The following is a 57,671-nucleotide window of genomic DNA, read 5'->3' as shown; positions in this document are numbered from 1 at the left end:
TTGAACGGCGTTCCCACACGGCCCGCATGTGCTTTGGCGCATGCGGGCCGTGTGGTTTATCCTTTCCCCGTTTTTCTTCGTCAATACAGGCACCAAAGGCTCGCATGAACGACTTGCTGCGCTCCCTTGTCCGGGCGCTCGTCAGCGCGCTGCACCCGCGCATGCTGTGGCTCACCCTGATGCCGTTCGTCGTGTCGGCGCTGCTATGGGGCGTCGTGTTGTGGTTCTCGTGGCAGACCCTGATCGACGCCGCGCGCGGCGCGCTCGACGGCTTCGTGCTGACGGCCGCGCTGTACCGCGCATTCGACGCGATCGGGATGTCGCAGCTGCATGCGGTCATCGCGCCGTTCGTCGTCGTGTCGCTGGCGATTCCGCTGATCGTGCTGACCGTGCTGCTGCTGATTGCGACGATTTCGATGCCGGTCGTGATCAAGCATCTGTCGAGCCGGCAGTTCGCCGCGCTCGAGACGAAGCGCGGCGGGACGTTCTTCGGCAGCGTGTTCAATTCGCTCGGTGCGGCGATCGTCGGCGTCGTGCTGCTCGTCGTCACGATCCCGCTGTGGCTGATTCCGCCGTTCTTCGCGCTATTGCCGCCCGTGATCTGGGGCTGGCTCACGTACCGCGTGATGACCTACGACGCGCTCGCGCAGCACGCGAGCCGCGACGAGCGCCGCACACTCGTGCGGCAGCATCGTTGGCCGCTGATCGGCATCGGCGTCGCGACCGGACTGCTCGGCACCGTTCCGACCTTCGTGTGGGTCTCGTCGGTCTGGATGATGGTGCTGTTCCCGTTCGTCGCGGCGGCCATGATCTGGGTATACGCTTTCATCCTCGTCTTCTCGGCGCTGTGGTTCGGGCACTATTGCCTGCGCGCGCTGGAAGACCTGCGCGCGAGCTCGCGCGCCACCGCAATCGACATGGGGCAGGCATGAGCATCGGCATCATCATCATCGGCGACGAAATCCTCTCGGGCCGCCGGCAGGACAAGCATCTGGCGAAGGTCATCGAGCTGCTCGGCGCGCGCGGCCTCGCGCTCGACTGGGCCGAATACGTCGGCGACGATCCGGCGCGCATCACCGCGACGCTGGCGCGCGCGATCGCATCCGGCGACATCGTGTTCTCGACGGGCGGGATCGGCGCGACGCCGGACGACCACACGCGCCAGTGTGCCGCCGCCGCGCTCGGTGTGCCGCTCGAGCTGCATCCGGAAGCGAAGGTGCTGATCTCGGAGCGCATCCGCGAGACGCACACCGATCCGGCCACGCCGGTCAACTTCGATTCACCGGAGAACCAGCACCGCTTCAACATGGGCGTGTTCCCGGTGGGTGCTGCGATCATCCCGAACGGGTACAACCGGATTCCCGGCTTCTCGGTCGGCAATCTGCACTTCGTGCCGGGCTTTCCGGTGATGGCGTGGCCGATGATCGAATGGGTGCTCGACACGAAGTACCGGCATCTGCATCACGCGAGCCCGCACGCGGAGCGCTCGCTGTACGTGTTCGAACTGCCGGAATCGACGCTCACCCCGCTGATGGAAAGGGTCGAGCGCGACTTCCCCGGCGTGCGTGTGTTCAGTCTGCCGAGCGTGGGCGACGCCGAGCGCGGCGGGATCTACGCGCGCCGGCATATCGACCTCGGCGTGAAGGGCGAGCCGGAGGCGGTCGCGGCCGCGTTCGTGAAGCTGCGCGAAGGCGTCCACCTGCTCGGCGGCGACATCGTCGAGCCGGACGCGCCGCGGGCCTGAGCGGCCGCCGATCCGGCCGCTCCCGGCCGCTCAAAAGGCACGGGCCGCGCAACGCGGCCCGTCATCGGGGTGTCATCGCCCGGCTTGACGATGTCGCAGTCGGGCGCGGCGGACGGCAGGCGCGCTCAGGCGCCGATCCACGGCAGTTTCCGGAAGCACCAGCCGTCGACGGTCTTGCGATGGCCTTCGGCATCCTTCGCGCCTTCGAAGCCTTCGAGCAGGTCGAGCGCCTTCGTGAAGCCGGCCTGCGCGGAGGCGACCGCGGCGAGCTTCGAGCGCGCGGCGCTGCGGCACAGGAACAGCACGGGCGCGTCGGGTGCGATGGCTGCCTTCAGTTCGTTGACGAATTCGGCGTTCGGCACGCCGCCCGGGTAGCGCGTCCATTCGATGTGCAGGTACTGGCCGTCGCCCACGAGCGGGCGGCCGATCCAGTCGAGCTCGGCGCGGGTGCGCACGTCGACGAGGCGGGCCGACGGGTCGAGCTGCAGCAGTTCGAATGCCTCGACCGGCAGCAGGGCGCCGGCATAGTTGAGCGAGCCCTGGGTGCGGCGTTCTTCGGCCTTGGCGTAAAGCTGGTCGAGCGTACTCATGGCAGGAGGTCTCCGTATCGGTCAAACGAGCATTCTAGCGCGCTGCCGCTGCATGGATGTCCGGGCGCCGTGCGGGGCATGCACCGCCCACGCGCTCACCAAAAGAGTGCAGAATGGCATATGTGCACCAGAACGATTCCATTCCGTCGGTGCGTTGCGGCGATTGCACCATTACGGTGCGATCTGTCGGCGGGTGCCGCGGTGCGTGGCCCCGGAATTGCGCAGCCGGGCCCCGCTACGGCGCGGGCCGGCGCGATTCTCGCCGATTCGGCGCAGCGCTGGCATGGAAGCTGCTATATAGAATTCGGTCGACCCGGAGCGCGCTGCGCCAAAGCCAGACTCCGGGCAGCTCGATAAACGAGGCGGTTCCCAGTCCGCCGGAATTGTTCAATCAGGAGAAGAGGTTATGAGTAAAACCGTCGCCGACGTCATGCAGCTCGTGAAGGACGAGGACGTCAAGTTTGTCGATTTCCGCTTCACGGATACGCGCGGCAAGGAACAGCACGTGTCGGTGCCGGTTTCGGCGTTTGACGAAGACAAGTTCGAGAGCGGTCATGCATTCGACGGTTCGTCGATCGCTGGCTGGAAGGGTATCGAGGCGTCGGACATGCTGCTCATGCCGGACCCGAACGCTGCCTTCATCGACCCGTTCTATGAAGAGTCGACCCTGGTGCTGACCTGCGACGTGGTCGAGCCGGCCGACGGCAAGGGCTACGAGCGCGACCCGCGTTCGCTCGCGAAGCGCGCTGAAGCGTACCTGAAGAGCACGGGCATCGGCGACACCGCCTACTTCGGTCCGGAACCGGAATTCTTCATTTTCGACTCGGTCCAGTGGAACACGGACATGTCGGGCTGCTTCGTGAAGATCAACTCGGAAGAAGCGCCGTGGTCGTCGGGCAAGGAATTCGAAGGCGGCAACACGGGCCACCGTCCGGGCACGAAGGGCGGCTATTTCCCGGTCGCGCCGGTCGACACGTTCCAGGACATGCGTTCGGAAATGTGCCTGCTGCTCGAACAGCTCGGCATCCCGGTCGAAGTGCACCACCACGAAGTGGCGGGCCAGGGCCAGAACGAAATCGGCACGAAGTTCTCGACGCTGGTCGAGCGCGCCGACTGGACGCAATGGTCGAAGTACATCATCCATAACGTCGCGCACTCGTACGGCAAGACGGCGACGTTCATGCCGAAGCCGGTCGTCGGCGACAACGGTTCGGGCATGCACGTTCACCAGTCGATCTGGAAGGACGGCCAGAACCTGTTCGCGGGCAACGGCTACGCCGGCCTGTCGGAACTGGCGCTGTTCTACATCGGCGGCATCATCAAGCACGCTCGCGCGCTGAACGCGATCACGAACCCGACGACGAACTCGTACAAGCGTCTGGTCCCGCACTTCGAAGCACCGGTCAAGCTGGCTTACTCGGCACGCAACCGTTCGGCATCGATCCGCATTCCGCACGTGTCGAACCCGAAGGGCCGCCGTATCGAAACGCGCTTCCCGGATCCGATGGCGAACCCGTACCTGTTGTTCTCGGCACTGATGATGGCGGGTCTGGACGGGATCCAGAACAAGATCCATCCGGGCGAAGCAGCGGACAAGAACCTGTACGACCTGCCGCCGGAAGAGGATGCAAAGATCCCGACCGTCTGCGCGGGCCTCGACCAGGCACTGGAAGCACTCGACAAGGATCGCGAGTTCCTGACGCGCGGTGGCGTGTTCACCGACGGCATGCTCGACGCATACCTGGGGCTGAAGGAGCAGGAGCTGGCGAAGTTCCGCATGACGACGCACCCGATCGAGTTCGAGATGTACTACTCGCTGTAATCGGCGATGGCGCTTCGATTCAGCGCCGTCATGCCGGTTCGTTCCCGTCGCGCGGCCTGCGGCGGGAACCGCGGAGTCTGAAAGGGGACGGCGTCCAGCCGTCCCCTTTTTGTTCCGGGCATTTTCATTTTTCCGACTCGGTGAGGCGCGACGACAGCACGATGGCTCTGAAGAATCTGATCAAGGCGAAGACGGGGCAGCCCGAGCGACTGACGGAAGACGAGCGGCTCATGCACTCGGGCCTGCTTGCGGGGCTGGAAGCACTGCCGACGGTCGTGATCGTGCTCGACCGCAAGACGCTGCGGGTTGTGTTCGCGAACCCGTCCGCGGAGGCGATGCTCGACCTCTCGCGCCGGCAGCTCGCGCAGCGGCCGTGGGGCGAGATTTTTCCGAACGCGAACGAACTCGCGTCGACGATCACCGCGATCGGCGAGGAGCGCTTTCACGCGACGCATCTCGACACGGTGCTCGACCGGCCCGGCCACGAGGCGCTGCACGTGCATGCGATCGTCGGCTTCCTCGAGACCGCGCCCGATTTCGTGCTCGTCGAGCTGTTCGAGAACGAACGGCAGTCGCGCACCGATCGCGAGGAGCGCATCCACGACCTGACCGCGGTCAACAAGCAACTGATTCGCAACCTCGCGCACGAGATCAAGAACCCGCTCGGCGGCATTCGCGGCGCAGCCCAGCTGCTCGAATTCGAACTGAGCGAGCGGGAGCGCGGCGAGTTGCGCGAATACACGCAGGTGATCATCAAGGAGTCCGACCGCCTGCAGACGCTCGTCGACCGGTTGCTGGAGCCGCATCGGCATCCGCACATCGTCGGCGATGTGAACATTCACGAAGTGTGCGAACGCGTTCGCGCGGTGATGCTCGCGGAATTTCCGCGCGGGCTCACGATCGAGCGCGACTACGACGTGAGCGTGCCGGACCTGCGCGGCGACAAGGAGCAACTGATCCAGGCGCTGCTGAACATCGTACGCAATGCCGCGCAGGCGCTGCGCGAGCGGATCGCGCAGGGCGACGCGAAGATCGAGTTGCGCACGCGCGTCGCGCGCAAGGTGACGATCGCGAAGCGCCTGTACAAGCTGGCACTGGACTTGCACGTGGTCGACAACGGGCCAGGCATTCCGGAAGAGATCCGCGACCGGATCTTCTATCCGCTCGTGTCCGGCCGCGACGACGGCAGTGGCCTCGGCCTCACGCTCGCGCAGACCTTCGTGCAGCAGCACGACGGAATGATCGAGGTCGAGAGCCGGCCCGGACGTACCGAGTTTCAGATTCTGCTGCCGCTCGACCATTGAGCGGCAGTGCGATTTACCGGATTCACCAATATCTGACCGACCTATGAAGCCGATCTGGATAGTAGACGACGACCAATCGATCCGCTGGGTGCTTGAAAAGGCGCTCGCCCGGGACAGCTTCGCGACGAAGAGCTTCGCGAACGTGCGCGATGCGCTGGCCGCACTCGATCACGAGACGCCGCAGGTGCTCGTGTCCGACATCCGGATGCCGGGCGGCTCCGGCCTCGAGCTGCTGCAGGCGATGCACGAGCGCTTGCCGGGTCTGCCCGTCATCATCATGACGGCGTTCTCCGACCTCGACAGCGCCGTCGCGGCGTTCCAGGGCGGCGCGTTCGAATATCTCGCGAAGCCGTTCGACGTCGACAAGGCCGTCGAGCTGATTCGGCGCGCGGTCGAGGAAAGCCTGCGCGGCGGCGCGCCGCAGGACGAGCGTGTCGCCGAGGCGCCCGAAATGCTCGGCCAGGCGCCCGCGATGCAGGACATGTTCCGCGCGATCGGTCGCCTGTCGCATTCGGCCGCGACCGTGCTGATCACTGGCGAATCGGGCACCGGCAAGGAGCTCGTCGCGCGTGCGTTGCACCGTCACAGCCCGCGAGCGAACGGCCCGTTCATCGCGCTGAACACCGCGGCGATTCCGAAGGATTTGCTCGAATCCGAATTGTTCGGCCATGAGCGCGGCGCGTTCACCGGCGCGCAGACGACACGCCAGGGCCGCTTCGAGCAGGCCGAGAACGGCACGCTGTTTCTCGACGAAATCGGCGACATGCCGTTCGACCTGCAGACGCGTCTGTTGCGCGTGCTGTCGGACGGCCAGTTCTATCGCGTCGGCGGCCACAACCCGCTGCGCGCGAACGTGCGTGTGATCGCCGCGACGCACCAGAATCTCGAGGCGCGCGTGCGCCAGGGGCTGTTCCGCGAAGACCTTTACCACCGGCTCAACGTGATCCGGCTGCGGTTGCCGCCGCTGCGCGAACGCAGCGAGGACATCGCGCTGCTCACGCGCCACTTCCTGCAGAAGAGTGCGAGGGATCTCGGCGTCGAGCCGAAGCGCGTGTCCGACGAGGCGCTCGCGTACCTGACGTCGCTGGCGTTTCCCGGCAACGTGCGGCAGCTCGAGAACCTCGCGAACTGGCTGACCGTGATGGCGCCCGCGCAGACGGTCGAGATCAAGGACTTGCCGCCCGATCTCGTGCCGGCTGGCGCGCCGGTGGCCGCAACAGCCGACGGCGCGGATACGCACGGCGGCAGCGCCGTCGCCGCCGGCGACGTGGCGCACACACAGCCGGCACTCGGTGCCGCACCGCTGACGGCTGCGCTCGTCGCGGCCGTACCGAACGGCGCACCGGCCGGCTATCCGATGTGGGAGAACGGCCTGCGTACCGAAGTCGCCCGGCTGTTGCGCGAGAATTCGGGCGGCGTGATGGACGAACTCGCGCGCCGCTTCGAGGCGGCCGTGATCCGCGAGGCGCTCGACTTCACGCGTGGCCGCAAGGTCGAGGCGGCGGAGCGGCTCGGCATCGGTCGCAACACGATCACGCGCAAGATCCAGGAACTCCACCTGGAGCCGTAAGCACCGCGCGCGGCATGCGCGGACATCGCGCATGCCGCGATCGGACATAATCTCGGTTTGCCGTCACGTGCGCTTCCGTCATGTCCGATTCCTTCCGCTGGCCCGCCGGGGCCGATCCGTTCCGTTTTCTCGAAGCACTCGACAGCAAGCGCGCCCGCGCGTGGGTCGACGAGCAGAATGCGCGCACGCGTGTCGCGCTGCGCGACGACGATGCGTATCGCGCGCTTGCCGCGCGGCTCGCACAAGCGTATCTGCCGCGCGAACGCCCGGTAATCCCGACTCGCTGGCGCGACTGGGCGTATGACCTGTGGCAGGACGATCTCCATCCCAAAGGACTGTGGCGCCGCGCGCGCTGGGACGACTGGCGCGCCGGCCGGCCCGACTGGGAAACGCTGCTCGACGTCGATGCACTCGGCGCGCAGGAGGGCGAGTCGTGGGTGTTCGAGCAGGACACGATCCTGTATCCGGACGGCGACCGGGCGCTGTTGTCGCTGTCGCCGGGTGGCGCCGACGCGGTCGTCGTGCGCGAGTTCGATCTCGTGCGGCGCCGCTTCGTCGACGGCGGTTTCACGATCGACGCACCGGGGCATCACACGGTCGGCTGGATCGACCGCGATACCGTCTACGTAAGCTGGGATCGCGGCGCAGCGCATGCGACCGCGGCCGGCTATCCGTACGAAGCGCGACGCTGGGTGCGCGGCACGCCGCTCGAGGATGCGCCCGTCGTGTTTCGCGGCGAACCCGACGACATCAGCGCGGGCGCGTGGTTCGATCCGATCGACGGCCGCCACGTCGCTTGGCGCAGCGTGGACTTCTTCGATGCGCATTCGTACTGGCTGACCGACGCCGGCGAATGGGCGCGCTACGACGTGCCGACGCATGTCGAGGTCGGTTTCTGGGAAGGCTGGCTGGTGCTGGAGCCGCGGCTCGACTGGGACTGCGGCGGCGTGCATCACGCGGGCGGCTCGCTGCTCGCGATCCGCGAGCAGGCGTTCCTGGCCGGGTCGCGCGAATTCACGACGCTGTTCGAGCCGCGACCGTCGACGTCCGCGTGCACGTGGACGCACACGCGCACCATGCTGATCGCGAGCTGGCTCGACGACGTGCACAACCGCACGATGCTTTGGCAGCCGGCGCAGCGCGACGATGGCGCATGGGCGTGGAACGCGCGGCCGTTCGACTGGCCGGGCGACGCGCAGATCGATGTCGAGCCGGTCGAGTCGACGCTGAACGACGAAGTGTATGTGGACGCTGACACCTGCGTCGATCCGCCCGAATGCTGGCTCGCCGATCTGGCCGATCTGGCGGCCGACGCGCCGTCGCGCCGCGTGCTGCTCGACCGTCCGCCGGTGCGCTTCGATGCGGCGGGACTCGTCGTGCGCCGCGCGAACGCGCGCTCGCGCGACGGCACGATCGTCCCGTACACGCTGATCGGCCCGCGTGATGCACTGGATGCGCTCGATGCACCGGATCGCCCCGATGGCACGCCCCGCGTTGCGCGGCCGTGCCTGCTGTCAGGCTATGGCGGCTTCGCGATTCCGAACCTGGCGGGTTATAGCGATGCGCTGGGTATCGCATGGCTCGAACGCGGCGGTGTCGCGGCGTTCGCGCACATCCGCGGCGGCGGCGAATTCGGGCCGGGCTGGCACGTCGACGCGCAGCGCGAGCGTCGGCAGCATTCGTTCGACGACTTCATCGCGGTGGCCGAGGATCTGATCCGCACCGGCGTGACGACGGCCGCGCAGCTCGGGATCGAGGGCGGGAGCAATGGCGGGCTGCTGGTCGGCGCGTGCATGGTGCAGCGCCCGGAACTGTTCGGCGCGGTATTGTGCCGCGTGCCGCTGCTCGACATGCGGCGCTACCCGAAGCTGCACGCGGGTGCTGCGTGGCTCGACGAGTACGGCGATCCGGACGATCCGCGCGAAGGCGCGGCGCTCGCCGCCTATTCACCGTATCACCGCGTGAGCGAAGGCGTCGTGTATCCGCCGCTGCTGCTCACGACGTCCACGCGCGACGATCGCGTGCATCCCGCGCATGCGCGCAAGATGGCCGCGCGCATGCATGCGCTGGGTCACGAACGGGTGTGGTACTGGGAGAACACCGACGGCGGCCACGGCAGCGCCGACGATCTGGAGCGTGCCGAATCCGATGCGGCGGAATTCGGCTTCCTGTGGGCCCATCTCGGGCCCGCGCCCGTGCGCGGTTGAGCGTGGGCGCGAGCGGGTGGGGCGCTTAGCCGACGATCGCGACGACGGGTGTGTGGTCGGACGGCTGTTCCCACGTGCGCGGCACGCGGTCGACCTCGCACGACGTGCAGGTTTCCGCAAGCGCTGGCGACAGCAGGATGTGGTCGATGCGCAACCCCGCGTTGCGGCGGAACGCGAACATCCTGTAGTCCCACCACGTGAAGGTCTTCTCGGGCTGCTCGAAGCGGCGGAACACATCGACGAAGCCGAGCTCGATCAGTTTCGCGAAGTGCGCGCGCTCCTGCGGCGACACGAGATTCTGGCCTTCCCATTTCGCCGGGTCGTGCACGTCGCGATCTTCGGGGGCGATGTTGAAGTCGCCGAGCAGCGCGAGTTTCGGATGGCGTTGCATCTCGGCGCTCAGCCATGCGTGCAGCGCCTCGAGCCACTGCATCTTGTAGACGAACTTGTCGGAGTCGGGCGCCTGGCCGTTCGGGAAATACGCGGACACGATGCGCACGCCGTCGACCGTCACCGCGACGACCCGCTGCTGCGGGTCCTCGAAACCGGGGATGTTGCGCACGACGTCCGATTCGTCGACGGCGAGCGTGTCGCGCACGATGATCGCGACGCCGTTGTAGGTCTTCTGACCCGTGAACCAGCTGCGGTAGCCGGCCGCTTCCAGATCGGCGCGCGGGTATTTCTCGTCCGGCAGCTTCAGTTCCTGCAGGCACAGCACATCGGTTCCGCTTTGCGCGAGCCAGTCGAGCACGTGCTGCTTGCGGACGTTGAGCGAGTTGACGTTCCAGGTGGCGATTTTCATGAACGGGGGAGTGCGTGCGGGGTGAATGCGAAGGCCGCCATCTTACCGCGAGCGCGGGGAGCGAACATGCGCGACACGCGGCGCGGAGCAGGTGCCGCGCATCGCGGCCTCGACGGCTTGTAAAGAAATTGTGACAAAAGTATTGACGTGAGTACTTCCTCACCCTATAATTTATTTCTCTGACGCGGGGTGGAGCAGTCTGGCAGCTCGTCGGGCTCATAACCCGAAGGTCACAGGTTCAAATCCTGTCCCCGCAACCAAGCACACCAGACGATGTGCCGCGCAAGTGACCGATGCGCGCTTCGTCGACAGGAACCCGGCCCCGTGCCGGGTTTTTTGTTTTCCGGCCCGGAATGTCGACATTCGATCCGTGTTCCCGCTTGCCACGCCGGTTCTTCATCCCATAAAATTAATGAGAATCATTATCATTAATGGGGCGTCGGGAAACGGATGGGCGTCGTCGAAAGCCATGCGCAGCGGGATTTCCGCGCGCTCTACAACGATCACCACGGGTGGTTGCGCGGCTGGCTGCGCAAGCGCCTCGGCAATGCGTGCGACGCGGCTGACCTCGCGCACGACACTTATCTGCGCGTGCTCGCGTCCGGTGCGACGCCGCGGCCGGACGATTCGCGCCGCTATCTGACGCAGATCGCGAACGGCCTCCTGATCGATCTCTATCGGCGGCGTCGCATCGAATCTGCCTATCTCGACACGGTGCGGCACCTGCCGGAGCCCGAAACCCCTTCTCCCGAAACCCGCGCGCTCGTGATCGAGGCGCTGTGCGAAATCGACGCGATGCTTGACCGGCTGTCTCCCAACGCGCGCACGGCGCTGCTGCTGTGCAAGCTCGACGGGTTGACCTATCGCGAAATCGCGGCGCGGCTCGGCGTGTCGGTGTCGTCGGTCGAGAAGTATGTCGCGGCCGCGCTGCGTGCCTGCTACGCGGTGCTTTACGGGAGCGCGGCATGAGCGGGCCGATTGCCGACGCATTGCCCGATGCGGTCGTCGAACGGGCGATCGCATGGCTCGCCCGGCTGTGGTCCGGCGACGCGACCGACGACGACCGGCAAGGCTGTGCGGCGTGGCGTGCCGAACATCCTGACCACGAACGCGCCTGGCAGCGGCTCGCTGGCATCGACGCGAAGTTCGGCAGCGTGCCGGCCGACACGGCGCGCGGCGTCCTGCTCGCACGGCCGGCCCGGCCCGCGCGCAGGCGCGCGATGCGGGCGCTCGGCTGGGCAATCACGTTCGGCGGCGCGAGCTACGCGGTGCGCGGCACGCGCGCATGGCAGACGGTCACGTCCGACTACGCGAGCGAGGTTGGCGAAGTGCGCGATCTCACGCTGGCGGACGGCACGCGCATGTGGCTCGATACCGCGAGTGCGATCGATGTGCGTTTCTCTGCGCGCGAGCGGCGCATCGTGCTCGTGCGCGGCGGCCTCTATATCGAGACCGCGCACGACGCGTCGGGCCGACCGTTCAGGGTCGAGACACGGCAGGGCGTCGCGCGCGCGCTCGGCACGCGCTTCACGGTGCGCGAAGCCGGCCCGTACGCACACGTCGACGTGCTCGGCGGCGCGGTCGAGATCCGCCCGGCGCGCGCGCCCGAGCACACGTTGCGCGTCGATGCGGGCGAGGCCGCGCGTTTCGATGCGGACGGCGTCGTGTTGCACGGGCCGGCCGATGCGCACCCGAACGCGTGGACGCAGGGCCGGCTGATCGCCGAACGCATGCGCGTCGACGCATGGTGCGCCGAACTCGCGCGCTATCGGCCCGGCGTCCTGCGCTGCGATCCGTCGCTCGCACGGCTGTCGGTGTCGGGCGTGTTTTCCCTGACCGAGTCTGACCGCTCGCTCGCGAGCTTGCGTCAGGCGCTGCCGGTCGAGGTCGTCTACCGCACCCGCTACTGGGTCACGGTTGTGCCGCGCTGAACGCCGGCACGGCGCCGCCCCAAAAAACACGCGCGGCGATTGAGGGTTTCCGCGGTTCGTTCGGAATACACGATGCACCTTCGCAACATTCCGAACCCAAAGGATTCTTCATCATGGCGTTCCGCCGGTTTTCCCCGTCAGCAGCTTTTCGTCCCGACAGCCGGCCCGCGCGCCGCCGCGCCGCGTCGCGCGCTCTCGAACCGGCGCTCGCCGCCACGCTGGCGCTCGCGATGCCGATCGGCGCGCAAGCGCAGCCCGACGATCTGCCGTCGCGGGTCGAGATCGACGAGCGGCGTGCGTACGCGATCTCCGCCGGCCCGCTCGATGTCGTGCTGAACCGTTTCGCGGTGGCGGCCGGCGTCGAACTGGCGAGCGACGCGGCGCTCACACGGCAACTGACGAGCGATGGGCTGAACGGGCGCATGAGCGTCGCGGAAGGCTTCGCGCGCGTGCTCGCGCCGCACGGTCTCGAAGCGGTGCGCACGAACGGCGGCTACCTCGTGCGGCAGCGCGCAACCGCGCCGGCCGCGGGCGCGACGCTGCCGGCGATCGTCGTGAATGCGCGCGCGGATGCGTTGCCCGAGGCGTACACGGGCGGACAGGTTGCACGCGGCGGCCGGCTCGGCATGCTCGGCAACGCCGATTTCATGGACGCGCCGTTCAACATCACGAGCTATACGTCGGCACTAATCGAGAACCAGCAGGCTGGCACTGTCGCCGACGTGCTGGAGAACGACCCGTCGGTGCGCTTCACGACGTCGACCGGCCACGTGGTCGAGAACTACACGATTCGCGGCTTCAACGTGATTGCCGACGATCTCGCGTTCAACGGAATGTACGGGCTCGCGCCGTACGGGCATTCGCCGACCGAATTCGTCGAGCGCATCGAAGTGCTGAAAGGGCCGAACGCGCTCCTGAACGGCATTTCGCCGAGCGGCGGCGTCGGCGGGGCGATCAACCTCGTGCCCAAGCGCGCGGGGGAGGTGCCGCTCGCACGGCTCACCACCGACTACGTGTCGGACGGGCAGTTCGGTGTACATGCGGATCTCGGCCGGCGCTTCGGCGACAGGAATCAGGTCGGCATTCGCGTAAACGGCGCGTATCGCGACGGCCGCACGACGATGAGCGGGCAGAACAAGAAGCGCGAGCTCGCATCGCTCGCGTTCGACGTGAAGGGCGAGCGCGCACGCTTCTCGCTCGACGCGTATACCGACACCGAGCGTTTCGACAACGGCAGCCCGTGGATGGCGTCGTTCGCGAGCCAGGTCGTGAGCCCGCCGTCGCCCGGCACGAACCTGCTGCATGGCGCTTGGGGCAAGCTCGACAATCAGGCCGTCGTCGCGCGCGGCGAACTCGATCTGACCGACCGGATTACCGCTTACGCGGGCATCGGCGGCCTCAGCTACCGCTACTCGGGCTTCATAAACGGTACGCGTGCCGGCGCGATCCAGCCGAACGGCGACTATCGCGCGGTGACCTACAACCAGAACGGCTACACCGACACGACGTCGATCGAGGCGGGGGCGCGCGCCCGATTCCGCACGGGGCCCGTCAGCCATCAGGTATCGCTCGGCGTGACGTCGCTGCAGATCGAGTCCGGCACGGTCAACCGGACGAGCGCGACGTTCGCATCGAACATCTACGCGCCGATCGATCCGCCGCTCGCGCTGGCGCCGGGCTCAGCGCCGAAGACGTCCGAGGCCGCGCTGACGAGCGTCGCGCTGGCCGACACGCTGTCGTTCGCGCGCGAGCGCGTGCAACTGACGCTTGGTCTGCGCAGCCAGCGCGTCCACGCGAAAAACTATGCGGCCGCGACCGGGCTGAAGACCGCGGACTACAACGAGACCGCGCTGACGCCGGCATTCGCGCTGGTCGTTCGGCCGTTCGGGGCCGACGTGTCGCTGTACGCTAACTATGTCGAAGGGCTGACGCAGGGCGACACCGTCTCCGACGTCACGGCGAATAACTACGGCCAGATGTTCGCGCCGTACAAAAGCAAGCAGGTCGAGGTCGGCGCGAAATGGGAAACGGAAACCTTCGCGAACACGCTATCGCTGTTCCAGATCACGAAGCCGGGCATGCTGAAGGACGTGGCGACGAACCTGTACAGCGCGGACGGCGAGCAGCGCAACCGCGGCGTCGAGTGGAACGTGTTCGGCGAACTGGTGCCGCGGCTGCGCGTGCTGGGCGGTGTCGCCTATACGCAGGCGCTGCTCACGCATACGGCCGGCGGCGCGTATGACGGCAACACGGCGTACGGCGTGCCGAAATGGACCGCCAACCTCGGCCTCGAATGGGATGCGCCGTGGGTGCGGGGGCTGACGCTCTCCAGCCGCGCAGTGGCGACGAGCGCTCAGTTCGTCAACTCGACGAACACGCAGCGGATTCCCGGCTGGACCCGTTTCGATCTCGGCGCGCGCTACGCGACACAGGTCGCCGGCAAGGCGGTCGTATTGCGCGGCGCGGTCGAGAACGTCGCGAACCGCACGTTCTGGGCAGGCTCCTTCAACGACGGCTTCGTCACGCAGAATGCGCCGCGCACCTTCAAGGTGTCGGCCACCGTTGACTTCTGAGGTGCACGATGACGATATTGCGGAAGCGGATGAGGCGCACGGTGCGTGCGTGGGGAGCCGGCGTCGCGCTGGCGGCGCTCGGGATGGCGCTCGGTCCGGCGACCGCGCGAGCCGAAGGGGCGTTCGCGGCGGGCGATGCCGTGACCGGCAGCCTGTCGCGCGAACCGGCGATGCACGCGTTGACGCTCGATGCGGGCACGTTCGTGCAGGGCCGCGTCGACGGCGTGGCGGCGAATGTCGATCTCGTCGCGCGCGACGGTTCGCACCTGCGTCGGCTTGTGACGGCCGACGGGCAGTCGCGCGATTTCATGTTCGTCATACCGGCGGACGGGCGATATGCGCTGCGGGTCTCGGCCCCCGACGCTGTCGCGCCGCCGCTTGCCGGCGGGCCTGCGTACCGGCTTGCGATCGAGAGCAGTGTGCCGCGCGCGCGGCAGCACGCGCCGGTGCCCGGCATCGCGAGCCCGCGCATCGCGAGGCTAGCCACCGAGCTCGCTGCAGGCGGCACGACCGATGCGTTCTGGCGCGACGTTGCCGCAAGCGGCGCACCGCTCGTCGAGTCGGCGCCCGCGCAGCCCGCGCGCACCGACGCGACGATCGCGCGCGGACTGAACCCGCCCGACGAAGCGACGCGGCTCGTGACGTTCCTGTGGCGCGGCGCGCGCGACAACGTGCGGTTGCTCGGCAGCCCGTCGGGCGAGCACGACCCGCTGCTGCACCTGCCGGGCAGCGACGTCTGGTATCGCAGCTACGTCGTGCCGGCGACCACACGCCTCAGCTACCTGCTTGCGCCCGACGTGCCTGAACTCGATCTCGACGACGGCGCGCGCCGCCGCGCGATTCTCGCCACCGCGCAGCGCGATCCACTCAATTCGCATGCGTTCATGCACGCCGTGCCCGATCCGTACCAGGGCAAGTCGGTGCTGGAATTGCGCGATGCGCCGCAGCAGCCGTGGATCGCGCCGCGCCGGGACGTGGCGGCGGGCACGCTGAGCGCGCATCGGTTCGCGAGCGCGCTGCTCGGCAATACGCGCGACGTCTACCTGTACCGCCCGGCCGGCTATCGCGCGGACGATCCCGAGCGCGCGCTCGTCGTGGTGTTCGATGCGCACGCGTATGTCGATACGGTGCCCACGCCGACGATCCTCGACAATCTGATTGCCGAGGGGCGTGTGCCGCGCACGGCCGCGATCATCGTCGGCAATCCGGATAGCGCGACGCGCGGCCGCGAACTGCCGCCGAATCAGGCGTTCGCGCGCTTTCTCGCCGAGGAACTGATGCCGTGGGCGCGCGCCGAGGGTGTGAGCGCGCCGGCGGCGCGCACCGTGATCGCGGGGTCCAGCTACGGCGGGCTCGCGTCCGCTTACGCGGCGCTGCGTTATCCGGCGCTGTTCGGCAACGTGCTGAGCCAGTCGGGCTCGTTCTGGTGGGCGCCCGCGCAAGGCGACGCGCGCACGCGTGCGGCCGGCTGGCTGACGCGTGAATATGCGGCACGCGAGCGATTGCCGGTGCGCTTCTATCTGGAAAGCGGCCGGTTCGAGGATGGCAAGGGGCCGGCCGGCATCGGCACGACGAGCCGCCATCTGCGCGACGTGCTGCAGGCGAAAGGCTATGCGGTGCGTTATGCGTCGACGGCGAGCGGCCACGACTATCTGCACTGGCGCGGGTCGCTCGCGTGCGGTTTGATCGCGCTGATCGGCGTGCCGGGGCAGGGTGAGCGGGCGCCGTTCGGCGAAGCGTGCCCGTTCGAGACGAACGAGGCTCGACGCGAGTTGACGGGCGGGGCGTCGTGACGTCGTGCGGGAGGGAGACGGCGATTCATCCGGAGGGCGCCGTCGCATGCAGGCGCCCGCGGGTGTTCCGCACGTGCGCGATCGACGACGAGGGCAAGTCACTCGTCATGCCCACCGCGCACCCATCCCGAAGACCGTGTCATTTCACCTTGCGCCGCTCAACCCGCCGCCCATTCGACTGCAGCCTTCGCATGCAGCGTGGTCGTGTCGAACACCGGCAGCGGCGAATCGCCGGCGCCGATCAGCAGCGTGATTTCCGTGCAGCCGAGGATCACTGCTTGCGCGCCTCGTTTCGCGAGCGATTCGATGATCCGGACATACGCCGTGTGCGATTCGGGAGCAATGATGCCGTGGCATAGCTCGTCGTAGATGATCCGGTGCACGTCGTCGCGGCCGCTCTCGTCCGGCACGAGCACGTCGAGGCCGAACTTCGTGCGCAGCCGTTCCGCATAGAACGGTAGCTCCATCGTGTAGCGCGTGCCGAGCAGTGCGACGCGCTCGATGCCGGCCGCGCGCAACGCCGCGCCCGTCGGATCGGCGATATGCAGGAACGGCAGCGCGACCGCGGTTTCGATCGCGTCGTGCACGCGATGCATCGTGTTGGTCGTCAGCACGACGAGATCGGCGCCGGCCGCTTCGAGCTGACGCGCGGCATCGGCCATCCGTTCGCCGAGCGCAGCCCAGTCCTGTGCGCGCTGCAGCGCTTCGATCTCCGCGAAATCGACCGTGACCAGCACGCTCTTCGCGTTGTGATGGCCACCGTGCAGTGCCTTCGAATGGCGATTGATCATCCGGTAATACTCGGCCGACGATTCCCAGCTCATCCCGCCGATCAGTCCGATCGTCTTCATCCGTCACCTGTGCGTTTCTTCTCTCTTGGCAGACGAGTATAGGGGCCGGCTCTCGCGCGCGGGCGGTACGGTCCGCGCGAAGCGGACCAGTACGGTGCGGCCGGCCGGCGTCTCGGCCCGGGGCGGCCTGCGATAGTCGAGCGACGGCTGAACGCGGCAGTACGCGACAGTTGAAACGATCACTGTGTTTTTGTACAGTATCGTCACCGTGAATCCGATCATCATCCCACCTGCCGATCCGGGCGCGCCGCTGCCGGGCGTGCGCAAGATCATCCACTGCGATTGCGACTGCTTTTACGCGTCGGTGGAGATGCGCGACGACCCGTCGCTGCGCAACCGGCCGCTCGCGGTCGGCGGCCGGCCTGACCAGCGCGGCGTGATCGCGACCTGCAACTACGAGGCGCGGCGCTACGGCGTGCATTCGGCGATGTCGTCGGCGCTGGCGATGCGCAAATGTCCGGACCTGTTGATCCTGCCGTCCGCGATGGACAAGTACCGCGCGGCGTCGCGGCAGATCATGGCGATCTATCGCGACTACACGCACGACGTCGAGCCGCTGTCGCTCGATGAGGCGTACCTCGACGTCAGCGGTTCCGGACTGTGCCAGGGCAGCGCCACGCTGATTGCGCGGGAAATCCGCCGGCGCGTGTACGACACGGTCGGCGTGACGGTGTCGGCCGGCGTCGCGCCGAACAAGTTCATCGCGAAGATCGCGTCGGACTGGAACAAACCCGACGGCCTGTTCGTCGTGCGTCCGCATGAAGTCGACGCGTTCGTCGCGGCGCTGCCGGTGCGCAAGCTGCATGGCGTGGGCAAAGTGACGGCCACGCGACTCGACCGGCTCGGCATCCAGACCTGCGCGCAGTTGCGCGACTGGTCGCTGATCGACCTGCATCGCGAGTTCGGCGCGTTCGGCAGGCGGCTGCACCAGTTGGCGCGCGGAATCGACGAGCGGCCGGTGCAGGCCGATCAGGAACGCAAGTCGGTCAGCGTCGAGACGACCTACGTGACCGACCTGACGACACTCGAGCAATGCGCGGACGAAATCCGCCGCCTCGTCGTGCAGCTCGATGCGCGCATCGAGCGTGCGGGTGCGACTCGCTCGATCCGCAAGCTGTACGTGAAGATCCGCTTTGCCGATTTCCAGCGCACGACGGTCGAATGCGTGGCCGACGCGACGAATGCGCAGACGGCCGTCACGCTGCTCGCGAAGGGGCTGCAGCGGCGTGCGCAAGCTGTGCGGCTGCTGGGCGTCGGCGTGCGTATCGACGAAGATACGGCCGCGCGTCACGGGCAGTTCTCGCTGTTCGACGATGACGCCGACGAAACCGGCGACGAAACGCCGGCACCATGAAAAAGGCACCGCCGAAGCGGTGCCTTGTTTCGATCCGCCCGGCGACCCAGGCAGGGCGGCGGCGCGCTCAGTGCGCCGGCGCAGCCATCCCGTTGTGACGCAGCAGCGCGTCGATTTCCGGCTCGCGGCCGCGGAACGCCTTGAACGAGTCCATCGCCGGGCGGCTGCCGCCGACTTCGAGGATTTCGCGGCGATAGCGCGTGCCGGTTTCCGCGTCGAGCACGCTGCCGCTTGCGGCGGCCGCTTCCTCGAACGCCGCGTACGCGTCGGCCGACAGCACTTCGGCCCACTTGTAGCTGTAGTAGCCGGCCGCATAGCCGCCCGCGAAGATATGGCTGAACGTGTTCGGCCAGCGCGAGAACGCGGCCTGCGGGATCACGTGGTAGCGCTCGTTGATCTCGCGCGCGAACGCGTTTACGCCGGTGGCACCCGCCGGATCGAAGTCGACGTGCAGCAGCATGTCGAACATCGAGAACACGATCTGGCGCAGCGTGCCGAGCCCGCTCTGGAAGTTCTTCGCGGCGATCATCTTGTCGAACAGCTCGCGCGGCAGCGAGGCGCCCGTGTCGACGTGCGACGACATCGACGACAGCACGTCCCATTCCCAGCAGAAGTTTTCCATGAACTGCGACGGCAGCTCGACCGCGTCCCATTCGACGCCGTTGATGCCCGACACGCCGAGCTCGTCGACGCGCGTGAGCATGTGATGCAGCCCGTGGCCGAATTCATGGAACAGCGTGATGACTTCGTCGTGCGTGAAGCACGCGGGTTTGCCGCCGACCGGCGCCGAGAAGTTGCAGGTCAGGTACGCGACCGGCGTCTGCACGGCGCTGCCGCGCTTCGCGCGCGCACGTGCGTCGTCCATCCACGCACCGCCGCGCTTGCCTTCGCGTGCGTACAGGTCGAGGTAGAACTGCGCGACGAGCGAGCCGTCGCGATTCTCGACGCGGAAAAAGCGCACATCCTTGTGCCATACCGGCGCGTCGTCCGGCTTGATCCGCACGCCGAACAGCGTTTCGGTGACGTTGAACAGGCCCTTCAGCACGGCCGGTTCCGGGAAGTACTGCTTCACCTCGTTTTCCGAGAACGCGTAGCGCTGCTGGCGCAGCCGTTCGGCCGCGAACGCGACGTCCCACGGCGCGAGTTCGGTCAGGCCGAGTTCCTTCGCGGCGAACGCGCGCAGCTCGTCCCAGTCCTTGTCCGCATGCGGGCGGGCGCGCGTTGCCAGATCCTCGAGGAACGAAATCACCTGCTGCGGCGATTCGGCCATTTTCGGCGCGAGGGACACCTCGGCGAAGTTGCGGTAGCCGAGCATCTGCGCTTCTTCGCGGCGCAGCTTCAGTTCATCGGCGACGATCGCCGTGTTGTCCCACTCGGCCTTGCCGCCGCCATACTGCGGCCCGAGCTCCGACGCGCGGGTCGCATAGGCGCGGTACAGCGTCTCGCGCATCGCGCGGTTCTCGGCGTACTGCAGCACCGGGAAGTATGACGGGAAGTGCAGCGTGAATTTCCAGCCTTCCTTGCCTTCCTTCTGCGCGGCTTCACGCGCCGCTTCGATCGCGTCGCCCGGCAGGCCGGCGAGCTCGGCCTCGTCCTGCGCGAAATACGCGTATGCGTTGGTCGCGTCGAGCACGTGATCGGAGAACGCCTTCGACAGCGCGGCCTGCTGTTCCTGCAGTTCGGCGAAGCGCGGCTTCTGGTCTTCGGGCAGCTCGGCGCCCGACAGGCGGAAATCGCGCAGTGCGTTGTCGAGGATCTTCTTGCGCTCGACGGACAGCGTCGCGTATTCGGCGCTCGCGGCGATCGCCTTGTACTTCTCGTACAGCGCGAGGTTCTGGCCGACGCTCGACCAGAATTCGGTCACGCGCGGCAGGTTCTCGCCGTAGGCGGCGCGCAGCTCTGGCGTATCGGCGACTGCGTTCAGGTGGCCGATGACGCCCCATGCACGTCCGAGCGGCTCCGTCGCCTGCTCGACCGTCTCGACGATATCGGCCCAGGTCGCCGGCGTCGCGGGCGCGCTCGCGGTGTCGACCGCGCGGTTGGCGGCGTCGAGCAGCGTGTCGAGCGCGGGCGTCACGTGTTCCGGGCGAATCTCGCCGAAGCGGGGCAGGCCGGAGAAATCGAGGAGCGGATTGGTGTTGGCGCTGGCGGACATTAAGACTCCCTGTCTGTTGCCGGATGAACCGGGGTGAAAAGGGTGAGGCGCGATACGGCGGCGCCCGATACCGACATTATTGGGGCGCATCGTGCGCTTTCCAATCGTTAGTTTCTAACGACGCGATTGGGATGGGGCCGACGGCGGCGCGGGAGGGTCGGATACGGGCCGCGAACGCGGCGTCATGACGCGGCCGCGACGGCGGCCGGCAAGATGCCGGCGCACGAATGCGCGCCGGCTGGGCGGGGCAGGACGATCAGGCGGCCGCGGCGGCGCGCTCGGCGGCTTCGATCGTGTTGATCAGCAGCATCGTGATGGTCATCGGGCCGACGCCGCCCGGCACCGGCGTGATGTGGCCGGCGACTTCCTTCACGCCCGCGAAATCGACGTCGCCGCACAGCTTGCCCGCGTCGTCGCGGTTCATGCCGACGTCGATCACCGTTGCGCCCGGCTTCACCATGTCGGCCGTCAGGATGTTGCGCTTGCCGACCGCGGCAACCACGATGTCGGCCTGGCGCGTGTGTGCGGCGAGGTCGCGTGTCTTGCTGTGGCAGATCGTCACGGTTGCGCCGGCTTCGAGCAGCAGCATCGCCATCGGCTTGCCGACGATGTTCGAGCGGCCGATCACGACGGCGTTCGCGCCCTGCAGCGGGATGTCGTGGGCTTCGAACATCTTCATCACGCCGTACGGCGTGCACGGGCGGAACAGCGGCTTGCCGGTCATCAGCGCGCCGGCATTCGCGACGTGGAAGCCGTCGACGTCCTTCTCCGGTGCGATCGCCTCGATCACCTTGTGGCTGTCGATGTGCGCAGGCAGCGGCAGTTGGACCAGGATGCCGTGGATCTTCGGATCGCGGTTCAGCGCGTCGATGCGCGCGAGCAGATCGGCTTCCGCCAGCGTCTCCGGGTACGTATCCTTTTGCGAGAAGAAGCCGTTGTCCTCGCACGCCTTGATCTTGTTGCGCACGTAGACTTCGCTCGCCGGATTGGCGCCGACGAGGATCACCGCAAGGCCGGGCTGGTGGCCGCGTGCGGTCAGGGCGGCGGCGCGTTCGGCGGCCTGCGCGCGCAAGGTCTTCGATAGGGCGTTGCCGTCGATGAGGAGGGCTGTCATGGTGGTGGTCCTGCCGGGAAGTTGGAATGCGGGCGTGCGGCGCGCGAAACGCCGCAGCAAAGCACGCAATTATACCGTTCGCTTGCCGTCGTCCGACAGCGAATACACGGGAAGCGTCATGGCGGCGGTGCGAGACGTGCCGGGAAGAAAGCGGGGAGGCGCCGCGCGAGTAGGCCGCATCGCGCGGCGCGGTGGTGCGGCCGGCCGGGCAGGTGCCCCGCGGCCGCGAGCAACGCTCAGGCCTGCTTCTTGGACAGCGCGAGGCGCAGCAGATCGGCCACGGTGTTGACGTTGAGCTTTTCCATGATGTTCGCGCGGTGCGCTTCGACCGTCTTGATGCTGATCCCGAGATCGTCGGCGATCTGCTTGTTCAGGCGGCCCGCGATGATGCGCTCGAGCACCTGTTGTTCGCGCGCGGTCAGCTTCGACAGGCGTTCGCTTGCGGCGCGTTGTTCCTGGACGCTCTTGCTTTCGCTTCGGGCCTTGTCGAGCATCCGCTCGACGAGCTTGCGCAGCTCGGCTTCGTCGAACGGTTTCTCGATAAAGTCCATCGCACCCTTTTTCATCGTCGACACCGCCATCGGCACGTCGCCGTGGCCCGTGACGAAGATGATCGGCAGCGCGGCGTTGTCGGCGATCAAACGCTCCTGCAGTTCGAGGCCGCTCATGCCCGACATTCGCACGTCGAGGATCAGGCATGCGATCTGGCCGGCCTGCTGCGCCGGCTGATAGGCATCGAGGAACTGCTCGGCGCTCGAGAAGCATTGCACGCGATAGCCGTTCGCCTCCAGCAGCCAGCGCAGCGAGTCCCGTACGGCCTCGTCGTCGTCGACGACGAAGACGGTTTCCTGAGTGGTGGTGACAGGGCTATTCATAGTTCTCCCGTAACGGTATGTGATGCCGATGCCTCGCGCCCCCCTTGGCCGAGATCAGCGGGTTCCCCAATGGGCAGGCTGCAGTGGAATGTCGCGCCGGAAATGCGGCCGTCCGGTTCGACATTGTTGACCACCCACAGACGCCCCCGATGCGATTCGATGATCGAACGGCAGATGTTCAGCCCCATGCCCATGCCATCGGACTTGGTGCTGTAAAACGGTTCGAACAGGCGCTCGGCGGTCGCTTCGTCGACCCCCGGGCCCTGGTCGATCACGCGGATGTCGACGAATCCCGCATCGATGTCGGCGACGACGCGGATCATGCCGTCGGCCGACGCCGGTTTCACGTCGGCCATCGCTTCGGCCGCGTTCTTCATCAGGTTCACGAGCACCTGCTCGATCAGCACGGGGTCGACATAAATAATAGGCATTCTTGCGAGGATTTCCGTGACGATCCGGATCCTGCGCTTTCTGGCCTCGATCTCGGCGAGCCCGACCGCGTCGGCGACGATGTCGGCAACGCGCGCGGGCTGGCGTTTCGGTTCGCTGCGCTTCACGAATTCGCGGATGCGCTTGACGATCATCCCCGCGCGCAGCGCCTGCTGCGCGGTCTTTTCCAGCGCGGGCTGCAGCGTTTCGGGCGTGCCGCGGCCGCTCTTCACGAGTGCGAGCGTGCCCGAGCAATAGTTGTTGATCGCGGCGAGCGGCTGGTTCAGTTCGTGCGCAATCGACGACGCCATTTCGCCCATCGTCATCAATCGGCTCGTGAACTGCAGCTTCTCTTCCTGCTGGTGCGCGAGTTCCTGGGCCTTCTTGCGGGTCGTGATGTCGGTCGCGATCTGCATCTGCGCGAGGTGGCCGTCCACCCACTGGATGTATTGACGGCGTACCTCGAACCACTTCTGGATGCTCTCGACGTACACCTCCTGCGCGTCCGCCGTGCTGCTGGTCAGCGCGGCCGCCGGCAGGCCCGCAAACGCGTCAACCATGTCGATCGAGTCCGACGATGCCTGCGCGCGGTCGAAGCCGCCGCCCGACAGTTCGAGGTGACCGTCCGGGCGGATGCCGAACAGGTGGCGGTAGTAGCGGTTCGCGAACAGCAGCTCGGCCTCGTCGGCGGCGAGCACCGACACCGCGGCGTCGAGGCTTTCGAGCACCGTCGTGAAGCGCTCGTGCGCGGCCGCGAGCTCCTCGCGCGCGCGCTTCGGCTCGGTGATGTCGGTCATCGACGACATCCAGCCCGTCTGGCGGCCCGAGCTGTCGATCAGCGGCGACACGTAGAGGCGCGCATGGAACAGCGTGCCGTTCTTGCGCCGCACCCGCAGCTCGAAACCCGAGCTGGGCGCCTTGCCGCGCAGCGTCATGTCGAGCTGGCGCTGCATTTCCGGGTACGCATCGCGCGGCCAGTACGGGAATGGCGCGACCTTGCCGACTAGGTCGGTTTCGTCCCAGCCCGTCATCCGGCAGAACGCAGGGTTCACGTGCGTGATGCGGCCGTGCATGTCGAGCACGCGCATGCCGATCAGCACCGAGTTTTCCATCGCGCGACGGAAGAAGGCTTCCGCGTACAGCGCCTGCTGCGCCTCGAAGCGCTGGCGCGTGTGCTTCCACAGGCTCCAGAGGCTCCACAGCACGAAGCACGACAGGCCGGCGACGAGCCACACGAGCGTGTTGTTGGTCAGGTTCGTGAGCTGCGGGAACGCGTACACGCGCACGGTCAGCCCCTGGCCCGGCGGATCGAGCGGCAGGTCGTAGTGGGAGTCGCGCGGCAGGCGCGGGCGCGTCGACGTCGACGACAACTCGCGGTTGTTCGAGTCGGTGATCGAGATCTTGTACTTCGACGACAGCTCTTGCGGGATGTCGTGCTTGAGGATCCCTTCGACCGAGAACACGGCGGCGATCGAGCCGAGATATTCGCGGTCGCCGCGCATCACGGGCGTCTGCAGCGTGATGTAGCCGTTGCCGAAGTCGTCGTAGATCAGCGGCGAATAGGCCTGGCGGCGCGTGCTGCGCGCTTCGTCGTATGCGCCGCGCACGGCGTCCTGCATCTGCGCGTCGCCGGGCTTCGCGAGCCGCTGGCCGAGCAGCGGCGGGTGCACGGTCGGCCAGCGCTGCACGCCGGGCGACGTATACCAGTTCAGATAGAGGATTTCCGGATGCGTCTGCATCACGTCCGCGACGGCCATCTGGAACGCGTTCTGGTCGAGGCGGCCGGAGGCGAGATCGCGCGACAGCGCCTGCAATTGTTCCTGCGCGCCCGTCATCGACAGGCGGATCTGCTGCTGCGCCCACGCGACGTTACGGAACAGGGTGTCTTCCTGCTGCTGCTGTTCGCGGCGATTGAGGCTCCATAGAATGAGGCTCATCACCACGAGGAACACGAGGATCGACAGCAGCGGGGTCAGCAAATAGGAATTGGACCACCACGGTCCGTGGTGCCAGCGGGACGGCTGCGACTCCGCCGGCGGGCCCGACGGTCGCGCCGAGCGTGCGAAAAGCCGATCGGTCAACATGGCAGGATTGTAGCGCAGCGCAATACATGGAAAACCTATACCGGATATGTTGAACGGAAACGGATTTGTCCGGATGACGCGTGCCGGAGACGCCCGAAACAAGGGTGCGGCGCAGCAATATTCCGCATTACGAGAAAAGATCTCATAATTCGAAAATTTTGTTGCCCGGGCCGTACACGCTCATTACAATCCGTCGGAGCTTGCCCGCAGCCGGCCGCGTCGCGTCGTCTGCATCAGAGCGATCCTCACATTCCAGGACCCAGGAGACGAGAATGTCCGCTGTACCGAACGAAGTGATGAAGTATGTCGCCGCCGAACGTGACGACGACCCGCAAGAAACCGTTGAATGGCTCGAGTCGCTCGACGGTGTGATCTCCTCCGTGGGCACCGGCCGCGCGCATTACCTGATCGAAAAGCAGATCGAGTTCGCCCGCATGCACGGCGAACACCTGCCGTTTTCCGCCAATACCCCGTACATCAACACGATTCCGGTCGCAGCCCAGGCGAAGATCCCGGGCGATCAGGACATCGAGCACCGCATCCGTTCGTACACGCGCTGGAACGCGCTGGCGATGGTGCTGCGCGCAGGCAAGGACACGAACGTCGGCGGCCACATCGCATCGTTCGCGTCGGCAGCGACGCTCTACGACGTCGGCTACAACCACTTCTGGCACGCAGCGTCCGACCAGCACGGCGGCGACCTCGTGTTCGTGCAGGGCCACTCGTCGCCGGGCGTGTATTCCCGCGCGTTCCTGCTCGGCCGCCTGAAGGAAGAGCAGCTCGACAACTTCCGTCAGGAAGTCGACGGCAACGGCATTTCGTCGTACCCGCACCCGTGGCTGATGCCCGACTTCTGGCAGTTCCCGACCGTGTCGATGGGCCTCGGCCCGATCATGGCGATCTACCAGGCACGTTTCATGAAGTACCTGGAGTCGCGCGGCATCGCGAAGACCGCCGGCCGCAAGGTCTGGGCGTTCCTCGGCGACGGCGAGACGGACGAGCCGGAATCGCTCGGCGCGATCGGCATGGCGAGCCGCGAGAAGCTCGACAACCTCGTGTTCGTGATCAACTGCAATCTGCAGCGTCTCGACGGTCCGGTGCGCGGCAACGGCAAGATCATCCAGGAGCTGGAATCGGAGTTCCGCGGCGCCGGCTGGAACGTGATCAAGGTCATCTGGGGCAGCCGCTGGGATGCGCTGTTCGCGCGCGACAAGTCGGGCGCGCTGATGCGCCGCATGATGGAGTGCGTCGATGGCGAATACCAGACGTACAAGTCGGAGTCGGGCGCGTACGTTCGCGAACACTTCTTCAATACGCCTGAACTGAAGGCGCTGGTCGCCGACTGGTCTGACGACGACATCTGGGCGCTGAACCGCGGCGGCCACGATCCGCACAAGATCTACGCGGCCTTCCACGAAGCGACCCACACGAAGGGCGCGCCGACCGTCATCCTCGCGAAGACCATCAAGGGCTACGGGATGGGCGAGTCGGGCCAGGCGATGAACATCACGCACCAGCAGAAGAAGCTGCCGGTCGAGCAACTGAAGAAGTTCCGTGACCAGTTCCGCCTGCCGATCACCGACGAGCAGATCGCCGACGTGCCGTACCTGAAGTTCGAGGAAGGTTCGAAGGAACTCGAATACATGCGTCAGAAGCGCATGGACCTCGGTGGCTACCTGCCGCACCGCCGCGAGAAGGCGACGTCGCTGCCGGTGCCGGCGCTCGACGCGTTCGAGCCGCTGCTGAAGGGCACGGGCGAAGGCCGCGAGATCTCGACGACGATGGCGTTCGTGCGGATCCTGAACATCCTGCTGAAGGACAAGGCACTCGGCAAGCGCGTCGTGCCGATCGTCCCGGACGAATCGCGTACGTTCGGCATGGAAGGCCTGTTCCGCCAGATCGGTATCTGGAACCAGGAAGGCCAGAAGTACGTGCCGGAAGATTCCGACCAGCTGATGTTCTACAAGGAATCGGAAACCGGCCAGATCCTGCAGGAAGGCATCAACGAAGCAGGCGGCATGTGCGACTGGATCGCGGCGGCGACGTCGTATTCGACGCACGGCGAGATCATGGTGCCGTTCTACATCTTCTATTCGATGTTCGGCTTCCAGCGGATCGGCGACCTGGCATGGGCCGCGGGCGACATGCGCTCGCGCGGCTTCCTGCTCGGCGGCACCGCAGGCCGTACGACGCTGAACGGCGAAGGCCTGCAGCACGAAGACGGTCACTCGCTCCTGTGGGCGGCATCGGTGCCGAACTGCGTGAGCTATGACCCGACGTTCGGTTACGAACTCGCCGTGATCATCCAGGACGGTCTGCGCCGCATGGTGCAGGACCAGGAAGACGTGTACTACTACATCACGGTGATGAACGAGAACTACGAGCACCCGGCGATTCCGCAGGGCGAGCACGTGGCTGCCGACATCATCAAGGGCATGTACGCGTTCAGGAAGGCCGAAGCCGACAAGAAGGCGCCGCGCGTGCAACTGCTCGGCGCGGGCACGATCTTCAACGAAGTGATCGCCGCCGCCGACCTGCTGAAGAACGACTGGGGCGTTGCCGCCGATCTGTGGAGCGTGCCGAGCTTCACCGAACTCGCGCGTGAAGGTCACGAAATCGAGCGCTGGAACCTGCTCCATCCGACCGAAGAGCGTCGTCTGTCGCACGTCCAGAAGTGCCTGAAGGACACGCAAGGTCCGATCATCGCGTCGACCGACTATGTGCGTGCGCTGGTCGACCAGATCCGTGGCCAGATCGACCGCCGCTTCGTCGTGCTGGGCACGGACGGCTTCGGTCGTTCGGACACCCGCGAGAAGCTGCGTCACTTCTTCGAAGTCGACCGTCACTGGGTCACCGTCGCTGCGCTCAACGCGCTGGCCGACGAAGGCACGATCGAGCGCAAGGTGGTCGCGGAAGCGATCGCCAAGTACAACCTCGATCCGTCGAAGCCCAACCCGATGACCGTTTAACGCACACGCGCCGTGTGACGCCGCGCGCCGCTTCCGGGAGGGGCGCGCGCGGCCATGGAGACACAAAAAGATGAGTCAAGCGATCGAAGTGAAGGTGCCGGATATCGGCGATTACAAGGACGTGCCCGTCATCGAGGTGCTCGTCAAGGTGGGCGACACGGTCGAGCCCGAGCAGTCGCTCGTCACGCTCGAGTCGGACAAGGCGACGATGGATGTCCCGAGTCCGGCAGCCGGCACGGTCAAGGAAGTGAAGATCAAGGTGGGCGATTCCGTGTCGGAAGGCTCGTTGATCATCCTGCTCGAAGGCGGCGCCGCGGCGCAGGTGAACGGCGCGGCCGCACCGGCCCCGGCTCCGGCGGCAGTACCCGCACCGGCCGCCGCCGCTCCGGCTGCGGCACCGGCTGCATCGGGCGGCACGCTCGAAGTGAAGGTGCCCGACATCGGTGACTACAAGGATGTCCCGGTGATCGAGATCGGCGTGAAGGTCGGCGACACGGTCGAGAAGGAGCAATCGCTCGTCACGCTCGAGTCGGACAAGGCGACGATGGACGTGCCGAGCCCGGCCGCCGGCGTCGTGAAGGAAATCAAGGTCAAGGTGGGCGACTCGGTATCGGAAGGCACGCTGATCGTGCTGCTCGAAGCCGCAGGCGCACCCGCTGCCGCCGCGCCGCAGGCAAGCGCGCCGGCTCCGGCCGCGGCTGTTCCGGCGCCCGCTGCCGCGCCGGCACCCGCGAAGGCTGCACCGGCTCCGGCTGCTGCCGCGCCGGCCGCCGCTGCGTCGGGCGAGTACCGCGCAAGCCACGCGTCGCCGTCGGTGCGCAAGTTCGCGCGCGAACTCGGTGTCGAAGTCGCACGCGTGCAGGGTAGCGGTCCGAAGGGCCGTATCACGAAGGACGACATCACGGGCTTCGTGAAGGGCGTGATGACGGGCCAGCGCGCAGCGCCGGGCGCAGCAACTGCGCCGGCAGGCGGCGGTGAGCTGAACCTGCTGCCGTGGCCGAAGGTCGACTTCTCGAAGTTCGGCCCGTTCGAGGCGAAGCCGCTGTCGCGCATCAAGAAGATCTCGGGCGCGAACCTGCATCGCAACTGGGTGATGATCCCGCACGTCACGAACAACGACGAAGCGGACATCACCGAGCTCGAAGCACTGCGCGTGCAGCTGAACAAGGAACACGAGAAGGCGGGCGTGAAGTTCACGATGCTCGCATTCGTGATCAAGGCGGTCGTCGCTGCGCTGAAGAGGTTCCCGACCTTCAACGCGAGCCTCGACGGCGACAACCTGGTGTTCAAGCAGTACTACCACGTCGGTTTCGCTGCGGACACGCCGAACGGTCTCGTCGTGCCGGTGATCCGCGATGCGGACAAGAAGGGCCTCGTCGATATCGCGAAGGAAATGGCCGAGCTGTCGAAGGCAGCGCGTGACGGCAAGCTGAAGCCGGACCAGATGCAGGGCGGTTGCTTCTCGATCTCGTCGCTCGGCGGGATCGGTGGCACCAACTTCACGCCGATCATCAACGCGCCGGAAGTGGCAATCCTCGGGTTGTCGCGCGGCCAGATGAAGCCGGTGTGGGACGGCAAGCAGTTCGTGCCGCGCCTGACGCTGCCGCTGTCGCTGTCGTATGACCATCGTGTCATCGATGGCGCGGAAGCCGCGCGGTTCAATGCGTATCTCGGGGCGTTGCTCGGGGATTTCCGTCGCATCATTCTTTGATGAGCGTGGGAGCGGCTCGCGGGGGCGTGGTTTTTTTGTTTGTTATCCACGCTCTGTCGTTGAACCTGTTTTGCTAACGGTCTATTAGCGTCGCCCCTGCGCGGGGCGGCGGTCACTTTTCTTTGTCCCGCAGGGACTACCTTCGGGTCGTCTTCCAAAGAAAAGTAACCAAAAGAAAGGTGCGTCCTTGGGCGGACAGCAAAGGTGGTTCTGCCCAGGTTCGTGTTCTCTTGTCAGGCCGTAAGTCGCAACTGGTTCTTTCGCGGGTTTCTCCCCCTCTGTCTGCAGCTAATCAAGAAGGGGACAGTAATGAGTCTCATCGAAGTCAAGGTTCCGGATATCGGCGATTTCAGCGGCGTCGATGTCATCGAAGTCAACGTGAAGCCGGGCGACGTGATCGAAAAAGAGCAAACGCTTATCACGCTCGAATCGGACAAAGCTTCCATGGAAGTGCCCAGCGACGTCGCCGGCACGGTCAAGGAAGTCAAGGTCAAGGCCGGCGAGAAAGTCTCGCAAGGCACGGTCATCGCCATCGTCGAAGCATCGGCAGTTGCAGCTGCTCCCGCGAAAGCAGCGGAGCCGGCAAAGCCCGCAGCCGCTCCGGCCGCAGCACCGGCAGCCGCCCCGGCACCTGCACCGCAAGCCGGCAGCTACGCCGGCGCCGCCGACATCGAGTGCGACATGCTCGTGCTCGGCGCCGGCCCCGGCGGCTACTCGGCCGCGTTCCGCGCAGCCGACCTCGGCATGAAGACGGTGCTCGTCGAACGCTACTCGACGCTCGGCGGCGTGTGCCTGAACGTCGGCTGCATCCCGTCGAAAGCACTGCTGCACACGTCGCTCGTCGTCGAAGAAGCCGCGTCGCTCGCGTCACACGGCATCACGTTCGGCAAGCCGCAAGTCGACCTCGACAAGCTGCGCGACTTCAAGGGCGGCGTCGTCAAGAAACTGACGACGGGCCTCGCCGGCATGGCGAAGGCCCGCAAGGTCGAAGTCGTGACCGGCGTCGGCGCTTTCGTCGATCCGTATCACTTGGAAGTGCAGGGCGAGAACGGCAAGAAGGTCGTCAAGTTCAAGCAGGCGATCATCGCCGCCGGCTCGCAAGCGGTGAAGCTGCCGTTCATGCCGGAAGACCCGCGCGTCGTCGATTCGACGGGCGCACTCGAACTGCGCCAGTTGCCCAAGCGCATGCTGGTGATCGGCGGCGGCATCATCGGCCTCGAAATGGCAACGGTGTACTCGACGCTCGGCGCCGAGATCGACGTGGTCGAAATGATGGACGGCCTGATGATGGGCGCGGACCGCGATCTCGTGAAGGTCTGGGAAAAGTACAACGCGAAGCGCTTCGGCAACGTGATGCTGAAGACCAAGACGGTCGGCGCGGAAGCGAAGGAAGACGGCATCTACGTGAAATTCGAGGGCGAAAAGGCCCCGGCGGAAGCGCAGCGCTACGACCTCGTGCTCGTAGCGGTGGGCCGCAGCCCGAACGGCAAGAAGATCGGCGCGGACAAGGCCGGCGTGGCCGTCACCGACCGCGGCTTCATCGACGTCGACAAGCAGATGCGCACGAATGTCCCGCACATCTTCGCGATCGGCGACGTCGTCGGCCAGCCGATGCTCGCGCACAAGGCCGTGCACGAAGGCCACGTCGCAGCGGAAGCGGCACACGGCGAGAAGGCATACTTCGACGCGCTGCAAATTCCGTCGGTGGCGTACACCGATCCGGAAGTGGCATGGGCCGGCAAGACGGAAGACCAGTGCAAGGCCGAAGGCATCAAGTACGGCAAGGCCGTGTTCCCGTGGGCCGCATCAGGCCGCGCGATCGCGAACGGTCGCGACGAAGGCTTCACGAAGCTGATCTTCGACGAGGCAACCCATCGCGTGATCGGCGGCGGCATCGTCGGCCTGAACGCGGGCGACCTGATCAGCGAAGTGTGTCTCGCCGTTGAAATGGGCGCGGACGCGGAAGACATCGGCAAGACGATCCATCCGCACCCGACGCTCGGCGAATCGGTCGGCATGGCCGCCGAGCTGTACGAAGGCGTCTGTACCGACCTGCCGCCGCAACGCAAGAAGTAACGCGACCGGCACGGCCGGCTTCACACCGGCCAGGAAAAACGCCGCCGCCCGGGAAATCCGGACGGCGGCGTTTTATTTTGCTCGCGGTCAGCGGCTGCTCGGCCGTTCCGTGCGGGCTGGCGGCGGCCGCAAGGCGCGCGCGTTCCGGCGCCGGAAACGAAAAAGCCGCGCACTGCGCGGCTTTTTCAGGAGCAGGGGGGCGCTTACGCGGCCGGCTTGCTCGTGCGGCGCGATGCAGCAGCGCTCGCGGCCTTCGTCGCGACAGCGGCAGCCGCGTTGAAGTTCGTTTCAGCGATCTCGACGGCTTGCTTGGCAGCCTTCTGGACCGTTTCGTACGTGGTGTTGGCAGCGTTCAGTGCCGACTTCAGTGCGGCAACAGCCGTTTCCGAACCGGCCGGGGCGTTCTTCGCGACGTTGTCGACGAGCGCCTGGACCTTCTTGTTCTGCTCTTCGAATTGCGCTTCTGCAACCTTCGCGAACTCGGCTTGCGTCGACGACGCGATTTCATACAGGTGACGGCTGTACGAAAGAACCTTTTCCGCGACCGGTTGCGACAGGCTCGCTTGCAGCGCGATCAGTTCTTGCGCGTCCTTCACCGACAGCAGGCGCTGTGCGTTTTCCTGACTTTCCGTCAGCGTCGACTTCACGACCTGCAGGTTCAGTTCGATCAGCTTTTCGACGCCTTCGAATGCCTTGGTCGTCAGACCGAACAGGCTTTCGAGGTTGGCTTTCTGGGCGGCGGCGATTTGCTCGGGGGTCAGCAAGGACATGTCAAGCTCCTGAAAAGCGATCGCGTCGATCGCAGGGGGAAAGGGCACTACGCTGGGGAATCTCGGATCCGCGTGCTTTGTGCAACGCAGCAATGAGTCGTATTTTAGGGCAGAGAAAAGTCTTGTCAAGTATTTTTTGTGCGTTGCACAATTGCGACAAATTATCGATAAAACAACAAGTTATCGTGATCGTTCGGAATCGGTTTCAGGCGCGATCCCATATGGTGCGCACCGGGCCGGGGCGGGCGCGCCGCACCATGATCATGCACAGGTAAACCTGACAGGCGTGTGGAACGTTATGCTTCTGTTCCTGTCGAAAAGCGCGTCGTTTCAATGCGCGTGCCGTGGCGACGTGCCGCCGCCGCAGCCAAGACCGGTGCCGGTGGCACACCGAGCGTCGGATACGTACTTTCCCCGCTTTAATTCGTCGCCGAAGTGACGTTATCTCAATTAACCGTGTGGTAATCGGGAAACGAGTACTGTCGGGCAGCGCATCCCATGGATTTTTCCAATAGGAGCGGGAGGGTCGATCGATCGCGGTTGAGCGACCCTTACATTCCGGTTTAACGACGATCGGTAAGTGCCTAATATTGCTCTTTTTTTCAGCTTTAACTACACTTGCGGAAACCTCCCGCCCGCTTTGTCCAGACCCCAATGAAAGCCGAATCGTTTTCACCGCGCAGATTGTTGCAGAGCATGACGCTCGGCACGGCTGTGTCGGTCGCCGTCGCCTTGCTGGCGACCGCCGCGTCCGTCGCGCCCGCTGACGCCTTTGCCGCCACTGCGAGCACTCACCACGCCGCCAAAAAGACTGCCTCCGCTTCGTCCGCGAAGAAGAAGTCGGTCAAGGCCGCGTCCGAAAAATCCGCCAAGGTCGCATCGGCCGACGCGCCGCGTGCAAAGGCGTCGCGCAAGCGCGTGACGCTCGCGTCGAACGTGCACGGCCATCGTGGCGCGGTCCGCAAGGTCGCGTTCCAGCCGCGCCGGCCGACCGTGGGTCAGGCGTTCGGCCTGCACGACACGCCGGACGCGCTCGCGTTGCGCTCGAGCGTCGCGTACGTCGTCGACCAGAACACCGGCGAGCCGCTGTTCGACAAGAATTCGCACGCCGTCGTGCCGATCGCGTCGATCTCGAAGCTGATGACGGCGATGGTCGTTCTCGACTCGAAGGCGCCGATGAACGAACAGATCGAAGTCACCGACGAAGATCGGGACTACGAGAAGAACACGGGCTCGCGCCTGTCGGTCGGCTCGGTCCTGTCGCGTGAAGACATGCTGCACATCGCGCTGATGGCTTCGGAAAACCGCGCCGCGGCTGCGTTGTCGCGTTACTACCCGGGCGGCCGTCCGGCGTTCATCGCCGCGATGAACGCGAAGGCCAAGGCGCTCGGGATGACCGACACGCACTTCGAGAATTCGACCGGTCTGTCGAGCTCGAACGTGTCGAGCGCGCGCGACCTCGTGAAGATGGTCAACGCCGCGTACCAGTACCCGATGATTCGTCAGTTCTCGACCGATCGTACGTACGACGTGTACACGGGCAAGCGCAATCTGGTCTACAACAGCACGAACGCGCTGATCCGCGGCAATGGCTCGTGGGACATCGGTCTGCAGAAGACTGGCTTCATCAACGAAGCGGGCGAATGTCTCGTGATGCAGGCGACGATCCATGGCCGGCCGATGGTGATGGTGCTGCTCGATTCGTTCGGCAAGTATTCGCGCTTTGCCGACGCAGCGCGCCTGCGCAACTGGCTCGATGCCGGCGGCGGCGAGCGCCTGACCGCGGCCAATACGGCGAACGGCGGTACCTGACCGGGCTTCGGCGGTTCGCCGCCGTATGCCGGGATCCCCGCGATCGCCGCAACGAAAAAGCCCCGCAATCGCGGGGCTTTTTCGTTCGGCTGCGGCGCAGCGGGTGGCAGCGCTTATGCGTGCCGTTGCAGCCCGTCCGTGTCCTTCGCGGGCGCGGGCCGGTAGCCGAGCGATTCCGAGATGGTGAGCGCGGTGCGGCTCAACTGGCCGAGCCATGCGTCCTGCAGGCGGTCGGCCGGGGCCGACAGCGACAGCCCGGCGACGAGCTTGCCCGAATCGTCGTAGATGCCGGCCGCGATACAGCGCACGCCGAGTTCCAGCTCCTCGTTATCGCGTGCGCACGATTGCTGGCGAACGAGTGTCAGTTCGCGCTCGAGCTTCGCAATGTCGGTGATGCTGTTCTGCGTGTGGCCGGACAGCCCCGTGCGCGTTGCATAGGCGCGCACGCGCGCGGTTTCGTCGACCGCGAGAAACAGCTTGCCGACCGACGTGAGGTGCAGCGGCGCGCGGCCGCCGATCGCGCGGACGACCTGCATCCCCGAGCGCTCCGAATACGCACGCTCGATATAGACGATCTCGTCGCCCTGACGTACCGACAGGTTCACGGTCTGGCCGGTGAGGCGGTGCAGCTCGCGCATCGGCATCAGCGCGGCGTCGCGTACCGACAGGCGCGCCTTCACGAGGTTGCCGAGCTCGAGCAGCCGCATGCCGAGCCGGTACGTACCGGGATCGGAGCGGTCGACGAGGCGGCAGGTCACCATGTCGTTGAGGATGCGGTGTGCGGTCGACGGATGCAGGTCCGTGCGCTGCGCAAGTTCTTTCAGGCTGACGGGGTCGCTGTGCGCGGCAAGCGCGTCCAGCAGCCGCATCATGCGTTCGATCACCTGGATCGACGTTTTGGAATCCGGGGTGGGTTGGCTCATGTCGGGGGAGAATCGGTTGACGCGTCAAGCGGTGTTGCGTCGATTGTATCTCGTATTGTGAAAAAAGCGAACGCCGTTCGAGGAAGTCCTCGCATCTGGCGGCATGCACTTGCGTGCGCGCCGGCGTTGGTCTTGCCGGCCAAACGGCGGATAATGAGAGTCGTTTTCTCGAAGGAGCGCGTATGCGAGTCGGTTTGTTCGTGACCTGCCTGGTCGACCTGATGCGTCCGGAAATCGGTTTTTCGGCGCTGAAGCTGATTCGCGACGCCGGCTACGAGGTGTTCGTGCCGCCCGCGCAGACATGCTGCGGCCAGCCGGCCTACAACTCGGGCGACCGCGCGCTCGCGCGCGATCTCGCGGAAAAGACGCTGCGCGAATTCGAGCAGTTCGATTACGTCGTTGCGCCGTCGGGTTCGTGCGGCGGGATGATCCGAGCGCACTACGGCGACTTGTTTCGCGACGATCCCGAACTGATGGGGCGCTATGCGCGGCTGCAGCCGAAGGTCTACGAACTGACCGATTTCCTTGTGAACGTCGCGAAGGTCACGCTCGCGCCCGGTGAGTTCACGGGGCCCGTCACCTATCACGACTCGTGCTCGGGGCTGCGCGAACTCGGCGTGAAGGCGCAGCCGCGCGCGCTGCTCGCGCAGCGCGGCGTTGCCGTGACCGAAATGAAGGATTGCGAGCACTGCTGCGGCTTTGGCGGTACGTTCGCGGTGAAGTACGGCGATATCTCGGCGGCCATCGCGGACGAGAAATGCGCGAACGTGCGCGCATCGGGCGCGAGCGCCGTCGTGCTCGGCGATCTCGGCTGCATGCTGAACCTCGAAGGGCGGTTGCGCCGCACGGGCGACCGCGACACGCGCGTGCTGCACGTCGCGCAGGTGCTGGCGGGCGACGTCTGACGCCCGGTTCCGCTCACTTTTCCCCGATACCGCGATGCAAGTCCAATCGATGCATTTCAAGGCGCGCGCCGGCCAGAAGCTGGCCGACCGGCGCCTGCAGCAGAACTTGAAGAAGCTGTCGACGAAGTTCGTGTCCGCGCGCGCCGACGCGATGACCGCGATCGACTTCCAGGCGACCCGGGCCGCGCTGAAGGCGCGCCGCAACCGTGCGCTGGAAAACCTCGACGTCTGGCTCGAGGCGTTCGAGCGCGAGGCGACGCGGCGCGGCACGACCGTGCTGTTCGCGGAAACGACTGCCGACGCCGCGCGGCTCGTCGCCGACATCGCGCGCCGCCACGACGTGAAGAAGGTCATCAAGACGAAGTCGATGGTGTCCGAGGAAATGCGCCTGAACGCGGTGCTCGCGGAGATGGGCGTGCAGTCGATCGAGACGGATCTCGGCGAATACATCCTCCAGATCAACGACAACGAGCCGCCGAGCCACATCATTGCGCCCGTCGTGCACAAGGACAAGGACGAGATCGCCGACCTGTTCGCGCGCACGCACCAGCGCGAACGGCTGACCAAGATTCCCGACATGACGCGCGAGGCGCGCGAAGTACTGCGCCCGCATTTCATGTCGGCCGACATGGGCGTGACGGGCGGCAATTTCGTGATCGCCGAGACGGGCTCGGTCGCGGTCGTCACGAACGAGGGCAATGAAGGGATGTGCACGGTGATGCCGCGCGTGCACGTCGCGGTGACGGGCATCGAGAAGGTGCTGCCCACGCTCGAGGATCTGGCGACCGCGATGCGCCTGCTGCCGCGCTCGGCGACCGGGCAGAAGACGTCGAACTACTTCTCGCTGCTCACCGGCCCGCGCGGCCCCGGCGACGAGGACGGCCCGGAACACAACTACGTGGTGCTCGTCGACGGCGGCCGCACCGGCCTGATCGGCGGCGAGTTCCAGGAGATGCTGCGCTGCATCCGCTGCGGCGCGTGCATGAATCACTGCCCGGTCTACCAGAAGGTCGGCGGCCACGCATACGGCTGGGTCTATCCGGGGCCGATGGGCTCGGTGCTGACGCCGAGTTATGTCGGGATCGACCGGGCGCTGGACCTGCCGCAGGCCGCGACGCTGTGCGGCGAGTGCGACAGCGTGTGCCCGGCCGGGATTCCGTTGTCGCATCTGCTGCGCACGCTGCGCGAGAGGCAGGTCGAGCGGCACCTGCGGCCGTGGCGTGAGCGCGCGGGGCTCGCCGCGTGGGGTTTTTTCGCGCGTCGGCCGGTGCTCTACGCGCTGACGACCAAGCTTGCGGTGCGCATCCTCGAGCGGCTGGGCGGCAGCGGCGGCATGCTGCGGCGCCTGCCGATGATGGGCGGCTGGATGGACACGCGCGACATGCCGACGCCGACCGGGCGCACGTTCCGCGAGTTGTACGCGGCGTCGAAGAGCCACCTCGGCTGACGACTGTTCATCGGGCAGCAACAGTGCGTTCGCTATTCGTGTATTTATCTCGATAGATGCGGTCTATAGAATCTTGTCTGTAGTCCCCGAAATTGGGTTTCGGGGAATCAGGTCAAGGAGCCGCATCATGAAAAAGACAATATCGATGTACTGGCCGCTGGCAATCGTTGTTCCGCTCGCGGCGGCCGCCTATCTCCACGCGATGGCCGATACGCCGTCGCGCGGCCCGCTCGCCGTTCATCAGGCATCGGCCGAGCTGGCGCGCGCGGTCTCGTTCGGTCTGGTCGACGACGCGACGAAGTCGCTGTCGCCCGCATCCGGCGACGTCGTGCTCGCCGCACCGAAGGCGCTGTAACGCATACCGCCGTCGCTTTGTGCGACGGCGCGATTCCGGGCGTCTTTGTATAATGGCGCGTTGTTCTCCCACGCGGTTCGCCGCGGCTTTCCGATAGTGCAATGAACCGCGTTGCGATCTGTTTCGTCTGTCTTGGCAATATCTGCCGTTCGCCTACGGCAGAAGGCGTGATGCGCCATCAGGTGGACGCGGCCGGGCTGGCCGACCGGATCGCGATCGACTCGGCCGGCACCGGCGACTGGCACGTCGGCGAGCCGCCCGATACGCGCGCGCAGGCTGCCGCGCACACGCGCGGCTATGACCTGTCGGCGCTGCGGGCGCGGCAGGTGGGTGCGGCGGACTTCGAGCGTTTCGATCTGCTGCTCGCGATGGACGAGGCCAACCTCGCGGAACTGCATCGGCGTTGCCCGACACAGCATCGCGACAAGGTGCGCCTGCTGATGGAATTCGCACCGGGCGCGGCCGAGACCGAAGTCGCCGATCCCTATTTCGGCGGTGCGCAGGGCTTCGAGCAAGTGCTCGATCAGGTCGAGCGCGCATGCGCGGGCCTGCTGGACGCCCTCAAGGCGCGCACCGCGCGCTGATCGCGGCAGGAAATTCAGTGGTCTGCGAATACCCTGTCAAAGACATGGATACTTGACTAAAAACGTCAAATATTTATACTTGACCAAAATCGTCAAGATTGCAGTCCCCTAGACACCATGAGACTCACCACCAAAGGCCGTTTCGCCGTCACGGCGATGATTGACTTGGCACTGCGCCAGGAGCAGGGCCCGGTGACGCTTGCAGGCATCAGCCAGCGCCAGCGGATTTCGCTCTCGTATCTCGAACAGCTGTTCGGCAAGCTGCGCAGGCATGAAATCGTCGAATCCGTGCGCGGCCCGGGCGGCGGCTACAACCTCGCGCGCCGCGCGCAGGACGTCACCGTCGCCGACATCATCATCGCGGTCGATGAACCGCTCGACGCCACGCAGTGCGGCGGCAAAGGCACGTGCGACGGCTCGAAGCAGCCTGACGGCCATTGCATGACGCACGAGCTGTGGTCGACCCTGAATCAGAAGATGGTCGAATACCTGGATTCGGTGTCGCTGCAGGATCTCGTCGATCAGCAGCGCGCGCGAGAGGGCGCCCCCACGGTGTTGCGCGACCGACGCACGCCGGAGCCCGCCGCGGCACCGGCCGAACCGGTGCGCACGATGCCCCTCGGCCCCAATTCGGTGTTCAACATCGCGAGTTCGTGAGCGCGAACGCGCCGCACACCCCATAACGTACACAGTCCCTGCACAGAATACCCGGAGCGACAGATGACCCAAGAGACTCTCCACCTGCCCATCTACATGGATTACAGCGCGACGACGCCGGTGGACCCGCGCGTGGTCGACAAGATGGTGCCGTACCTGCGCGAACAGTTCGGCAATCCGGCGTCGCGCAGCCACGCGTACGGCTGGGATGCGGAACGCGCGGTCGAAGAAGCGCGCGAGCAGGTGGCCGCACTCGTGAACGCGGATCCGCGCGAGATCATCTGGACGTCCGGCGCGACCGAATCGGACAACCTGGCGATCAAGGGTGCCGCGAACTTCTACAAGGGCAAGGGCAAGCACATCATCACGGTGAAGACCGAGCACAAGGCCGTGCTCGACACCTGCCGCGAGCTCGAGCGCGACGGCTTCGAAGTCACCTATCTCGACGTGAAGGACAACGGTCTCCTCGACCTCGACGTGCTCAAGGCCGCGCTGCGCCCGGACACGATCCTCGTGTCGGTGATGCACGTAAACAACGAGATCGGCGTGATCCAGGACATCGAGACGATCGGTGAACTCTGCCGGGAGAAGGGCATTGTGTTCCACGTCGACGCCGCACAGGCGACGGGCAAGGTCGAGATCGACCTCGCGAAGCTGAAGGTCGACCTGATGTCGTTCTCGGCGCACAAGACGTATGGCCCGAAGGGCATCGGCGCGCTGTACGTGCGTCGCAAGCCGCGCGTGCGCATCGAAGCGCAGATGCACGGCGGCGGTCACGAGCGCGGAATGCGTTCGGGCACGCTGCCGACGCACCAGATCGTCGGCATGGGTGAAGCATTCCGCATCGCGCGCGAAGAAATGGCGACCGAGAACGAGCGCATCCGCATGCTGCGCGACAAGCTGCTGCGCGGCCTGTCGCAAATCGAGGAAACGTACGTGAACGGCGACCTCGAGCACCGTATCCCGCACAACCTCAACATCAGTTTCAACTTCGTCGAAGGCGAGTCGCTGATCATGGCGATCAAGGACGTCGCGGTGTCGTCGGGTTCGGCGTGCACGTCGGCGTCGCTGGAGCCGTCGTACGTGCTGCGTGCGCTCGGCCGCAACGACGAACTGGCGCACAGCTCGATCCGCTTCACGGTCGGCCGCTTCACGACGGAGCAGGAAGTCGACTTCGTGATCGATCTGCTGAACAGCAAGATCGCGAAGCTGCGCGAGCTTTCGCCGCTCTGGGAAATGCACCAGGAAGGCATCGATCTGTCGACGATCGAATGGGCCGCACACTGAACGCCGCATCCAATACATTCGCGGGCGGATTCGCGCGCGCAGACGTAACGAGTCAAGGAGTCTGAGTCATGTCTTACAGCAACAAGGTTCTGGATCACTACGAAAACCCGCGTAACGTCGGTTCGTTCGCGAAAGACGACGACGCGGTCGGTACGGGCATGGTCGGCGCGCCGGCCTGCGGCGACGTGATGAAGCTGCAGATCCGCGTCGGCGCGGACGGTGTGATCGAAGACGCGAAGTTCAAGACGTACGGCTGCGGTTCGGCCATCGCGTCGAGCTCGCTCGTGACCGAGTGGGTGAAGGGCAAGACGCTCGACGAAGCGCTGTCGATCAAGAACACGCAGATCGCCGAAGAGCTGGCCCTGCCGCCGGTGAAGATTCACTGCTCGATTCTCGCGGAAGACGCGATCAAGGCAGCCGTGGCCGACTACAAGAAGCGTCACGACACCAAGGAAGGCGATCAGGCAGCAGCCTGAGCGGCATCGAGCGGCTTGTGAAGGAACGCGGCAGCTCTCTTTGGGGCGCGCCGCGGCAAGGACATCATGGCAATTACACTGACCGAAAAAGCAGCACAGCACGTCCAGAAATACCTCGTCCGTCGCGGCAAGGGTGTGGGCCTGCGGCTTGGCGTTCGCACGACCGGGTGCTCGGGGCTCGCGTACAAGCTCGAGTATGTCGACGAGCTGGCTCCCGAGGATCAGGTGTTCGAGAGCCATGGCGTGAAGGTCGTCGTCGACCCGAAAAGCCTCGCGTATATCGACGGCACCGAGCTGGACTTCGCGCGCGAAGGCCTGAACGAAGGGTTCAAGTTCAACAACCCGAACGTGAAGGACGAGTGCGGCTGCGGCGAATCGTTCCGCGTGTGACGCGGGTTTCCGCGCGATGCGGGCAAGAGGCGGCACGGGCCGCCTTTTTAATGTGCGGCGTTTGCCGCGCGACGAACCGGAATTGAACGCGACGATGGTTTCGCTGAAAGACAGCCACTTCGATCTGTTTCACCTGCCGGCGCAATTCGCGCTCGACGAGGCGGCGCTCGACAGCGCATATCGCACGGTGCAGACGCAGGTGCACCCGGACCGCTTCGCGGCGGCCGGCGACGCGCAAAAGCGTATCGCGATGCAATGGGCGACCCGTGCGAACGAGGCGTACCGCACGTTGCGCGATCCGCTGAAGCGCGCGATCTATCTGCTGTCGCTGCGCGGCGTCGACATCGGTGCCGAGAACAACACCGCGATGGAGCCCGCGTTCCTGATGCAGCAGATGGAGTGGCGCGAAGGCATCGAGGATGCCGCGGCCGCTCGCAACGTCGACGCGCTCGATGCGCTGCTCGCCGAACTGCGTGACGAAAAGCGCGTGCGTCTCGAACGCCTCGGCATGTTGCTCGACAGCGGTGCCGATCAGGCCGCCGCGGAGGCCGTGCGCCAGCTGATGTTCATCGAGCGGGTCGCGTCGGAAGTGGGCGCACAGATCGAGCGCCTCGAAACTTAACCGCGTGCCTTGTGGCACGCGCAGCAAACGGGCCGAGCGCCCGAACGAACCAAGATGGCTTTACTGCAAATTTCCGAACCGGGCATGGCGCCGGCGCCGCATCAGCGGCGACTCGCTGTCGGGATCGATCTCGGCACGACGAACTCGCTCGTCGCCGCGGTGCGCAACAGCGTGCCCGAAGTGCTGCCGGACGAAGCGGGCCGCGCGCTGCTGCCGTCGGTGGTCCGTTATCTGGAGAAGGGCGGCCGCCGCATCGGCCACGAAGCGAAGGAACAGGCTGCGACCGATCCGCGCAACACGATCGTGTCGGTCAAGCGCTTCATGGGCCGTGGCAAGGCCGAGGTCGAAGGCGCGGCGAACGCGCCGTACGAATTCGTCGATGCGCCCGGCATGGTACAGATCCGTACCATCGACGGCGTGAAGAGCCCGGTCGAAGTGTCCGCCGAGATTCTCGCGACGCTGCGTTATCGCGCGGAAGATACGCTCGGCGACGAGCTGGTCGGCGCGGTCATCACGGTGCCGGCGTACTTCGACGACGCGCAACGCCAGGCGACCAAGGACGCTGCGCGCCTCGCGGGCCTGAACGTGCTGCGCCTGCTGAACGAACCGACCGCGGCGGCGATCGCCTACGGTCTGGATAACGCGGCCGAAGGCCTGTACGCGGTATACGACCTCGGCGGCGGCACGTTCGACCTGTCGATCCTGAAGCTGACGAAGGGCGTGTTCGAAGTGCTGGCCGCAGGCGGCGATTCCGCGCTCGGCGGCGACGATTTCGACCATGCGCTGTTCTGCCACGTGCTCGCGCAGGCCGGCATCGACGCGCAGGCGCTCGCGCCCGAGGACGTACGCCTGCTGCTCGACCGCGTGCGCGTGCTGAAGGAAGCGCTGTCGTCCGCGCCACAGGCGTCGCTCGACGTGACGCTGTCGAGCGGTGCGCATCTCGTGCAGACGATCTCGCACGACACGTTTGCCGCGCTCGTCGAGCCGCTCGTCCAGCGCACGCTGACGCCGACCCGCAAGGCGCTGCGCGACGCACAGGTGAGCCCGGCCGACATAAAGGGTGTCGTGCTCGTCGGCGGCGCGACGCGCATGCCGGTGATCCGCGATGCGGTCGCGAAACATTTCGGCCAGCCGCCGCTCGTCAATCTCGATCCGGACCAGGTCGTCGCGCTCGGCGCGGCGATCCAGGCAGATTTGCTCGCCGGCAATCGCGGCAGCGGCGACGACTGGCTGCTGCTCGACGTGATTCCGCTGTCGCTCGGCGTCGAAACGATGGGTGGCCTCGTCGAGAAGATCATTCCGCGCAACTCGACGATTCCGATCGCGCGTGCGCAGGAATTCACGACCTTCAAGGACGGCCAGACCGCGATGGCGATCCACGTCGTGCAGGGCGAGCGCGAACTCGTCGCCGACTGCCGGTCGCTCGCGCGCTTCGAGCTGCGCGGCATCCCGCCAATGACGGCCGGTGCGGCGCGTATCCGCGTGACCTATCAGGTCGACGCGGACGGGCTGCTGTCGGTGTTCGCACGCGAGCAGCACTCGGGCGTCGAGGCATCGGTCGTCGTGAAGCCGTCGTACGGCCTGGCCGACGACGACATCGCGAAGATGCTCGAGGACAGCTTCAAGACCGCCGAGATCGACATGCGCGCTCGCGCGCTGCGCGAAGCGCAGGTCGAAGCCCAGCGGATGATCGAGGCGACGCAGGCGGCGCTCGCGGCCGACGGCGAACTGCTCGACGGGGCCGAACGGACGCAGGTCGATGCGCTCGTCGCGGCGCTGAGCACGATCGCGCAGGGCGACGATGCGAGCGCGATCGAAACCGCGACCAAGGCGCTGGCCGACGGGACCGACGAATTCGCGGCGCGCCGGATGGACAAGAGCATCAAGCGCGCCCTGTCGGGCCGACGGCTCGACGAGATCTGAACGAACAACCTGCATGCGGGCCGGCGACGGCCCGCGCGATATTGAACCGTGCGGCGCTCGCCGCCGCACCCTGACTGACGGAACGGACATGCCTCAACTGGTGGTGCTGCCTCACGTCGAACTGTGCCCGGACGGCGCAGTGATCGACGCGACGCCCGGCAAGAGTATTTGCGACAACCTGCTCGACAACGGGATCGAGATCGAGCATGCGTGCGAGAAGTCGTGCGCGTGCACGACCTGCCACGTGGTGATTCGCGAGGGCTTCAACGATCTCGAGCCGTCTGACGAGGACGAGGACGACCTGCTCGACAAGGCGTGGGGCCTCGAGCCGACGTCGCGCCTGTCGTGCCAGGCGATCGTGACGGAAGAGTCGGACCTGGTGGTCGAGATTCCGAAGTACTCGATCAACCACGCGAAGGAAAATCACTGACGGATTGGCGGGTCGGGCGGTGCGCGGCATGGTCGCCGCGCCCGGCGGACCCGCCGCCTACACGGGAGAGCAGGCCATGAAATGGACCGATTCGCGCGAACTCGCCATCGCGCTTGCAGACAAGCATCCGGACATCGATCCGCAGCGGATCAATTTCGTCGACCTGCGTCAATGGGTGATCGAACTCGACGGCTTCGACGACGATCCCTCCCACTCGGGCGAGAAGATTCTCGAGGCGATTCAGGCCCACTGGATCGACGAATCCGACTTCGACGACGAAGACTGAGATTCGCGCCGGCATCGGCGCTCGTATGGCTCCCGCAAAAAGAAAAGGCTCGTGACGCTTCACGAGCCTTTTTCGTTTCCGCGCGGGGCGTTATGCGCCGACCAGCGTGCCGTTCTCGATCCGCACGCGCTGGCCCTGGCCGAACGGCGGTGCGTTGTGGTACGTGAACGTGCGCGTCGCGCCGCTCTCCATCTGTACCTGCACCTGATAGTCGGTTTCCGCGCGCACCTGCTTTTCGACCTGGTTGCCGGCCAGGCCGCCGCCCAGTGCGCCGATGATCGTCATTGCGGTACGGCCGTTACCGTGGCCGAACTGGTTGCCGAGCAGGCCACCGGCCGCTGCGCCGCCGACCGCGCCGATCCCCGAGCTCTGGCCCGGCGTACGGCTCTCCGTGATCGCGACGATCGTGCCGCAAGACTGGCAATACGTCGGCTGCGCGGGCGCGTACGGCTGCTGCGCATATTGCGGCGGCTGCGGCGCCGGCGTGTGGCGGTGATGCGTTGCCACCTGGCGCGGCGTGGGCTTCGGCGCGGCCTGCGCGGCAGCCTTTTGCTGCGCAGCCAACTCCGCTGCCTGCTGCTGCGCCTGAGCGGCGAGGGCGGTGCTGGCTGCCGCGGCCGTGTCGACGGCCGGCTGCGACGCGATCAGCGCGGCCTGGGTCTGGGTGTTCTGTTCATTGCTGCTTGCTTTCGGAAAGATGCCCGTGATCGCCGCTGTAGCGGCGAGGCTGGCGACGATGACGGCACCGGCGGCGGTGGCGATGAGCGGATGGAGGCGTTGCTTTTGCGGCGTGGCTTGATTCTGGTTGTCCATTTTTTTCTCCGGTGTCGACCCGGCCCCTGCGCGCCGGCGTCGGGGCGGATCCCACGCTTCGGGATCGAGCAGACTCGGCGTTCCGGCGCTTCGTTCTGGTCCCGTGGTCATGCGTGGTGACGCAACGGGAGTGTCGTCCACCCGGCAGGCGGGTGCCGTATCAAGGTGTAACAAATTGCAGCGGCACGCAGGCGATCGCGACCGGGAAAACCCGCGGAAGGTCGTTGCGGCGTGAGAATAAAACGGGGAAGGATCGAAGGCCGGCGGGCGCCGGCAGGCGGGATTTACGTGCGGTTACAAAGCCGACGCGTGCGCGCCACGAGGCGCGGCGCACACGCGGCTCAGGCCGTCAGTCTTCGCGGCGCAGGTGCGGGAACAGCAGCACGTCGCGGATCGTCGGGCTGTCGGTCAGCAGCATCACGAGACGGTCGATGCCGATCCCGCAGCCGCCCGTCGGAGGCATCCCGTGTTCGAGCGCGCGGATGTAGTCGGCGTCGAAGAACATTGCTTCCTCGTCGCCGGCATCCTTCTGCTCGACCTGTTTCTTGAAGCGCGCAGCCTGGTCTTCCGGATCGTTCAGCTCCGAGAAGCCGTTCGCGATCTCGCGGCCGGTCATGAACAGCTCGAAACGCTCGGTGATGCCCGGCACCGTGTCCGATGCGCGTGCGAGCGGCGACACCTCGACCGGGTAGTCGATGATGTAGGTCGGCTCCCACAGCTGCGCCTCGGCCGTTTCCTCGAACAGCGCGAGTTGCAGTGCGCCGATGCCGGCGTTCAGGAAGGCCGGTTGCGACACGTCGACGCCCAGGCGCTTCAGTTCGGTGCGCAGGAACGCGTCGTCCGACAGCTGGCCGTCGGTGTACTGCGGCGCGTACTTCTGGATCGCCTGCGTGATCGTTAGGCGGTGGAAGGGCTTCGCGAGATCGAGTTCGCGGCCCTGGTACTGGATTGTCGCGGTGCCGAGCGCATCGATCGCCGCCTGGCGGATCAGTTGCTCGGTGAAGTCCATCAGCCAGCGATAATCGGTGTACGCGGCGTAGAACTCCATCATCGTGAATTCCGGGTTGTGGCGCGGCGACACGCCTTCGTTCCGGAAGTTGCGGTTGATCTCGAACACGCGTTCGAAGCCGCCGACGATCAGGCGCTTCAGGTACAGCTCCGGTGCGATGCGCAGGAACATCTGCATGTCGAGCGCGTTGTGATGCGTGACGAACGGCTTGGCCGCCGCGCCGCCCGGGATCGGGTGCAGCATCGGCGTTTCGACTTCCATGAACTCGGCGTTGTCCATGAACTTGCGGATCGACGCGATCGTGCGGGTACGCGCGCGGAACGTATCGCGCGTTTCCGGCGTGACGATCAGGTCGACGTAGCGCTGGCGATAGCGCATTTCCTGGTCGGCGAGGCCGTGGAACTTGTCCGGGAGCGGACGCAGCGCCTTCGACAGCAGGCGCAGTTCCTTGCACTGGACCGACAACTCGCCCTTGTTGGTGCGGAACAGCACGCCGCGCGCGGCGACGATGTCGCCGAGGTCCCACTTCTTGAATGCATCGTAGGTTTCCGCACCGACGTCGTTCGGCGTCACGAAGAACTGGATCTGGCCCGAGCCGTCCTGTACCGTCGCGAAGCTCGCCTTGCCCATCACGCGCTTGAGCATCATGCGGCCGGCGACCGACACCTCGACCTGCTCGGCTTCGAGCGCGGCCTTGTCCGAGTCGGCGAATTTCACCTGGAGATCGGCGGCGTGATGCGTCGGCCGGAAATCGTTCGGATAGGCGACGCCTTGCTCGCGCAATGCGCGCAGCTTCTCGCGGCGCTCGGCGATGATCTGGTTTTCGTCCGCCGCGACGGCGGGCTGCGTTTGAGTCGGTTCGGTCATGATGGTCGGAATTCGGAGTGGGTGCGGCAACGCCAACGGGAAGGGCAAGGACGGCGCGGCCTGGACGGGCCGCGCCGCGGCGCTTACACGCCCTGTTTGAGGCTCGCGCTGATGAAGTCGTCGAGATCGCCGTCGAGGACAGCGCGCGTATTGCTCATTTCGACGTTCGTGCGCAGGTCCTTCACGCGGCTCTGGTCGAGCACGTACGAGCGGATCTGATGGCCCCAGCCCACATCGGTCTTGCTCGATTCGAGCTTGTCCTGCTCGGCCTGGCGCTTGCGCATTTCGGCTTCGTACAGGCGCGATTTCAGCATCGCCATCGCTTCCGCGCGGTTGCGGTGCTGCGAGCGGTCGTTCTGGCACTGCACGACGATGCCGGTCGGCATGTGCGTGATCCGCACGGCCGAGTCGGTCTTGTTGATGTGCTGGCCGCCCGCGCCCGATGCGCGGTACGTGTCGATACGCAGGTCGGCCGGGTTGACCTCGACTTCGATCGAGTCGTCGATTTCCGGATACACGAACACCGACGAGAACGACGTGTGACGGCCGCCCGACGAGTCGAACGGCGACTTGCGCACGAGGCGGTGGATGCCCGTTTCGGTGCGCAGGAAGCCGTAAGCGTATTCGCCCGTGACCTTGACTGTCGCGTTCTTGATGCCGGCGACGTCGCCGTCGGACTCTTCGAGCACTTCTGCCTTGAAGCCCTTGCGTTCGCAATAGCGCAGGTACTGGCGCAGCAGCATCGACGCCCAGTCGCACGCCTCGGTGCCGCCGGCGCCTGCCTGGATGTCGATGAAGCAGTTGTTCGGGTCGGCCGGGTTCGAGAACATCCGGCGGAATTCGATGTCGCCGACGCGCGCTTCGAGCTTCTTCGCGTCGTCTTCGGACGCGACGAGGGTGTCTTCGTCGCCTTCCTCGCGTGCCAGCTCGAACAGATCGAGCGCATCGCGCAGATCGCTATCGAGCACCGTCAGCGTCGAGACGACGCCTTCGAGCAGCTTCTTCTCGCGGCCGAGCGCCTGGGCGTTCTTCGAATCGTTCCAGACGTTCGGGTCTTCGAGTTCCTTGTTGACTTCGGTCAGACGCGCAGCTTTGGCGTCGTAGTCAAAGATACCCCCGAAGCTCGCCCGCGCGATTGCGCAGGTCGAGCAGGGAGCTTTCGATCGCGTTGAGACGTTCCGCTTCCATGATCGTTCGCTTTTCTTGCTTCGTAAAAAAGCGGAATTATAGCCGATCGGCGGGGTTTCCCGGTGACGCGGACCGTGCCGGCATGCATGCCGCGGCCCCGTCCGGCGCGGCGCGCATGCGCTTTGCGCGGGGCCTTGGGCCGCCGCGCCGGCGTTCAGCCGGCCGCGTGTTCGACGATCAGCTGGACGCGCGTCACGCCGTTCCACGTGTCGGCCACGAGGCGGTACGCGATCAAGGCGCTGGCCGGCAGCGGCTCGGTGTGGTTGAACCAGATCGCGTTGAAGCGCTGGCGTCCGCGCGCCAGTTGCAGCTTCAGGTGCTTTTCCTTCACGAGCGACTGCGACACGACGTCGAATTCGCCGGAGAAAAGCGGGGCCGGAAAGCCCTGGCCCCACACGGCCTCGTCGAGCAGCCCGACGAACTGCGGCGTGAAATACGCTTCCTCGAGTTCGCCGTCGGTCTCGATCACGCGCGCGAGCGCGTCGTCGGACAGCCACTCGCGCGCGACCGCCTCGAACGCGGCCGCGAAGCGCGGCACGTTGTCGGTGTCGAGCGTGAGGCCGGCCGCCATCGCGTGGCCGCCGAATGCGACGATGAGATCCGGCTCGCGCTTCGACACGAGATCGAGCGCATCGCGCAGGTGGAACCCGGGAATCGACCGGCCCGAGCCCTTGACCCGCGTCCCGGCTTCGTCCGCGTGCGCGAACGTGAACGACGGGCGGTGAAATTTTTCCTTGAGCCGGCCAGCGACGATCCCGATCACGCCCTGGTGCCATTCGGGATTGAACAGCGTGATGGTGCACGCGTCGGCCGGGTCGACGTCGGCGAGATCGGCGAGCGCCTGCTGCTGCATGCCGGCCTCGATCTCGCGGCGCTCTCGGTTCATCACGTCGAGCTGTTGCGCGAGGTCCCACGCACGGCCGATGTCGTCGGTGATCAGGCACTCGATGCCGAGCGACATGTCGGAGAGCCGTCCGGCGGCGTTCAGGCGCGGGCCGAGGCCAAAGCCGAGATCGAAGCCCGATGCGGTGCGCGCCTCGCGGGCGGCGGCGCGGAACAGCGCGGCGATGCCCGGCTGCATGCGGCCGTTGCGGATGCGCTGCAGGCCCTGCGCGACGAGCACGCGATTGTTGCCGTCGAGCCGCACGACGTCGGCGACGGTGCCGAGCGCGACGAGGTCGAGCAGCCCGTCCAGACGCGGCTCGGCCTCCTTGCTCGCGAACGCGCCGCGACGGCGCAGTTCGGCACGCAGCGCGAGCAGCACGTAGAACATCACGCCGACCCCGGCGAGGTGCTTGCTCGGGAATGCGCAGCCGGGCTGGTTCGGGTTGACGATCGCGCGCGCGGCGGGCAGCGCGTCGCCGGGCAGGTGGTGGTCTGTCACGAGTACGTCGATGCCGCGCGCGTTCGCGGCTTCGACGCCCGTGACGCTCGCGATCCCGTTGTCGACGGTAATCAGCAGGTCGGGCTTGCGTGCGGCTGCGAGTTCGACGATCTCGGGCGTGAGCCCGTAGCCGTATTCGAAGCGGTTCGGCACGAGATAGTCGATCTGCGCGCCGAACATCCGCAGGCCGCGCACCGCGACCGCGCAGGCAGTCGCGCCGTCACAGTCGTAGTCGGCGACGACGAGCAGGCGCCGCTTGTCGGCGATCGCGTCGGCGAGCAGCGATGCGGCGTCCACGCAGCCTTTCAGTTCGGTGGGCGGGACGAGGCGCGCGAGCGCCGTTTCGATGTCGGCCGGCGACTGCACGCCGCGCGACGCGTACAGGCGCGCGAGGACGGGGTGCACGCCGTGGCGCGCAAGCGCTTCTGCGTCGGCGGGTGCGACGGGGCGGGTAACGATCCGGGTCATACAGGCCTGGTTATTCGAACAGGGACGCCAGCGCGCGGCGGCGCCAGAACTTGCGCAGGTCGCCGCGCGTCGCATTCAGCGTCACGGAGCTCGTGTCGCCGCACAGCGTGAAATCGACGCTCGCCAGCTCGCCGTGTTGCAGTGCGGCCAGCGCCGGCGCGAACCAGTCGCGCTCGAGCGCGGCGAGCGTGTCGTGCCAGCGCGCCCAGTCCTGTTCGATGAACGGGGTGGTCAGCGCCGGCAACTCGACGAGCGTCGCGCCGACGGTAGCGGGCAGCGCGCCGAACGCGGCCGGCGGAGCACCCGCGTCGGCTTGAGCCGCGCGCGCGAGGCCGAGCGCCGCGGGCGACGCGGACAGCACGCGCCCGAACGGCTTGCCGACCGGCTTCAGCGTGCCTTGCGCGTGGAACCAGATCGTATTGACGGCGGGCAGGCCACGCGCCTCGCGGGCTTCGTTGACCGGATGCTGGAACCAGGCCATCTGCACCTCGTTCTGCAGCTTCATCCACATCCGCGAGCGTTCGCCGGTGTGCGCCTCGTGCGGCAGCCAGATCTCGATGTTGCGGCCGCTGGCGCGCAGCGGCGCGGCGCCGGCGAGGCGGGCGAGCTGTTCGCTCGACAGATACCAGCGCGTTGGCCGTGGCGCTTCGAGCCGCACGCCGAGCTCTTCGATCAGCGGACGCGCAACGGCCAGCAACGCGGCCGCGTCTCCGTCGTCGAGCGCGAGGCTCGACGGATCGACAAGCACGAGGTGATCGTGCGCGATTTCGACGTGCACGGGTTCCACGCAGGCCCACGCCTGTGTGCCCGGGTCGCCGCCGTCCGCCAGCAGCATGTAGGGCGCGAGCGGTGCTTCGTCGGCGGCGTTGCCCTGGGTCGCGCCGAACTGGCGGGCCAGCCAGCGCTCGTGCGGCAGCGTGCGCTGGAAGTCTTCGCCGGTCACGCGCTCGACGAGGCTCGCGCGGGCGAGCAACTTTTCGAGCGCGGGACTGTCCAGGGTGTGCAGGGACGAGGCCGCATCGGCCGCCGACGGCAGCGCGAACGGAACGAGAAAATGGAGGCGTCGGTCGTGCATGATGGTGCGCATTGTATGGCAAACTGCGCGCGTGATCGGGCCGGCTGACGGCCCGATTGCGTCCGGCGACCGTTTTTTCGACCGCGCCCGGCCGGCGGGGCGCCGCCGGATGGCGGTCCGCCGCGGGCCGCCTCCCCGCCGTAACCAGCAGAAAGGATTCGCTTGAAACTTCCGTACGAATGGCAGATCGGCTGGCGCTACACGCGCGCCGGCAAACGCACGACCGGCAACGGCTTCATTTCCTTCATCGCCCTCGTTTCGATGCTCGGGATCGCGCTCGGCGTCGCGGCGCTGATCGTCGTGCTGTCGGTGATGAACGGCTTCCAGAAGGAAGTGCGCGACCGCATGCTGTCGGTGCTCGCGCACGTCGAGGTATTCTCGCCGACCGGCTCGATGCCCGACTGGCAACTGACCGCGCAGGAAGCGCGCCGCAATCCGCAGGTGATCGGCGCGGCGCCGTACGTCGACGCGCAGGCGCTGCTCACGCGCCAGGACGCGGTGAGCGGCGTGATGCTGCGCGGCGTCGAGCCGTCGCTCGAGCCGCAGGTGTCGGACATCGGCAAGGACATGAAGGCGGGCCAGTTGAGCGCGCTCGTACCCGGCCAGTTCGGCATCGTGCTGGGCGACGCGCTCGCCGGCAATCTCGGCGTGACGGTCGGCGACAAGGTCACGCTCGTCGCGCCCGAAGGCACGATCACGCCGGCCGGGATGATGCCGCGGCTCAAGCAGTTCACGGTTGTCGGCGTGTTCGAGTCGGGCCACTACGAATACGACAGCACGCTCGCGATGATCAACATCCGCGACGCGGAGGCGCTGTTCCGGATGACGGCGCCGACCGGCGTGCGGCTGAGGCTCACCGACATGCAGAAGGCGCCGCAGGTCGCGGTCGAGCTGTCGCATACGCTGTCGGGCAGCCTGTATATCCGCGACTGGACCCAGCAGAACAAGACGTGGTTCTCGGCCGTGCAGATCGAGAAGCGGATGATGTTCATCATCCTCACGCTGATCATCGCGGTGGCCGCATTCAACCTCGTGTCGTCGCTCGTGATGACCGTGACCAACAAGCAGGCCGACATCGCGATCCTGCGCACGCTCGGCGCGCAGCCGGGCTCGATCATGAAGATCTTCGTCGTGCAGGGCGTGACGATCGGCTTCGTCGGCACCGCGACGGGCGTCGCGCTCGGCTGCCTGATCGCGTGGAGCATTCCGTGGCTGATCCCGATGATCGAACATCTGTTCGGCGTGCAGTTCCTGCCGCCGTCGGTGTACTTCATCAGCGAGCTGCCGTCCGAGCTCGTCGCGAGCGACGTGATCAGGATCGGCCTCATCGCGTTCGCGCTGTCGGCCGTCGCGACGCTCTATCCGAGCTGGCGCGGCGCGAAGGTGAAGCCGGCGGAGGCGCTCCGCTATGAATGACCGCGCGACCGCATTCGCGGATTCACGACAACCCATCAGACAGGATTCGGCAGGTATGCAGGAATACGTGCTTCAGGCGCGCGGGATCACGAAGGCCTTCGTGCAGGGCGGCTTCAATGTGCAGGTGCTCAACAACACCGAGCTGACGGTGCGGCGCGGCGAGAAGCTCGCGGTCGTGGGTGCATCCGGTTCGGGCAAGAGCACGCTGCTGCACGTGCTGGGCGGCCTCGACGAGCCGAGCGCGGGCGAGGTGTCGCTGCTCGGCAAGCCGTTTACGCAGCTCGCCGAGCGCGAGCGCAACGAACTGCGCAATCGCGCGCTGGGCTTCGTCTACCAGTTCCATCACCTGCTGCCGGAATTCACCGCGCTCGACAACGTCGCGATGCCGCTGCGCATCCGCCGGATGACCACCGAGGACGCGCGCGAGCAGGCACAGGCGATGCTCGAGCGGGTCGGTCTCGGCCCGCGTGCGAAACACCGGCCGGGCGAGCTGTCGGGCGGCGAACGCCAGCGCGTCGCGATCGCGCGCGCACTGGTGACGAAGCCGGCGTGCGTACTCGCCGACGAACCGACCGGGAACCTCGATGGCGGGACGGCCGATACGGTGTTCAACCTGATGCTCGAATTGTCCGAGACGCTCGAAACGAGCTTCGTGATCGTCACGCACGATCCCGAGCTCGCTGCGCGCTGCGACCGCATCATGCGCCTGCGCGACGGCGTGCTGTACGAGGAGCCGGCGCTGCCGGTGTAAACGAACGTCCGCGTCGGGCTGCCGGTTGGTTCCGGCGCGGCAACCCGGGCGCAGGAAAGCCGACATGTGGATCGATACGCATTGCCATCTCGATGCCGCCGAATTCGACGCCGACCGCGACGCGGTCGCGCAGGCGGCGCGCGCGGCCGGCGTGTCGCGCATCGTGATCCCGAGCGTCGGGCGCGACAATTTCACGACGGTGCGCGAGTTGGCGCAGCGCACGCCGGGCGCGGTTTATGCACTCGGTATTCATCCGATGTTCACGCCGCATGCGCGCGACGCGGATCTTGACCGGCTGCGCATGGAGATCGAGGCGAGCATCGACGATCCGCGCTTCGTCGCGATCGGCGAAATCGGCCTGGACTACTTCGTGCCGGGGCTCGACGAAGGCCGGCAGCAATTCTTCTATCAGGGGCAGCTCGAGCTCGCACGCGAATTCGACTTGCCGGTGCTGTGCCACGTGCGCAAGTCGCAGGATCGCGTGCTCGCCGGGCTGCGCCGCTTCGGCGTGCGGCGCGGCATCGCGCATGCGTTCAACGGCAGTTTCCAGCAGGCCGATGCGTATCTCGCGCAAGGGCTGCATCTCGGCTTCGGCGGCAACGTGACCTTCGCACGCGCGTTGCAGATTCGCCGGCTCGCGACGCAATTGCCGGTCGAATCGATCGTCGTCGAGACGGACGCGCCCGACATCGCGCCCGAATGGGCGTACAAATCCCGCAACGCGCCCGACCAGGTGCCGCGCATCGGCGAAGTGCTTGCCGAACTGCGCGGGATCGACGCGCACGCACTGTCCCTATCCACAACGGCTAACGCGCTCGCCGCGTTGCCGCGCCTCACGCTTTCGTCCGCATAATCGTTGCCGGCAGGCGCCGGATTTGCAACGACGGCGCGGAATGGACGAGGAGGCGCGATGCGCGTGTGGTGGATCGCGTTCGCGCTCGGCGTCGTCGTGCTGCAGCGGCAGGCGGCGTTGCCGGGCGCGGGCGCCTGGGTGGCCGGCGCGGCCGTGCTCGTCGTCGTATGCGGCACGTCGTTCGCATGGTGTGCGCGACGCCGTCGGACACGCGCGACCAGCGCGCTGCGCTGGATGCTCTGCGCGAGCGCGGCGTGTGCGATCGGCTTCGGCTATGCAGCCGCACGCGCCGAGTGGCGGCTGCGCGATAGCCTTCCCGTCGAGCGGGAAGGGCGCGATATCGTCGTCACGGGCGTCATCCGCGGGTTGCCGGTGATCGACGACACGGGCGCGCGGCTGCTGTTCGCGGTTGAATCGAACGATGCGGGGCTACCCCGTTTCCCGCCGCTGATCCGGTTGTCGTGGGGCCCGCCGGCGGCACGCGATGCGATGCCAGCGTTGCGCGCCGCGCAGCGCTGGCGCCTGGTCGTGCGATTGAAGCGTCCGCATGCCGAGGCCAATCCCGGCGTGCGCGACAGCGAAGCGGCATGGCTGGCCGCCGGCATTCGTGCGATCGGCTACGTCGTGGCGCCGCAGCGCTCGGCGTTGCTCGATGCGCGCGCGTCGGGGTGGCACGCATCGATCGATCGGCTGCGCGACGCGCTGCGTACCCGTATCGGCGCAGTGCTGGGCAGCGATGCGCGTCATCGCGGCATCGTTACCGCGCTCGCGGTCGGAGATCAATCGGGCATCGGCGGCGACGACTGGCACGTGCTGCGCAGTACGGGCACGAGCCATCTGGTCGCGATCTCGGGCCTGCATGTCGGGCTCGTCGGCGCGATCGCGGGCGGGATCGTGTCGATGGTCTGGCGTCGCTTGCGCTGGCGGGGGCGAGCCGCGGCGCTCATGATGCCCGCACCCTGCGTGGCGTCTGTCGCGGCGCTGACGGCCGCCGCGGGCTACGCGGCGCTCGCCGGTTTCAACGTGCCGGCGCAGCGCGCGTGGTGGATGATCGCGGCCGCTGCGGCTGCGTTTCTCGCCGGGCGCAGCGTGCCGACCTCCGCGATGCTGTGCGCGGCGCTCGGCGGCGTGCTGCTTGCCGATCCATGGGCCGTGCTGTCGGCCGGATTCTGGCTGTCGTTCGGTGCGGTCGCAGTGATCCTGATGGCTTTGGCGGGTTGGCGTGCGGGGCGCGAATTCGACGGCGGCGATGGCGATGACGGCATGATCGATGGCGCTGCAACGACCGGTCGCCGGGGCCGGCTGAGGGCATGGGGCGCGCGCGCCATGCGCCGTATCGCCGAGGCAACGCGCGTGCAGTACGCGGTGACGATCGGCCTCGCGCCGCTGACGGCCGCGTGGTTCGCGCAGATGTCGGTCTCGGGCCCTGTCGGCAATGCGTTTGCGATTCCGTGGGTCAGCTCGGTCGTGACACCGATCGTGCTGGCCGGTCTCGGGCTGCCCGCACCGCTCGACGCGTATGCGTTCCGGCTCGCGCACGCGGCGCTCGAACCGATGATGGCGCTGCTCGGGCGCCTCGCCGACTGGCCGGCAGGCGTGTTTTGGCTGCGCATGCCCGACTGGCCGGTGCTGGCGGTTGCATGCGTGGGCGTGGCCTGGGCGCTGATGCCGCGCGGCTGGCCGCTGCGCTGGGCGGCGCCGCTCACCTGGCTGCCCCTCGTTGCACCGGCACCCGATGTGCCGCCGCAGGGCGGCTTCCGGCTGACCGTGTTCGATGTCGGGCAGGGCGCGTCGGTGCTGGTCGAGACCGCGCGCCGGGTCCTGCTGTTCGATGCGGGGCCGGGGGCGGAGTCGACCCATGCCGGCACGCGGATCGTCGCGCCGGCGCTGCGGGCGCGCGCGATCCGCACGATCGATTCGCTCGTGCTCAGCCATGCGGACGCCGATCACACGGGCGGCGCGGCGGCCGTTTATGCGGCAACCGAGGTCCGTCAGGTGCTCGCCGGCATTGCATTGCAACACCGGCTGTGGCGCGATGCGGAAGCGGCCGGCGTGACCGATCGTCTGCGTTGCGCGGCCGGGCAGCGCTGGATATGGGACGGTGTCGTCTTCACGATGCTCTGGCCGCCGGGCGAGGTGCGATCGGGCAGGTCGAACGGACAGTCGTGCGTGCTGCGCGTCGACGCGGGCGGCACGTCCGCGCTGCTGACGGGCGACATCGAGGCGAGCGCCGAACGCCGGCTCGTGGCCGACGCGCGCGACGCGCTGGCCGCGCAGATCCTCGTCGTTGCGCACCACGGCAGCCGTACGTCGTCGGTCGAGCCTTTCCTCGATTCGGTCGGGCCGCGCGTCGCGGTATTTCCTGTAGGCTATCGCAATCGCTTCGGGCATCCGCACCGGACGGTCCTGGCGCGCTACGAAGCGCGCGGGATCCCGCTGCCGCGTACCGATCGCGACGGGGCCGTACGGTTCGACGTCGCGCCCGATGGCGGCAGCTTCGTGTTCGAGCGTTATCGCGATGCGCAGCGGCGGTACTGGATGGATCGGTGACGGCTCACGCAGGGAAGAACGTGGTGCCGCGCGGCGAAGCACAGCTGAGGCCGGATGCGAGGCACGGGATCGGGGCACGTGCCGAAGCCCCCGCTCCGGTCGGCCGCGAAGCATTGGACGGAAGCAAGTGCTGAAGCACTCACTCCCGTCGACAAAGGAGACATCGGCTTTTGAAGGACATCCTCCATTTCTCGCATGCGAACGGTTTTCCGGCATCGACGTACCGGACGATCTTCGCGGAACTGGCCGACGACTACGAACTGCGCTACATCGAGCGCATCGGTCACGATCGCCGCTACCCGGTGACGCGCGACTGGCCGCATCTCGTCGAGCAACTGCTCGACGACATCGGCAGCCGCTACGAGCGTCCGGTGTGGCTCGTCGGCCATTCGCTCGGCGGTTACCTGTCGCTGATGGCCGCGCTGAAAAAGCCGCAATGGGTGCGCGGCGTGGTGATGATCGATTCCCCGATCATC

Annotated in this window: 46 protein-coding genes, 1 tRNA gene and 1 pseudogene (1 of these 48 only partly in view); 34 read left to right on the top strand and 14 right to left on the bottom strand. The window is 66.6% G+C overall.

What is annotated here, in order from left to right; translation table 11 throughout:
* The first annotated feature begins 104 nt into the window (after positions 1–104).
* Both DIE13_RS22955 and DIE13_RS22950 read left to right on the top strand, forming a co-directional pair.
* Positions 105–932 (top strand): EI24 domain-containing protein, encoded by an 828-nt coding sequence (locus DIE13_RS22955; protein WP_124829416.1) that lies wholly within the window; start codon positions 105–107, stop codon positions 930–932.
* Positions 929–1,744: a molybdopterin-binding protein gene (locus DIE13_RS22950; protein ID WP_124829415.1), complete on the top strand. Its 816-nt coding sequence runs from the start codon at positions 929–931 to the stop codon at positions 1,742–1,744. Before DIE13_RS22955 ends, DIE13_RS22950 begins: the two co-directional genes overlap by 4 nt.
* A gap of 125 nt (positions 1,745–1,869) precedes the next feature.
* Here DIE13_RS22950 and DIE13_RS22945 read toward each other — a convergent pair whose 3' ends face one another.
* On the bottom strand, positions 1,870–2,334 hold the full coding sequence (locus DIE13_RS22945; protein WP_098555464.1) for a rhodanese-like domain-containing protein: 465 nt from the start codon (positions 2,332–2,334) through the stop codon (positions 1,870–1,872).
* Between the two features lie 406 nt (positions 2,335–2,740).
* Here DIE13_RS22945 and glnA point away from each other — a divergent pair, with 406 nt between their 5' ends.
* The 4 genes from glnA to DIE13_RS22920 all read left to right on the top strand — a co-directional run bounded on the left by glnA (position 2,741) and on the right by DIE13_RS22920 (position 9,237).
* Entirely contained in the window at positions 2,741–4,156 is a 1,416-nt protein-coding gene (glnA, locus tag DIE13_RS22935; protein ID WP_124829413.1) for a type I glutamate--ammonia ligase, read from the top strand.
* A 161-nt stretch (positions 4,157–4,317) separates the two neighbouring features.
* A complete protein-coding gene (glnL, locus tag DIE13_RS22930) occupies positions 4,318–5,460 on the top strand; it encodes a nitrogen regulation protein NR(II) (protein ID WP_175720780.1) in 1,143 nt (380 codons plus the stop codon).
* A gap of 43 nt (positions 5,461–5,503) precedes the next feature.
* A complete protein-coding gene (ntrC, locus tag DIE13_RS22925; protein WP_124829412.1) occupies positions 5,504–7,030 on the top strand; it encodes a nitrogen regulation protein NR(I) in 1,527 nt (508 codons plus the stop codon).
* 80 nt (positions 7,031–7,110) lie between these two features.
* The gene (locus DIE13_RS22920) at positions 7,111–9,237 is read left to right on the top strand and encodes a prolyl oligopeptidase family protein (protein ID WP_124829411.1); all 2,127 of its coding nucleotides are present in this window, start codon (positions 7,111–7,113) and stop codon (positions 9,235–9,237) included.
* Between the two features lie 25 nt (positions 9,238–9,262).
* On the opposite strand, the gene xth is transcribed toward DIE13_RS22920, so the two are convergent.
* A complete protein-coding gene (xth, locus tag DIE13_RS22915; RefSeq protein WP_124829410.1) occupies positions 9,263–10,039 on the bottom strand; it encodes an exodeoxyribonuclease III in 777 nt (258 codons plus the stop codon).
* Between the two features lie 183 nt (positions 10,040–10,222).
* Between xth and DIE13_RS22910 the strand changes: the two genes are divergently transcribed.
* From DIE13_RS22910 to DIE13_RS22890, 5 genes are all read left to right on the top strand, one after another.
* A tRNA-Met gene (locus DIE13_RS22910) sits at positions 10,223–10,299 on the top strand.
* A 190-nt stretch (positions 10,300–10,489) separates the two neighbouring features.
* Complete coding sequence (locus DIE13_RS22905; RefSeq protein ID WP_124829409.1) at positions 10,490–11,008, top strand: sigma-70 family RNA polymerase sigma factor; 519 nt, start codon at positions 10,490–10,492, stop codon at positions 11,006–11,008.
* Positions 11,005–11,970: a FecR domain-containing protein gene (locus tag DIE13_RS22900; RefSeq protein ID WP_124829408.1), complete on the top strand. Its 966-nt coding sequence runs from the start codon at positions 11,005–11,007 to the stop codon at positions 11,968–11,970. Before DIE13_RS22905 ends, DIE13_RS22900 begins: the two co-directional genes overlap by 4 nt.
* A gap of 113 nt (positions 11,971–12,083) precedes the next feature.
* The gene (locus DIE13_RS22895) at positions 12,084–14,543 is read left to right on the top strand and encodes a TonB-dependent receptor (RefSeq protein WP_124829407.1); all 2,460 of its coding nucleotides are present in this window, start codon (positions 12,084–12,086) and stop codon (positions 14,541–14,543) included.
* Positions 14,544–14,551: 8 nt separating this feature from the next.
* The gene (locus DIE13_RS22890) at positions 14,552–16,336 is read left to right on the top strand and encodes an alpha/beta hydrolase-fold protein (RefSeq protein WP_124829406.1); all 1,785 of its coding nucleotides are present in this window, start codon (positions 14,552–14,554) and stop codon (positions 16,334–16,336) included.
* Positions 16,337–16,494: 158 nt separating this feature from the next.
* Here the strand turns inward: DIE13_RS22890 and DIE13_RS22885 are convergent, their stop codons facing one another.
* Positions 16,495–17,187, bottom strand: a complete 693-nt coding sequence (locus DIE13_RS22885) for an aspartate/glutamate racemase family protein (protein WP_124829405.1) — start codon at positions 17,185–17,187, stop codon at positions 16,495–16,497.
* Between the two features lie 184 nt (positions 17,188–17,371).
* Here DIE13_RS22885 and dinB point away from each other — a divergent pair, with 184 nt between their 5' ends.
* Positions 17,372–18,541 (top strand): DNA polymerase IV, encoded by a 1,170-nt coding sequence (dinB, locus tag DIE13_RS22880; RefSeq protein WP_124829404.1) that lies wholly within the window; start codon positions 17,372–17,374, stop codon positions 18,539–18,541.
* Positions 18,542–18,608: 67 nt separating this feature from the next.
* On the opposite strand, the gene DIE13_RS22875 is transcribed toward dinB, so the two are convergent.
* The 4 genes from DIE13_RS22875 to fixL form a co-directional block, all read right to left on the bottom strand.
* Positions 18,609–20,696: a M3 family metallopeptidase gene (locus DIE13_RS22875; RefSeq protein WP_124829403.1), complete on the bottom strand. Its 2,088-nt coding sequence runs from the start codon at positions 20,694–20,696 to the stop codon at positions 18,609–18,611.
* Between the two features lie 256 nt (positions 20,697–20,952).
* The gene (folD, locus tag DIE13_RS22870) at positions 20,953–21,810 is read right to left on the bottom strand and encodes a bifunctional methylenetetrahydrofolate dehydrogenase/methenyltetrahydrofolate cyclohydrolase FolD (RefSeq protein ID WP_124829402.1); all 858 of its coding nucleotides are present in this window, start codon (positions 21,808–21,810) and stop codon (positions 20,953–20,955) included.
* Between the two features lie 236 nt (positions 21,811–22,046).
* Complete coding sequence (gene fixJ, locus DIE13_RS22865; protein WP_006493245.1) at positions 22,047–22,685, bottom strand: oxygen response regulator transcription factor FixJ; 639 nt, start codon at positions 22,683–22,685, stop codon at positions 22,047–22,049.
* A complete protein-coding gene (gene fixL, locus DIE13_RS22860; RefSeq protein ID WP_124829401.1) occupies positions 22,682–25,198 on the bottom strand; it encodes an oxygen sensor histidine kinase FixL in 2,517 nt (838 codons plus the stop codon). Before fixL ends, fixJ begins: the two co-directional genes overlap by 4 nt.
* Between fixL and DIE13_RS33855 the strand changes: the two are divergent.
* From DIE13_RS33855 to lpdA, 4 genes and pseudogenes are all read left to right on the top strand, one after another.
* Positions 25,118–25,335, top strand: a pseudogene (locus DIE13_RS33855) (hypothetical protein); the annotation flags it as partial. The gene fixL and the pseudogene DIE13_RS33855 overlap by 81 nt on opposite strands.
* Positions 25,336–25,470: 135 nt before the next feature.
* A complete protein-coding gene (aceE, locus tag DIE13_RS22850; protein ID WP_124829455.1) occupies positions 25,471–28,167 on the top strand; it encodes a pyruvate dehydrogenase (acetyl-transferring), homodimeric type in 2,697 nt (898 codons plus the stop codon).
* A 70-nt stretch (positions 28,168–28,237) separates the two neighbouring features.
* Entirely contained in the window at positions 28,238–29,878 is a 1,641-nt protein-coding gene (gene aceF, locus DIE13_RS22845) for a dihydrolipoyllysine-residue acetyltransferase (protein WP_124829400.1), read from the top strand.
* 309 nt (positions 29,879–30,187) lie between these two features.
* Positions 30,188–31,954 carry a dihydrolipoyl dehydrogenase gene (gene lpdA, locus DIE13_RS22840; protein WP_124829399.1) on the top strand — a complete coding sequence of 589 codons (1,767 nt, stop codon included), beginning with the start codon at positions 30,188–30,190 and terminating at the stop codon, positions 31,952–31,954.
* A 203-nt stretch (positions 31,955–32,157) separates the two neighbouring features.
* Here the strand turns inward: lpdA and DIE13_RS22835 are convergent, their stop codons facing one another.
* A complete protein-coding gene (locus DIE13_RS22835) occupies positions 32,158–32,724 on the bottom strand; it encodes a phasin family protein (protein ID WP_096507232.1) in 567 nt (188 codons plus the stop codon).
* A 654-nt stretch (positions 32,725–33,378) separates the two neighbouring features.
* On the opposite strand from DIE13_RS22835, the gene pbpG reads away from it, so the two are divergent.
* On the top strand, positions 33,379–34,536 hold the full coding sequence (gene pbpG / locus DIE13_RS22830; protein WP_124829398.1) for a D-alanyl-D-alanine endopeptidase: 1,158 nt from the start codon (positions 33,379–33,381) through the stop codon (positions 34,534–34,536).
* 113 nt (positions 34,537–34,649) lie between these two features.
* Here the strand turns inward: pbpG and DIE13_RS22825 are convergent, their stop codons facing one another.
* Positions 34,650–35,459 (bottom strand): IclR family transcriptional regulator, encoded by an 810-nt coding sequence (locus DIE13_RS22825; RefSeq protein WP_124829397.1) that lies wholly within the window; start codon positions 35,457–35,459, stop codon positions 34,650–34,652.
* 182 nt (positions 35,460–35,641) lie between these two features.
* On the opposite strand from DIE13_RS22825, the gene DIE13_RS22815 reads away from it, so the two are divergent.
* The 12 genes from DIE13_RS22815 (at position 35,642) to iscX (ending at position 44,821) form a co-directional block, all read left to right on the top strand.
* A complete protein-coding gene (locus DIE13_RS22815) occupies positions 35,642–36,364 on the top strand; it encodes a (Fe-S)-binding protein (RefSeq protein WP_124829395.1) in 723 nt (240 codons plus the stop codon).
* A gap of 34 nt (positions 36,365–36,398) precedes the next feature.
* Positions 36,399–37,811, top strand: coding sequence for a lactate utilization protein B (locus DIE13_RS22810; RefSeq protein ID WP_124829394.1), 1,413 nt, complete (start codon positions 36,399–36,401; stop codon positions 37,809–37,811).
* Positions 37,812–37,938: 127 nt separating this feature from the next.
* A complete protein-coding gene (locus tag DIE13_RS22805; RefSeq protein WP_124829393.1) occupies positions 37,939–38,166 on the top strand; it encodes a hypothetical protein in 228 nt (75 codons plus the stop codon).
* A 101-nt stretch (positions 38,167–38,267) separates the two neighbouring features.
* Entirely contained in the window at positions 38,268–38,750 is a 483-nt protein-coding gene (locus DIE13_RS22800) for a low molecular weight protein-tyrosine-phosphatase (protein WP_124829392.1), read from the top strand.
* A 117-nt stretch (positions 38,751–38,867) separates the two neighbouring features.
* Positions 38,868–39,407, top strand: a complete 540-nt coding sequence (gene iscR, locus DIE13_RS22795) for a Fe-S cluster assembly transcriptional regulator IscR (RefSeq protein ID WP_124829391.1) — start codon at positions 38,868–38,870, stop codon at positions 39,405–39,407.
* A gap of 63 nt (positions 39,408–39,470) precedes the next feature.
* On the top strand, positions 39,471–40,694 hold the full coding sequence (locus DIE13_RS22790) for an IscS subfamily cysteine desulfurase (RefSeq protein WP_096507240.1): 1,224 nt from the start codon (positions 39,471–39,473) through the stop codon (positions 40,692–40,694).
* 68 nt (positions 40,695–40,762) lie between these two features.
* Positions 40,763–41,170, top strand: coding sequence for a Fe-S cluster assembly scaffold IscU (iscU, locus tag DIE13_RS22785; RefSeq protein WP_009691729.1), 408 nt, complete (start codon positions 40,763–40,765; stop codon positions 41,168–41,170).
* A 66-nt stretch (positions 41,171–41,236) separates the two neighbouring features.
* The gene (iscA, locus tag DIE13_RS22780) at positions 41,237–41,560 is read left to right on the top strand and encodes an iron-sulfur cluster assembly protein IscA (protein WP_011885413.1); all 324 of its coding nucleotides are present in this window, start codon (positions 41,237–41,239) and stop codon (positions 41,558–41,560) included.
* Positions 41,561–41,654: 94 nt separating this feature from the next.
* Positions 41,655–42,182, top strand: a complete 528-nt coding sequence (gene hscB, locus DIE13_RS22775; RefSeq protein WP_124829390.1) for a Fe-S protein assembly co-chaperone HscB — start codon at positions 41,655–41,657, stop codon at positions 42,180–42,182.
* A gap of 54 nt (positions 42,183–42,236) precedes the next feature.
* On the top strand, positions 42,237–44,105 hold the full coding sequence (gene hscA, locus DIE13_RS22770; RefSeq protein ID WP_124829389.1) for a Fe-S protein assembly chaperone HscA: 1,869 nt from the start codon (positions 42,237–42,239) through the stop codon (positions 44,103–44,105).
* 88 nt (positions 44,106–44,193) lie between these two features.
* Positions 44,194–44,535: an ISC system 2Fe-2S type ferredoxin gene (gene fdx / locus DIE13_RS22765; RefSeq protein WP_096507242.1), complete on the top strand. Its 342-nt coding sequence runs from the start codon at positions 44,194–44,196 to the stop codon at positions 44,533–44,535.
* Positions 44,536–44,611: 76 nt separating this feature from the next.
* Positions 44,612–44,821: a Fe-S cluster assembly protein IscX gene (iscX, locus tag DIE13_RS22760; RefSeq protein WP_124829388.1), complete on the top strand. Its 210-nt coding sequence runs from the start codon at positions 44,612–44,614 to the stop codon at positions 44,819–44,821.
* Between the two features lie 90 nt (positions 44,822–44,911).
* On the opposite strand, the gene DIE13_RS22755 is transcribed toward iscX, so the two are convergent.
* The 5 genes from DIE13_RS22755 to DIE13_RS22735 form a co-directional block, all read right to left on the bottom strand.
* On the bottom strand, positions 44,912–45,634 hold the full coding sequence (locus tag DIE13_RS22755) for a glycine zipper 2TM domain-containing protein (RefSeq protein WP_124829387.1): 723 nt from the start codon (positions 45,632–45,634) through the stop codon (positions 44,912–44,914).
* A 349-nt stretch (positions 45,635–45,983) separates the two neighbouring features.
* On the bottom strand, positions 45,984–47,510 hold the full coding sequence (gene lysS / locus DIE13_RS22750) for a lysine--tRNA ligase (RefSeq protein ID WP_096507245.1): 1,527 nt from the start codon (positions 47,508–47,510) through the stop codon (positions 45,984–45,986).
* 83 nt (positions 47,511–47,593) lie between these two features.
* Positions 47,594–48,698, bottom strand: a protein-coding gene (gene prfB, locus DIE13_RS22745; protein ID WP_096507246.1) for a peptide chain release factor 2 whose coding sequence is annotated in 2 segments (ribosomal slippage) — positions 47,594–48,616 and positions 48,618–48,698 — 1,104 coding nt in all. Because the reading frame shifts where the segments join, the coding sequence is not laid out codon by codon here.
* 154 nt (positions 48,699–48,852) lie between these two features.
* Positions 48,853–50,550, bottom strand: coding sequence for a single-stranded-DNA-specific exonuclease RecJ (recJ, locus tag DIE13_RS22740; RefSeq protein WP_124829386.1), 1,698 nt, complete (start codon positions 50,548–50,550; stop codon positions 48,853–48,855).
* Between the two features lie 10 nt (positions 50,551–50,560).
* Complete coding sequence (locus DIE13_RS22735) at positions 50,561–51,637, bottom strand: regulator (RefSeq protein WP_175751599.1); 1,077 nt, start codon at positions 51,635–51,637, stop codon at positions 50,561–50,563.
* Positions 51,638–51,787: 150 nt separating this feature from the next.
* Between DIE13_RS22735 and DIE13_RS22730 the strand changes: the two genes are divergently transcribed.
* From DIE13_RS22730 to DIE13_RS22710, 5 genes are all read left to right on the top strand, one after another.
* Positions 51,788–53,041: a lipoprotein-releasing ABC transporter permease subunit gene (locus DIE13_RS22730; protein ID WP_124829384.1), complete on the top strand. Its 1,254-nt coding sequence runs from the start codon at positions 51,788–51,790 to the stop codon at positions 53,039–53,041.
* Positions 53,034–53,792, top strand: coding sequence for a lipoprotein-releasing ABC transporter ATP-binding protein LolD (gene lolD, locus DIE13_RS22725; protein ID WP_390679623.1), 759 nt, complete (start codon positions 53,034–53,036; stop codon positions 53,790–53,792). The genes DIE13_RS22730 and lolD overlap by 8 nt, the downstream gene beginning before the upstream one ends.
* Before the next feature lie 64 nt (positions 53,793–53,856).
* On the top strand, positions 53,857–54,645 hold the full coding sequence (locus tag DIE13_RS22720; RefSeq protein WP_124829382.1) for a TatD family hydrolase: 789 nt from the start codon (positions 53,857–53,859) through the stop codon (positions 54,643–54,645).
* A 57-nt stretch (positions 54,646–54,702) separates the two neighbouring features.
* Positions 54,703–57,195, top strand: a complete 2,493-nt coding sequence (locus tag DIE13_RS22715; RefSeq protein ID WP_124829381.1) for a DNA internalization-related competence protein ComEC/Rec2 — start codon at positions 54,703–54,705, stop codon at positions 57,193–57,195.
* 170 nt (positions 57,196–57,365) lie between these two features.
* Positions 57,366–57,671 carry the 5' portion of an alpha/beta fold hydrolase gene (locus DIE13_RS22710; protein WP_124829380.1) on the top strand. Its footprint extends 540 nt past the window's final position, so the window shows 306 of its 846 coding nt (coding positions 1–306); its start codon is at positions 57,366–57,368; the stop codon falls past the right edge of the window.

Source organism: Burkholderia sp. Bp9016 (assembly GCF_003857765.1).
Lineage (GTDB): Bacteria > Pseudomonadota > Gammaproteobacteria > Burkholderiales > Burkholderiaceae > Burkholderia.
This window is presented reverse-complemented; position numbering and strand designations above follow the sequence as displayed.

What these genes read in the sequence shown, in the direction of transcription:
- fixJ (WP_006493245.1), bottom strand. Translation starts at nt 22,685, where the DNA reads ATGAATAGCCCTGTCACCACCACTCAGGAAACCGTCTTCGTCGTCGAC.
- DIE13_RS22720 (WP_124829382.1), top strand. Translation starts at nt 53,857, where the DNA reads ATGTGGATCGATACGCATTGCCATCTCGATGCCGCCGAATTCGACGCC.
- DIE13_RS22955 (WP_124829416.1), top strand. Translation starts at nt 105, where the DNA reads ATGAACGACTTGCTGCGCTCCCTTGTCCGGGCGCTCGTCAGCGCGCTG.
- recJ (WP_124829386.1), bottom strand. Translation starts at nt 50,550, where the DNA reads ATGACCCGGATCGTTACCCGCCCCGTCGCACCCGCCGACGCAGAAGCG.
- DIE13_RS22715 (WP_124829381.1), top strand. Translation starts at nt 54,703, where the DNA reads ATGCGCGTGTGGTGGATCGCGTTCGCGCTCGGCGTCGTCGTGCTGCAG.
- DIE13_RS22790 (WP_096507240.1), top strand. Translation starts at nt 39,471, where the DNA reads ATGACCCAAGAGACTCTCCACCTGCCCATCTACATGGATTACAGCGCG.
- fdx (WP_096507242.1), top strand. Translation starts at nt 44,194, where the DNA reads ATGCCTCAACTGGTGGTGCTGCCTCACGTCGAACTGTGCCCGGACGGC.
- iscX (WP_124829388.1), top strand. Translation starts at nt 44,612, where the DNA reads ATGAAATGGACCGATTCGCGCGAACTCGCCATCGCGCTTGCAGACAAG.
- aceE (WP_124829455.1), top strand. Translation starts at nt 25,471, where the DNA reads ATGTCCGCTGTACCGAACGAAGTGATGAAGTATGTCGCCGCCGAACGT.
- DIE13_RS22950 (WP_124829415.1), top strand. Translation starts at nt 929, where the DNA reads ATGAGCATCGGCATCATCATCATCGGCGACGAAATCCTCTCGGGCCGC.
- glnA (WP_124829413.1), top strand. Translation starts at nt 2,741, where the DNA reads ATGAGTAAAACCGTCGCCGACGTCATGCAGCTCGTGAAGGACGAGGAC.
- DIE13_RS22815 (WP_124829395.1), top strand. Translation starts at nt 35,642, where the DNA reads ATGCGAGTCGGTTTGTTCGTGACCTGCCTGGTCGACCTGATGCGTCCG.
- DIE13_RS22755 (WP_124829387.1), bottom strand. Translation starts at nt 45,634, where the DNA reads ATGGACAACCAGAATCAAGCCACGCCGCAAAAGCAACGCCTCCATCCG.
- DIE13_RS22805 (WP_124829393.1), top strand. Translation starts at nt 37,939, where the DNA reads ATGAAAAAGACAATATCGATGTACTGGCCGCTGGCAATCGTTGTTCCG.
- hscA (WP_124829389.1), top strand. Translation starts at nt 42,237, where the DNA reads ATGGCTTTACTGCAAATTTCCGAACCGGGCATGGCGCCGGCGCCGCAT.
- lolD (WP_390679623.1), top strand. Translation starts at nt 53,034, where the DNA reads ATGAATGACCGCGCGACCGCATTCGCGGATTCACGACAACCCATCAGA.
- glnL (WP_175720780.1), top strand. Translation starts at nt 4,318, where the DNA reads ATGGCTCTGAAGAATCTGATCAAGGCGAAGACGGGGCAGCCCGAGCGA.
- DIE13_RS22895 (WP_124829407.1), top strand. Translation starts at nt 12,084, where the DNA reads ATGGCGTTCCGCCGGTTTTCCCCGTCAGCAGCTTTTCGTCCCGACAGC.
- DIE13_RS22735 (WP_175751599.1), bottom strand. Translation starts at nt 51,637, where the DNA reads ATGCGCACCATCATGCACGACCGACGCCTCCATTTTCTCGTTCCGTTC.
- hscB (WP_124829390.1), top strand. Translation starts at nt 41,655, where the DNA reads ATGGTTTCGCTGAAAGACAGCCACTTCGATCTGTTTCACCTGCCGGCG.
- fixL (WP_124829401.1), bottom strand. Translation starts at nt 25,198, where the DNA reads ATGTTGACCGATCGGCTTTTCGCACGCTCGGCGCGACCGTCGGGCCCG.
- DIE13_RS22890 (WP_124829406.1), top strand. Translation starts at nt 14,552, where the DNA reads ATGACGATATTGCGGAAGCGGATGAGGCGCACGGTGCGTGCGTGGGGA.
- DIE13_RS22885 (WP_124829405.1), bottom strand. Translation starts at nt 17,187, where the DNA reads ATGAAGACGATCGGACTGATCGGCGGGATGAGCTGGGAATCGTCGGCC.
- pbpG (WP_124829398.1), top strand. Translation starts at nt 33,379, where the DNA reads ATGAAAGCCGAATCGTTTTCACCGCGCAGATTGTTGCAGAGCATGACG.
- aceF (WP_124829400.1), top strand. Translation starts at nt 28,238, where the DNA reads ATGAGTCAAGCGATCGAAGTGAAGGTGCCGGATATCGGCGATTACAAG.
- DIE13_RS22905 (WP_124829409.1), top strand. Translation starts at nt 10,490, where the DNA reads ATGGGCGTCGTCGAAAGCCATGCGCAGCGGGATTTCCGCGCGCTCTAC.
- DIE13_RS22900 (WP_124829408.1), top strand. Translation starts at nt 11,005, where the DNA reads ATGAGCGGGCCGATTGCCGACGCATTGCCCGATGCGGTCGTCGAACGG.
- iscR (WP_124829391.1), top strand. Translation starts at nt 38,868, where the DNA reads ATGAGACTCACCACCAAAGGCCGTTTCGCCGTCACGGCGATGATTGAC.
- DIE13_RS22920 (WP_124829411.1), top strand. Translation starts at nt 7,111, where the DNA reads ATGTCCGATTCCTTCCGCTGGCCCGCCGGGGCCGATCCGTTCCGTTTT.
- ntrC (WP_124829412.1), top strand. Translation starts at nt 5,504, where the DNA reads ATGAAGCCGATCTGGATAGTAGACGACGACCAATCGATCCGCTGGGTG.
- lysS (WP_096507245.1), bottom strand. Translation starts at nt 47,510, where the DNA reads ATGACCGAACCGACTCAAACGCAGCCCGCCGTCGCGGCGGACGAAAAC.
- lpdA (WP_124829399.1), top strand. Translation starts at nt 30,188, where the DNA reads ATGAGTCTCATCGAAGTCAAGGTTCCGGATATCGGCGATTTCAGCGGC.
- xth (WP_124829410.1), bottom strand. Translation starts at nt 10,039, where the DNA reads ATGAAAATCGCCACCTGGAACGTCAACTCGCTCAACGTCCGCAAGCAG.
- DIE13_RS22800 (WP_124829392.1), top strand. Translation starts at nt 38,268, where the DNA reads ATGAACCGCGTTGCGATCTGTTTCGTCTGTCTTGGCAATATCTGCCGT.
- DIE13_RS22835 (WP_096507232.1), bottom strand. Translation starts at nt 32,724, where the DNA reads ATGTCCTTGCTGACCCCCGAGCAAATCGCCGCCGCCCAGAAAGCCAAC.
- iscU (WP_009691729.1), top strand. Translation starts at nt 40,763, where the DNA reads ATGTCTTACAGCAACAAGGTTCTGGATCACTACGAAAACCCGCGTAAC.
- DIE13_RS22825 (WP_124829397.1), bottom strand. Translation starts at nt 35,459, where the DNA reads ATGAGCCAACCCACCCCGGATTCCAAAACGTCGATCCAGGTGATCGAA.
- DIE13_RS22810 (WP_124829394.1), top strand. Translation starts at nt 36,399, where the DNA reads ATGCAAGTCCAATCGATGCATTTCAAGGCGCGCGCCGGCCAGAAGCTG.
- DIE13_RS22945 (WP_098555464.1), bottom strand. Translation starts at nt 2,334, where the DNA reads ATGAGTACGCTCGACCAGCTTTACGCCAAGGCCGAAGAACGCCGCACC.
- iscA (WP_011885413.1), top strand. Translation starts at nt 41,237, where the DNA reads ATGGCAATTACACTGACCGAAAAAGCAGCACAGCACGTCCAGAAATAC.
- folD (WP_124829402.1), bottom strand. Translation starts at nt 21,810, where the DNA reads ATGACAGCCCTCCTCATCGACGGCAACGCCCTATCGAAGACCTTGCGC.
- DIE13_RS22875 (WP_124829403.1), bottom strand. Translation starts at nt 20,696, where the DNA reads ATGTCCGCCAGCGCCAACACCAATCCGCTCCTCGATTTCTCCGGCCTG.